Genomic DNA, 56,791 nt, shown 5'->3' on the forward strand with positions numbered 1-56,791 from the left:
GAGCTACCTGCTGCTCTACCCCGCGATATATGTTTGAAAATTGTTTTTCTCTGTATCAGACTGCAAATATAAAACAAATAATAAGTCCAACAATATAAAATGTGAAATATTATTGCTCTAAATCTTCCGCTCTAAATTCTTGAAGTTCTTCGTCTTCAAAACGAGGAGTAACTTCAATAGGATTACAACAGACTTCACAATCTTCTACGTAGGTTTGTTGACGTATAGACGGGTCTAAAAGCATGCTTATGTCTTCCCAGCAATAAGGGCATTGAAAGTGATGTTCGAACATTAAAATTCTATATTTAAAAGTTGACCTGTAAGTTGTAAAAGCTCAAGCTCGGCTAATTTTGCATCATACTTATCCAGATTTTTACTGGTCTGGGCATTAAGCAAGTTCGCCTGAGCCTGTCGTAACTCTACAGAGGTAATCTGCCCTAGTTTATACTGTTCACTTGAGCGCTCAAAATTATTCTTGGCTGTTGATATATTTTTTGTTTGCAAATCTAAAACTTCAAGTCGGTTTTGGTAATTTCCTCTGGCATTAAAAATATCTCGGGTCACCTCTTTCTTAATCTGCTCCTTAGCAAGTTGCTGATTGTCGTATTGTATTTTGGCGTTTTTCGTAGTGGTAATCCCACGGCCTCCGTCAAAAAGATCCCATCTAAGACTTACTCCTCCAAAAACACCAGTCGTGGTAATTGATGTGGCAAAACTCGTCACTGGAAAGTTACCTTCATTCCAACCATATGAGCCTGTCAACCCGATAGAAAGCAAAAATACAACTTTACTAGCTTTATAGTGGTAATCACTAATAATTATATTCTTTTCTGCCTGAAGTAGGCTAACGTTATTGGCATCTGCACTATTGACATATTTCTCCAATTGAATTTGACTGGTAAAATCGACTAGGGCATCCACTTCAAAATTTCGATCCAAATCGGTACGCTGACTTAAGGTAATGCTTCTGTCGTGTTCCACGATAATTTCAATAGTATCGTTTTTCTCATTAAACTCCTTGACGTATTGCCTCACTTTTTCTGCAGCAGCCATCAGATCCTCATTGTTCGTCGTAGAAATATTGACACTTACCGCTACTCTCCCGTTGATATAGGATGCATTGGGAGTTTCCGAAAATCGATCGCGGATAGTCGCCACATCTCTTAGGGTTACTAGCGTTCCATCCGGTTGAAATTTCACCACCAAATTATTTAATTCCTTACCATAATACGACCGATTATCAGCCCGAATAAGAAAGTCCTCTGCTTCTGTTTTTATACTTCCGCCTGTGGTTAAAATATTAGCTCTAGATACGGCTTCAGCAACTTCAGCGAAGGTGAGGTTGTAGGCCAATAAATTATTTTCACCTACAGCGATTTCTATTTCTTCTTCAGGACACCCTTCGATTTCAATTTGCGAGAGTCGATCCATGGCTCGTAGATCGTATTCCATCTGCCTCGCAATCTGCTTCAGAGTGGCAAGATCTACATTTTCACCACTTACAAAATAATCGAAGGTTTCACGAATGTTTTCTTGTTTCGCGACCACTAAAAGCTCCATACCCGTGGGGAAATTGGGCACACGATCTACTGCATTTATAACTTCAGTCAACATGACATCAATATCCTCATCGGTTTCGATTTCAACTGTTATGCTTCCTCCGTTTTCACGAGAAGTTGAAGTCACTCGTCCTACACCGACCAATCCTTTTAAATTGTCCTCAATCTTTAGAACAATACCCTCCTCGATCTCTTCAGGAGCAGCCCCGGATAGGTCACGTTTATAGTGATGATTTCCGACTCAATCAAAGGAAAGTAGGACGACTGCAAGCTAAACATCCCGACAACACCGAAAATCACGAAAGCTAAGATCATGACATTCACAGCCACATGATACTTTATAAAATAAGAGATTATTTTTCTCATTGGTTAACCGCTTCTAGGCTTGTATTAGATTCGCTTTTGCTTAGACTATCGCCAACAACTTTAACCAGCATGCCTTTATAAGCCCCTGAAATTTGCTTCGCTAAAATAACTTCACCGTCAGGAACTCCTTTCACCACGACCTGTTTGTCTGAAAAGTAGATGGGTTGCACCTTAATAGTGCTTAAAATAGTATCCTTTACTACAAACATCTCATCGCTATCGTTCACTAAGCTGCGATCTAAAGCCATAGCGTTCCCTACTTTTTTCGCTTCAATATCAGCCTTTAAATACATGCCTTCTTTTAAAGAAGAGCCTCTAACTTCGATAAACACGCTTACAGTTTATGTCGCCTGTTCTATACTAACATTAATTCGACTCACTGTACCGGTATAGCTTTGTGTTTTCTTGTTGTTGCTTAATGAGACTGATTCCCCTTCCTGTAGGAGGTCGGCATACTCTTTAGCAATGGCTACTTTGAGCTCGTAGACTTCAGGATCGATATATTCACCAAACTTTTGCCCACTTCGTATAAGAGTACCCTCAGTCACAAGAGCCTCGATCAATACCCCATCAAAAGGCGCCGTGATTTTGTATTTCACCAAGCGTTCTTTTAGATTTTTAACATTATAACAGGCGGTATTAATACCTCTACTATAGATGAAGAACTGCTCTTTATCCGTTTTAGACTCAGGAAGTGGCAGAGCCGCTTTATCAATGTTAAAGCTATTGAGATAGTTAAGCCACTTTGGATGAACCTCAGGGAAGTCCAATCTCAAATCGGGCATGATGGCTGCGATTTGATTATACAAATCGCTCTTGGCAGTTTGTACCGAAGCTCGGTATTCTAAGGCATCCATTTTGGTCAAAACTTGACCTTTTTTATACCCCTGTCCAGCTCTAAAGGGCTTTGCACTAGATTTAAAAACTCCTTGTACCTCAACATAAAGCTCTACCCTGTGTTTAGCTATACGATTCCCGTTGGCGGGAATAAGGATTGAAACCGTAGAATTTTGAACGGTCTCTACATATACAGCTTTGACAGTTTTTTGGATTTTTGTTTCTGGAGGTTCTTTGCTATCGATGATAAACTTGGCTCCAAAAATAGCTCCAACCAATAAAACAACCCCAAAGACGATCAATATAATATTTTTAGAACGATACAAAAGGATAAAGGTTACACCTTACTTTAAAATTTTACGAAAACTTAAAGACTTTCAATTTTAACCTGAAGGTCCTCCCAAGATTTCATCAGAGTTTCCAACTGGCTTTTTTTGGCATTATAAGTGTCAAAATAGTGAGGTTGTTTTATGGTCTCTTCATATTTTAAGACAAGATCTTGATCACTTTTCTTGATTTCTTTTTCCAGCTTGGAGATTTTAGACTCTACTCCGCTTAGTTTATTCTGAAGGGATTTTTGCTTCTTCTGAAATTCGTAGTCGTTTTTGTTTGAATTCGCTGTTTTCTCTTGCTTTTTTTGTTTGTCCTTTTTTTCAACTTCACGCATGGACTCTAGCTCACGATATTTCAAATAATCGTTGATATCCCCTAGAAATTCTTTGACTTGGTGATTTCTGAATTCGTAGATAGAATCTGCTAAACCTTGAAGAAAGTCCCTATCGTGCGATACTAAAATCAGGGTGCCTTCAAAATTATTAAGCGCTGCCTTCAAAACATTTTTAGATTGAATATCTAAATGGTTAGTAGGCTCATCCATAATCAAAACATTGAAGGGAGTTAAAGACATTTTGGCCAAAGCCAGACGGTTTCTCTCTCCTCCAGAGAGGACTTTAACGTATTTCTCTACATCATCTCCTCTAAATAAGAAAGACCCTAAAATATCTCTTACACGGCTTCTATTGCTTTCGTTGGCAGCATCAAGCATCGTATCTAAAACGGTTTTATTGCCGTCTAGATATTCTGCTTGGTTTTGGGCAAAGTATCCAATCTGGACATTATGGCCTAGCTTTATGTGTCCTCCATGTTCAAGTTCCCCTACAATAATTTTAGCCAAAGTAGATTTCCCTTGGCCGTTCTGCCCTACAAAAGCTATTTTGGAATTCCGCTCTATAAGAAAGTCTACATCTTTAAACACCGTATCTTCTCCAAAAGCTTTAGAAAGATTTTCTGCTTCAATCACAACTTTTCCAGGGTTTTTAGAAGTGCTAAATTTGACATTCATAACTTTATTGTCCTCTTCATCCACTTCGATGACTTCAGTTTTTTCAAGTTTTTTAATGAGGGATTGAGCCATAGACGCTTTATTGGCTTTGGCTCTAAACTTACTAATCAGTTTTTCAGTTTGTTCAATTTCCTTTTGCTGATTCTTTTGAGAAGCCAATTGTTGCTCTCTCAATTCTTCTCTTAAAACTTTAAACTTGGAATAAGGTTTATTATAATCGTAAATTTGACCTAAAGACAACTCGATCGTTCTATTGGTTACGTTATCCAAAAACATCTTATCGTGAGACACGATAACAACACAACCAGCAAAATTTTGTAAAAAACCTTCCAACCATAGAATACTCTCTATATCTAGGTGGTTGGTGGGCTCATCCAGCAGTAGAATATCATTGGTCTGTAAAAGCAGTTTAGCAAGCTCTATACGCATTCTCCAGCCTCCAGAGAAGGTATCCGTTTGCTTTTCAAATCCTTCCGTTGTAAAGCCAAGACCCTTTAGAACTTTTTCTGTATCCCCTTGGTAATTATAACCTCCCAAAATCTCATACTGATGCTGATAATCATTAAGATCAATCATCAACTGATTATAAGATTCGCTTTCATAATCTGTTCTTTCTACCAATTGATGATTGATATGGTCTAATTTGGATTCTATCGTTTTTATAGCTTCAAAAGCCTGATAAGTTTCCTCCAGAACGGTTCTTCCTTGCTGAAAATCTATATCTTGCTTTAAAAAACCGATGCTTATCTCTTTATCTTTTGCAATTTGACCTGTATCTAAGGTCATTTCGCCAGAGATAATTTTAAGCATTGTTGATTTTCCAGCTCCGTTTTTACCTATGAGACCTAGCCTGTTTCCTGAGCTTAGCTTGAAACTGATCTCCTTAAAAAGATACTCTCCACCAAATGAAATGGAAAGATTATGAATATGTAGCATATGTTACTTAAAATTTCTGCAAATATTGTTATATTTACTCAACAAAGCTAAATTTTATTAAAAATGCTTAAAGGCTCAAAATTATACAGCGTATTTACTGGAAAATGTCCTGTATGCCATGAGGATAAAATGTATAAAGAATCCAATCCTTTCAAACTGAATAAAATTTACGACATGCATAATAGATGCTCTGTTTGTGATACTAAATACAAAATAGAACCTTCCTTTTTTTATGGAGCTATGTATGTTAGTTATGGCCTGGGAGTTGCATTTTCAGTCGCGGCTTTTATTACCTCCTACTTTATTATAGGTTTAGGAGTTATACCCTCTTTCATCTCAATTATTGTAGTCTTAGTCCTTATGATGCCGATTAACATGAGACTAGCTAGAAACATATGGATTAATTTATTCTTATCTTACAATAAAGATGCTAAGAATAAAATTTAAGAAACCGATTAATGTCAGTTTCCTTATCAATAGGTTTTCCTTCGAACATATGTTCCACTAATTCACGTGATAAAGTTGGTGCACACATCACTCCTCTACTTCCAAATCCATTAAGGATATAGAGATGTTGGTGCTCTGGATGCTTGCCCAAGACAGGTATTCGGTCTCTTACAGTTGGGCGAACTCCCGCAATCTGATCGATAATTTTAAAATCACACTGAATAAGCTCTGATAGTTTTTCCACAAGATCTTTTCTACCCTCTGAGGTTGGTAAGTCATTAAGCTCATCTCTAGAATAAGTTGCTCCATATTTGTAAATATCATTTCCAAGGGGAATGATAAAATAACGCGATTTCAAGATACTTGAATTGGCCTTTAGGTCTTTGGACTCAAATATCAAATACTCCCCTTTGTTCCCATACAGGGGAAGCCAATTAAAGAAGGGATTGAAATGCACTCCATAGCCTTCACAAAAGATAACCTTGCGGTATGTGTTCTCATGGTAGCTCACATGATCCTCGCAGACCTTCAGATCGGCATATGAAAAGGATTCATTTTTAAATTGATGAAGTGAATTAAATTTATTTTTTTGAATAGCTAACAATCTTTTTAAATGAAGGAGATGAGATTGAAGGACTTGCCCGCGTTTGAAAGAAGACGATACTGAAGCGGACACCTTTTGGATAACAGGATCTATAAATGGCTCAAGAGCAAGCTGGTCTGAAGCTACTGTCCAATTGTTTTGATCTTCAATAGAAGAAAATAATTTATAAACAGGGATGGCTTCAAAAAATAATTCAAGATAATCAGTATTGAATTGAGTATAGAAATCAATTGCTTCGGGCATAAATTTAGCCGCATTCCAGGCTAAATTATAACGTTTTAGAGCTACAGGATTAAGAACTCCCCCAGCAACTTTTGAGGACTGCTGACTTTCATCTGATATAATGTCAAAGGTTTTAGAAGATTCCTCTAACCTTCTGGCTACAGATAGACCAGAAATACCAAACCCGACAATCAAAACATCTTTCATAAAAAAGCCCTTACAATTATAAGGGCTAATTTAAAGGTTTTAAAAAGAATAAGGTTTAGTAATTCCACATATCCAATTCAAAGTTTCTAATTCCTTCTTTTATTCTATTGGACTCCAAAAGTTGCAGTAAGGCATTATCTTGAATATAATCTGAAATTTCTCTATCTTCATAAACATTTTGAGTTTTGTAAATAAATGCATCGAAACGTCTAGAGTTAAGAAGATGATCAAAACTAAAAGGCATTGAACTATTATTATTATTTATGACTTTTGCGCTGTGCAGTACTTGTCTAGCATCAGAAAACCAAACCCAAAAATAAGGGACAATTTGTGGATTACCGGAGAAGCTTTGATTTTGGCTCTGAATATCGAAACCTGCTGGAGCTATGCCAAGCAAACGGTATTTCATTTCACCTTGAAGCTTATCAAAATACCACATCCCTTTAATATGATATTCAAGGATATCCCTACTTGTAATTGCAGTAGGAATCAAAAAAGGCTCCATCTTTGTCACTAGCTCTTGAGAGTAAAGTTCTGGAAACTCAGAAAGTTTACCTATTAAAGATCTATTGATAAATGTTTGAACATTTTCTGTCCCTGTAACACCATATTGGCCTAAAACATCTAGAGCTACATCGGGGAGAAAAAGCGACTTCGTTGAGCTTAGGATATCTGCGTAAGTTTTTCTCTTATTAAAATAACTTGTCGCATACACTTCTGTAATTGCAGAAGTAGAAGTAGAATCCAAAGAACCTTCTTCAATAGCATCTAAGAGAACTTTGTACAAAGAGCGTCTTCCTCTTGGAAAAGCACCATCTTGTGTAGGATAGAGCAAAGGGAAATTAATTCTTTGCTTTAAATCTATCTTTTCCCAAACGATCTTAGACCATAAAATATCTCTATCACCAATATATCCGTATTCAAGTGGCTTATCATCATCAGAAATCTTTTGACTTTCTGTGAGTACACCAACCTGAGAAGGTTCGGAAGCGTTCAGAATGTTAGACGATTGCGCTAAAGCTGAACTTGTGCTTAAAGCTATCGCGGAATATAAAAAGAATTTAAGATTTGAATAACTCATCATCATCATTTTAGTTTGTTAATTGGACTAATATTGCCGGCATATTTTTAACGTTCACGCCAGGAACATCAGCTTTAATGTCGAATATTTGAATAATATCTCCTGCTCTAGCTAAATCTAAAAGGCCTTGTGCCTTTGAATCCATTCTGCTGCCATTTACAACGACTGAGGGCTGTCCTGGAATACTTAGCGTGAATTGCTTAACAACTGGAGTAATATCAAAATCGAAATTTTCAAATGTAGCGCCGATTGGGGAAATCTTTAGAGCATTCTTAGGCATCTGTATAGCAGCACCCTCTTGTATCTGTCCTCTTACTGTAGGGGTTGGTCTTGGTAAACTTTTAATTCTGAAAATCGCTGAAGAGGGAATTATTTCGCCTTCAATTTCACCAGTTACATTAATTTTTAATTCAGTTCCAGTTGTAGGTTTTACCATATATTGAGAACCCTTTATGCGTCTCAAACCATCAGCAGAGGCATTGACTTTATTCTCTGGGACTCCAGGCATAGAAACAGTAATTGGATTTTCAATACCACGATACACTACATTCATTTTATCAGCTGAGACAATTGCTTGATTAGGCTTAGGAATTACTGAAAATGATTTATCAACTGGCACTTCGATGTCCTTACCATTTTGCTTAAAGATCAGTAAACCTTCAATTTTATGATCACCAGCACTTCCTGCGTTTACATTGAGCTTAACCTGGCCCCCTTCGAGTGTGAAATCTTTGCCCTTAACCAGAGGTCTTCCATCTAAAGTCAATTTAACTTCGTTTGGAACAGTTGTATTATCAGTACGACCTAAGACAATAGATCCATCAAATACATTACCCTGGTAATAAGCGCTTCTACTTTGTTCTAATAAGGTTGAATAATTATCCATGGATGCGATCTGTGTTAATTGACCAGAAAGCATAGAAGATAAAATTTCATTTTCAACAACCTTTAAGTCATTTTGCAGAGCGGTGATTTTAGTTATAGATGAAATTAATGGATATCCAACAAAATGATGTCTAACGTAATTAACTTTCGCACCCTTAACACCAGCATCAGGAGAGACTGGATCTCCGCTAAATTTATCATTAATAGTGGATAAAAAAACGTCGTACTTGACGTTACCCACTAAAGCTTGATTCATCTTATCTTTATAAGCTATCATATTAGCTAAGAACTCTTTACCAGCGGATGTTAGTTTTTCACCACTTACGAATAATTCATCTGTATAGGCTGTTTTATCCATAGTTTCGTAGTCTTTTGGATCTTCGACAGACTTATACATCCCTTCTTTAACTCCTGCAAAATAAATATATAATTCTGAGGTTGCTGCAGAGACAATTTGTGCACTATTAAAAACTTCTTTAAATTGCTCTTCAGATTCATCAGCTTTCCTAGCTAGACCCTCTAATGCATCTTCATTTTTTTCTTCGAAATTAGTATTGGTATCTTCTAAAGACTCATTGATTGTTCCAAATGCAGATAATACTTCTTTAGACATATTCAAAGCCAACATTGCGATGAAAACTAAATACATCATGTTAATCATCTTCTGTCTTGGGGTTTCCTTTCCTCCAGCCATAGTGGTAAATTTATATAATTATAATTAAGCTTTTGGTCTCATAGCAGTTAACATTCCGCCGTAAACACCATTAAGAGAATTTAAATTAGCGGTTAAGGATTCCATTTGATCTTTAAGCTTTCCTGCATTGTTTGTTACCGCTTCGTTAACTTCAGCTTGACGCATAGCTGAATCCACTTGCACTTTGTATAAGTTATTTAATGACTCCATTTGTTGAGCAGCCATTGAAATTTGATCACCATATTTCTTTTGTGAGTTCATCGAATCTGTTGTTGGAGCAATGTTTTTCGCAGCACCCTCAAAGTTTTTAATACTTTCTCCAAGGCTCTCCATGAGTTTAGAATCTATCTTTGCTTCCTTGAGCATATCATCTAATTTTTGTGATAAAAGGCCACTTTCCTCTTTCAAGTCTTGCTTTAGATTTTTAGATAAAGGGTTATTTCCAGTTAATTCTGGATAAACTTTTTCCCAATCTAGTTCTTTATCTACTGGCTCAAATGCCGATATTGTAAATATTACAGCCTCAGTAATAAGACCAATAGTCAACATTAAACCACCTGTTATAGGTCCAATAGAAATATGCTGAATTTTAAATAGTGCCCCGATAATTACAATAGCCGCTCCAAGGCCATACACCATACTCATTACTTTCTTTCTTTTGTTTGAGTTTGCCATGATAAAATATTTGATTGTTTAGTTTTCTTTTTTTTAATTTAAATAAAGTGAATTCCCTAAGAAATCTTGTACAGTTCTAAAACCAATATAACTTCTTGCCGAATCTGAATATTCATAATCTCTTGTACTGACTTGCAGATAATAGCTTACATCTTTCCAAGACCCTCCACGAACAACTTTACGCTTATTCTCAGAATTGTTTACATTAGGATTCATAGATGACATGTATTCATAAGAAGCTGGATCGTAGGACGTATTAACCCACTCCGCGACATTTCCAGACATATTATATAAACCGTAGTCATTGGGTTGGTAAGCATCAGATTCTACTGTATATAAAGCCTCATCAGCCGCATAATCACCTCTATAAGGCTTGAAGTTAGCCAAAAAACAAGCTCTATCGTCTTTAGCATAAGGCCCACCCCAAGGAAAAGTCCCACCTTCTATACCACCTCTGGCAGCGTATTCCCATTCTGCCTCTGAAGGCAATCTAAAAAAATTAACGTTTGCTTCTTTTTTTTGTTTTCTAAAATCATTCAGATATTTGGTTCTCCAATTCGCAAAAGCCTTTGCTTGACCCCAAGTCACCCCAACAACTGGATAATTATCGTATGCTGTATGAGAAAAATAATCATTGTGCATAGGCTCGTTGTAGGAGTAATTAAAATCTTTAATCCAAACTGTTGTATCTGGATAAACCATCACTTCTTCTTCTGTAATAAAGTTGGTTCGCACCCCTTTAGCTCTTGCAGCGGCATCGAGATCTATAGTTTTATAACTATACTTAAATTTAGTAACATCAAGCATTCTTCGTCCATTATAAGACTGGTCGTTAGAGAGATAGAACTCATCCATGACATAAACATAGTCTTCATCTGGATATTGGGCTGGATCCCAAATAATTTTTGTATTCCAATTCAAAGCTTGATCTAATGGATCATAATATCTAGAAAATTCCTGAAATGGACTTAAATCATCATCTGAATTCGTGTTCTTAAAAGCGAAATTTTGGACAGAACGGTTATTATTTCCATCTCCATCTCCTGCCAATTCTGCTGCTTCAGCCAATTTCTGTCTAATTACAGAATCTCTGACATGAGAAACAAATTGCCTATACTCAGAATTTGTGATTTCAGTTTCATCCATATAAAAAGAAGGAACTGTAACCGTTTTAGGTGGAGCATTTTGGACACTAGCCAAGTCATCGTCAGACTTACCCATAATAAAGGAACCTCCCTCGACTAATACCATCCCAAAGGGCTTTTCTGGGTACCATCTCTTTCCTTCCACTCCTACAAGCTGACCTTTGTCGCTTTTTCCACAACTCAAGACCAATAGAGCTATAAATGTAAAGCAAAAGCCTTTAAAAAATGTATAATATAATTTCATAACAAATGATTAAATTGAAGTCTGAGTACAAATAAACAATTTTTTCTTAACAACAATTAAAATAAATTCAAACTAAATTGTGTTTTTATATTTCGCTTTGAGCCATCTATCTGGAATCACAGATCCTGTCGCATCAATATAATCTTGTTTATCACAAGCTAATAACGAAGGTTTATACACATTATTATTATTTTCATTTTGTATTTTAATCCACCAACGGTTTGAAATCTCACTCTTAAAAAAAACTAAAATTTCATCTTCGATCGGAACACTATATTTTGTAAAATTCGGGCTCTTTTCAGTAATATGCTCATTTAACCTCAAACTAAAACCTTCTACAAAATACCATAATATCTGAGCTATTAAACTGATAAGTCCTTCAGATTTCTGCATCGACTGCAATTCATAAACACCAAAAGAACTCAATTTATCACTCATACCTGCATATCTAGACAGCTTACATAAATCAAATGTGCTGAATCCGTTAATATTTTTGTGATTCGGATCAGCAATTTCTGAAGACTTAACGCAATGCATGTCAATACTAAACAAGTCAGTGTCTCTTAAGATAGGCTCAGCCTTAGTGAAATCTGACTTCAGAGTTCCTAACCTTAGTGCATCAAAAAAAAGTTTTTCCATTAAATCAATCTCTTCTTGAGGAGATAAATACGTCTGATACCCAAGATTAGCAAAATTAAACAAGTTATAAGGCTCATCAATAATCATTTTACCCACATAAGATTGACCATCCATTGGTAACTCTGAATTACCAATATCAAACTTATGATCTGCTATTGCTAAATTGATCATATATTTAATTCCATCATAGGCTCTATATTGCGAAAACGTGAGGTCTTGACTCCCTCCTAAAATAATAGGCAAAATAGATTTCCTATAAAGACTAGACAGTATATTTTTAACTACATAAGCGGTGTCGGAAACCTCATCCCCCCTGTTGATATCTCCTAAATCAATAATATTCACTTGCCAATTACCTACATACATCGCATATAAGCTCGACCGTATTTCATCATAAAAAAAATCTGATTTTCTTGGATAGACACTATTTCTTTCCTCTTTAATACACACTATAGCTAACTGAAATTTATTGAGCTGAATGTCCTCATCCACATCAAAAAAACTGACGTAATTTGATAAGGTTTGGTTTGAAAAATTTTTAATTTTAGTTTGAAGCTCAGGATGAACAGGTTCTAAAAATTCAAATGCCATTGACTTGGGTTAAGATTTAGTTGTCTTTTTTGTACTTGTTTTCTTTTTGGCAGTCGTTTTTTTAGCTGGCTTTTTCTTCACAGCAGTTTTCTCAGTTGTTTTCTTCGCAGTTGTTTTCTTCGCAGCTGTCTTTTTTACAGCAGTTTTCTTAGACGTTTTTTTCTTAGTCTTTGTGTTTTTAGCCAAGATAGCTTCTGCCTCATCCAACGCCATTCCTTCTGCTTCCGTAGTTTTAGGCAATTCTACTTTTGTATTTCCTTTAGAAAGTTTAAAACGTCCCCACCTTGCCTTTTCCAGTTTTATACCTTGTTCTTCCCAATGATGGATTAATTTATCTTTTTCTTTCTGAATTTTATCTTCGATCAATTCAACGATATCCTCTTCAGAAAGATTATCAAAATCATATTTTTTATTCACATTGATGAACATGCCGTCCCATTTCAAGTATGGACCAAAACGACCTACTCCTTTCTGGACTCCTTTTTCATTATGATAACATATGGGTTCTTCTGCTTTTTCTTTTGCCTTTATAAGCTCAATAGCGCGATCGTAAGTGACGTCCAAAGGATCATCATCTTTTTCTAAAGAGACAAATTTTTTGCCAAACCGAACGTAAGGACCAAAACGGCCAATATTGGTCTCCACCTCTTCTTCCTTGTATTCTCCCAGTTGTTTAGGAAGTTTAAATAAGTCCATGGCTTCTTCATAAGTCACAGAAGATAAGGTTTGACTAGGTTTTAGGCTTGCAAACCTAGGCTTTTCATCGTCTTCCACAGAACCAATTTGAACCATAGGACCAAATTTTCCCAGACGTGCACTCACAGGTTTGCCTGATACAGGGTCTTCTCCTAAGACTCGCTCGCCTACTTCTCGTTCTGCGTTGGCAGCAACGTCTATGACCTTAGGATGGAAATGTACATAAAAGTCACTCATCACTCTGGTCCACTTGGCGTTACCCTCAGCAACCTCGTCGAAGTCTTGTTCGAGTTTAGCCGTAAAATTATAATCTAAAATAGCTTCAAAATGTTTCACCAGAAAGTCATTAACCACCATACCAACATCTGTTGGCACAAGTTTGCCTTTATCGCTTCCTACTTTTTCAGATAATGTTTTACTTTTTATAGCGGTATCTTTTAAAGTATATTGAACATACTCTCTATCGCTACCGTCAATACTTCCTTTTTCGACATATTTCCTGTTTTGAATTGTCGAAATCGTGGGAGCATAAGTCGATGGGCGCCCAATCCCTAATTCTTCTAATTTTTTCACTAGAGACGCTTCTGTATATCTAGACGGCGACCTTGTATAGCGCTCTGTCGCTTGAATATAAGAATTCTGTAATTTCTCTCCTACAGACATGGCTGGAAGCAATCCACTTTGCTCTTCGTCTTCTTCATCCTGACCTTCTAGATAAACTTTTAAAAATCCATCAAACTTAATAACTTCACCATTCGCTGTAAAGTGACGATCGTCTTTATCTGATGATATCTTCACGTTGGTTCTTTCAAGTTCAGCATCGCTCATCTGCGAAGCAATACCTCGTTTCCAAATCAGCTCATATAAACGCTGTTGGTCCCGTTCTGCATCGATTTGATGTTCAGCAAAGTTTGTTGGTCTTATAGCTTCATGGGCTTCTTGTGCTCCTTTAGACTTTCCTTTATAATTTCTAGCTTTGTGGTATTTATCACCATAAGCACTTTTAATCTCATCTTCAGCACCTTCTTTAGCTTGAGAAGATAAGTTTACACTATCGGTTCTCATGTAGGTGATATGTCCAGCTTCATACAGTCGCTGAGCCATATTCATGGTTTTACTAACAGAAAAATATAGCTTCCGAGCAGCTTCTTGTTGTAATGTAGAGGTCGTAAATGGTGGTGCTGGAGACTTTTTTGCAGGTTTTTTGGTTAAATCATCTACATTGAAATTGGCCTGTTTCTGGATTTCTAAAAAATCTTCTACTTCTATTTGAGACTCAAGGTTCTTAGGTAGTTTTGCTTTAAAGCTTGCGCCATTTGTAGTTTGGAATTGAGCATCAACTCTATAAAATACGGTAGGATCGAAGTTTAATACCTCTCTTTCTCGCTCTACTATTAATCTAACGGATACCGATTGAACTCTACCGGCAGAGAGGCCCCCTTTCACTTTTCTCCATAAGATTGGAGATAATTCGTACCCTACTAGACGATCTAAAATTCGTCTCGCTTTTTGAGCATTAACTAAATTATAATTAATTTCTCTCGGATTCTTTATCGCCTTCTGTATAGCTGATTTGGTAATTTCAGAAAAAACAATTCGCTTGGTTTTTTTTTCTTCTAGCTTCAGTTCATCCGCTAGATGCCAAGCTATGGCCTCTCCTTCTCTATCTTCATCACTCGCCAACCAAACAATTTCGGATTCTTTTGCTAGTTTGGCGAGCTTTCTAACAACATCTTTCTTATCAGCGTTAACTATATATGTAGGCTTGAAGTCGTTGTCTACATCCACCCCCAGTTCTTTAGACGGTAAATCCGCAATATGACCAAAGCTTGAGGCCACTTTATAATCTTTACCTAAAAATTTTTCTATTGTCTTAGCTTTGGCAGGAGACTCAACTATTACTAGATTTTTTGCCATTGTTGATTTATTTATGATACAAAAGTATACGAATTTTTGGATTTTAATTTTAGAAAACGCTATAAAGTAACTTTTCAAATCGATTTCAACCTCCTATACTAAAGCAAATTTTGCTTAAGGAACTAGATTTATAACTCATAAAATTGATAAAATGACAGTTTGTCAGTAATTTCATAACTTGTATCTTTGCTTAAAATATTACAACATCATATGGAGAAGATTATTGATGAGACTCTACAGGGGCAAACCTTAGTTAAAGAAAAGAAGGAAAATAACACTAAGAAACTTTACATTGAAAGTTACGGCTGCGCTATGAATTTTAGCGATAGTGAAATCGTAGCATCTATATTGAATAAAGAAGGATACAATACTACCAACGAACTTTCTGAAGCTGACCTTGTTTTGGTTAACACCTGTTCTATACGAGATAAAGCAGAGCAAACGGTAAGAAAACGTTTAGAAAAATATAACGCGGTCAAGAAAATCAATCCTTCTATGAAGGTAGGCGTTTTGGGCTGTATGGCAGAACGCTTAAAAAGTAAATTTCTTGAAGAAGAGAAAATTGTAGACCTGGTTGTAGGACCAGATGCCTACAAGGATTTACCAAACTTACTGGAGGAGGTTGAAAGTGGTAGAGATGCCATAAACGTGATTTTATCCAAAGAAGAAACTTATGGTGATATTTCACCGGTACGTTTGCAAAGCAATGGCGTGTCCGCTTTTGTGTCGATTACAAGAGGCTGTGATAATATGTGTACTTTTTGCATAGTACCATTTACTCGCGGGAGAGAACGAAGCCGTGATCCTTTAAGCATTGTTGATGAAGTAAATGATTTGTGGAGCAAAGGCTTTAAGGAAATCACTTTACTAGGCCAGAATGTAGATAGCTATTTATGGTATGGTGGCGGTTTGAAAAAAGATTTCAAAAGCGCAACGGAAATGCAAAAAGCTACAGCAATCGGGTTTTCATACTTACTTGACATTGTAGCAAAAGCTCAGCCAGGAATGCGCATTCGCTTTTCTACTTCAAATCCACAGGATATGACGATAGATGTGATTGAAGTCATGGCAAAACACAACAATATTTGCGATTATATACATCTTCCCGTACAAAGTGGTAGCGATAGGATTTTAAAGAAAATGAATAGGCTACACACCCGCGAAGAGTACTTTAGGTTGATAGATAATATTAGAAAAATCATACCTGGCTGCGGTATATCTCAAGATATGATCATTGGATTCCCTTCGGAAACAGAAGAAGATCACCAAGACACCCTATCCTTAATGGAAAATGTAAAATATAATTTTGGGTATATGTTTGCTTACTCTGAACGTCCAGGAACTCTTGGCGCCAAGAAATTTGAAGATGATATTCCAGAGGCTACCAAGAAAAAAAGGCTTCAGGAAATCATAGACGTTCAGCAAAAACATTCGCGTTTTAGAACGGAACAGCATCTCGGCAAAATTGAAGAGGTCTTAGTTGAAAAAGAATCTAAAAAATCCGACTCACAATGGAGCGGACGAAACACTCAAAACACAACCGTCGTCTTTCCTAAAAAAGACTACAAATTAGGAGATTATGTTTTAGTAAAAATGAAAAAGTGCACAAGTGCCACTTTAATTGGCGAACCTGTTGGTTATGGTCCTATGCAAGCTCTTTCATCTTAAAATAAATTTAAAATATGGAATCTCCACAAGCTGTAAAGCAGCGATTTGAAATTATAGGGAACGATCCCAACCTCAATAGAGCTATAGAAAAATCTATACGCGTGGCACCTACAGATATTTCTGTATTGGTCACAGGAGAAAGCGGAGTTGGTAAAGAAAGTCTACCCAAAATTATACATTCCCTTTCTCACAGAAAACACGCTAAATATATCGCTGTAAACTGCGGTGCTATCCCAGAAGGCACTATTGATAGTGAATTATTTGGACATGAAAAGGGTGCTTTTACTGGAGCGACTCAATCCAGAGATGGCTATTTTAAGGAAGCCGACGGAGGAACTATTTTTCTAGATGAAGTAGGAGAATTACCCCTCACCACTCAGGTAAGGCTGTTGAGAGTTCTAGAGACTGGAGAATTTATAAAGGTAGGATCCTCTAAAGTTCAAAAATCTGATATTAGAATCGTTGCGGCAACCAACGTTAATATGATTGAAGCCATAAAGGAAAATAAGTTTAGAGAAGATTTATACTACAGACTTAATACTGTTGAAATTCAACTTTCCCCCTTAAGAAAACGCCGATCGGATATTCACTTATTATTTAGAAAGTTCGCTTCAGATTTTGCGATTAAATATAAAATGCCAACGATACGTTTAACAGACCAAGCAATTAAAGCTCTAGAAAACTGCAGCTGGCCAGGTAATATCAGACAGCTCAAAAATGTTGCTGAACAAATATCAGTATTAGAGACTAGTCGAGAAGTAGATGAAGCCATACTAACGCATTATTTACCAAGTAACAGTTCCAATCTACCCTCTGTAATTTCAGAATCAAAAAGCAACAAAAGCGATTTTAGCAACGAAAGAGAAATTCTTTACAAGGTTCTTTTTGATATGAAAAACGACCTTCATGATCTTAAGAAATTGACTCTAGAGTTCATGGAAAAAGAAAATGATGAAGCCTTTAAAGAAGAAAACAGAAGCTTAATCAGGAAAGTATACGGCGACTCCGACACAAAAGAATTCTCTGAAGAATCTCATCAAGAGCAGCTAGAAATTTTGCAAATCCCTGAAAAAAAGAAAACAAAGCCGATTGAGCAACACATAGAAAATCCTTACGATTATGCTGAGGATATCGAAGAAGAGGAGACCTTGTCGCTTCAAGATAAAGAAGTGGAACTCATTAAAAAATCTTTGAATAGACACCAAGGAAAACGAAAGCCTGCAGCAGATGAATTGGGAATTAGCGAAAGAACACTATATAGAAAAATAAAGCAATACGATTTATAATGAAAATGAAAATAATTGGAATTTTAGTGCTGATTTTGAGTCTACAGTCGTGTGGTTATTATTCTTTTACTGGAGCCGACACAGGAAATGCAGAAACCTTCCAAGTAAATTTCTTCCAAAATAATGCCCAACTCATTGAACCAGGTATTGATAGAGATTTTACGTTGCAACTTCAAGATTTAATACAAAACCAAACCAAATTAAGCCTTACAAACTCCAACGCAGATCTTGTTTATGAGGGAGAAATCACTCGGTACTACGTGGCGCCAATGACTGCCACAGCCGATAGCCAAGCGGCTCAGAATCGACTAACGATAGCTATAAATGTTCGATTTTATAACGCTTTAGATCCAGAAAAAGATTTTGAAGAAACTTTTTCGTTTTATTTTGATTTTCCGGCAAATGAACAATTGAGTGGCGCTACAAAAGATGTAGCTATTGGAGAAGTGTACCTAAGGATTACTCAAGATGTATTTAATGCCTCCTTAACAAATTGGTAATGGACAAAGAAGCGGTTTTAAATCTTGTTAAATCACCAAAGGAATTTGAGGTGAACAGCTTAGCAGCTATTACTGAGATGATCCACAAGTATCCCTATTTCCAACCTTTGTATGCTATAAAACTAAAATTACAGAACTACTATGGAAGTTTTCAATACAATACCTTTTTGAAAACTACGGCGGCTTATACTCAAGACCGATCGGTTTTATTTGATTTTATTACGTCTGAAAAATTTCATCAACTGGACGTTGCCAATAAAATTGATTTGCTCATTGAGCGAAATAGAGAACATTCAAATGAAGAGTTTGAAATTAATAAACAGATGGCTGACCAAATTAACGATCCTGGCCTTTTTGTAGAGAAAGAAGATTCAGAATCTAGCAAACAGGGACAGCCTTTGGATATTAGTTCTTCTGATGCTCATTCTTTTCAAGAGTGGCTGAAGTTAACTCAGTTACAACCCATAGATAAAAAAGAAAAGGAGTTAACGATCAATCCTCAGTTTAGAGTCATAGACGAATTCATAAGGAATAACCCTAAAATTGTTCCTACGAAATCTTATGAATCTGCAGAAAAAATAAAAGCCAAGTATGAGCCGTCAACTCACCTTATGACTGAGACTTTGGCTAGAGTTTACACTGAACAAAAGCGATATAATAAAGCGATCCAAGCATTTAAGATATTAATTTTGAATAATCCCAAAAAAAGTTCTTTCTTTGCAGACCAAATTCAAGAAATAGAAAGACTTAAAGAAAATAAATTATAATGAGTACATTTTCCATATTTTTAGTTTTAATTTTAATAGTAGCATTCCTACTTATCGTTGTTATCATGGTACAAAATCCTAAAGGTGGAGGTCTTTCCTCTTCTTTTGGAGGAGGAGGATCTCAACAAATTGGAGGCGTCAAGCAAACCTCAGACTTTCTTGATAAAAGCACCTGGGCTTTAGCCACCTTATTACTGATTTTAATCTTATTATCAAACGTTACTATTATAAACAATAGAGCTGTGCAAGATTCCAAATTATTGGACGGTATTCAAGCTCCCATTGAAAATACACAATCTAACGATTTACCCCCTGTGGAGTAATTGCAAATAGGGATTCTAAATTATTAAAAAAATGCCAGCTTATGACAAGCTGGCATTTTTTGTTGGTAACTGACAGCCCTTATTTATTGGCACACTTTTAGACTATTATTTTCAAAATTAAACCAAAAAAATATTTATAATGGCATTAAACATTAAACCCTTGGCAGACCGAGTGCTTATAGAGCCTCAAGCCGCAGAAACCAAAACAGCATCTGGAATTATTATTCCAGAAACCGCAAAGGAAAAACCACAACGCGGTAAAGTGGTTGCCGTTGGGAATGGTAAAAAGAAGCATACGATGACAGTGAAAGTTGGAGACATAGTTCTTTATGGAAAGTTTTCAGGGACAGAGTTAAAGTATGAAGAAAATGATTATCTCATCATGAGAGAAGACGACATTTTAGCTATAGTATAATTCACAAATAAACAAAACCACAATATAATGGCAAAGAATATAATTTTTGATATAGAAGCAAGAAATGGTGTTAAGCGAGGTGTAGATGCTTTAGCAAATGCCGTAAAAGTGACTTTAGGGCCTAAAGGTCGTAACGTGATTATAGGTAAATCATTTGGTGCACCAATGGTTACAAAAGATGGGGTTAGCGTTGCTAAAGAAATAGAGCTTGCAGATCCTTTAGAAAATATGGGAGCACAAATGGTTAAAGAAGTGGCTTCTAAAACCAATGATTTAGCTGGTGACGGTACCACTACAGCAACTGTTTTAGCTCAGGCTATCGTTCATGAAGGACTTAAAAACGTAGCTTCAGGCGCTAACCCACTTGGACTTAAAAGAGGAATAGACAAGGCTGTAGAAGCTGTTGTTGCAGAATTAACGAAACAAGCAAAATCTGTTGGAGATACATCAGAAGAAATTAAGCAAGTTGCTTCCATTTCAGCAAATAACGATGAAAAAATCGGTGAATTAATTGCAGAAGCTTTCGGTAAAGTAGGCAAAGAAGGGGTTATCACTGTTGAAGAAGCTAAAGGGACTGAAACTTACATGGAAGTTGTAGAAGGTATGCAGTTTGATAGAGGTTATCTTTCTCCATATTTCGTCACAGATAGTGAAAAAATGACTGTTGATCTTGAAAATCCATACATTTTGATCGTGGATAAGAAGATCAACTCTATGAAGGATTTATTACCTGTATTGGAGCCAGCTGCTCAAAGTGGTAAACCACTATTGATTATTGCAGAAGATATAGAAGGTGAGGCTTTAGCTACACTTGTTGTAAATAAATTGAGAGGGTCTTTAAAAATAGCTGCTGTAAAAGCACCAGGATTTGGTGATCGTAGAAAAGCTATGCTAGAAGATATCGCTATTTTAACTGGAGGTACTGTTATTTCTGAAGAGCGTGGATTTACATTAGAAAACGCTACTCTAGATATGTTGGGTACTGCAGAAAATGTCACTTTAGATAAAGACAACACAACTATAGTAAACGGAGGTGGTGAAAAAGAAAACATCACTAACCGTGTGAATCAAATTAAAGCTCAAGTAGAATCTACAACTAGCGATTACGATAAAGAGAAATTACAAGAACGTCTAGCTAAATTATCTGGCGGAATTGGCGTTTTATATGTAGGAGCAGCGTCTGAAGTAGAAATGAAAGAGAAGAAAGACCGTGTAGACGATGCCTTACATGCTACTCGCGCAGCAGTAGAAGAAGGTATAGTTGCTGGTGGTGGTGTTGCCTTCATCAGGACGCTTATGGCACTCTCTAAGCTTAAAGGTGATGATGCCGATGAGCAAACAGGAATCAACATCATTGCAAAAGCGATTGAATCTCCAATGAGAACTATCGTAGAAAATGCAGGTGGTGAAGGCTCTGTAGTTATCAATAAAGTCTTAGAAGGTGACCTAGGCTACGATGCTAAGACCAACACTTATGTGGATATGATAAAAGCAGGTATCATAGATCCTAAGAAAGTGACGAGAATTGCATTGGAAAATGCAGCTTCGGTTGCAGGAATGATTCTAACTACTGAATGCGCTCTTGTAGACATAAAGGAAGACGATAATGGTGGCGGCGGGATGCCACCAATGGGAGGCGGAATGCCAGGAATGATGTAAACATCAGCCCAAATATGATAAGATTGAAGCCGTTTCTTTTTAGAAGCGGCTTTTTTCATTTTTAAATTTTAAGGGTGGGTTATCATCAGTACATCAAATGTATCTTATAAGAGAATTAGAAGTGGAAAAACAAAAAATGAAAAGGATAAGTATCAAGAATTTGAAAAGCTTAATTATATTAGGGCTAAAATAAATACTCATGAAATATTTTTTAACATTACTTACTATTCTTGGGACTTCTGTAATCTATTCTCAGTCTGTTGAATTTAACTTAGACGAAACTGTCGTTACCAACCATCAAGTAACTATAAATAATCAACAAATTAATTACACTGCAGAAACAGGGATGCAGCCCGTTTGGAACCAACAAGGAAAACCTATTGCAGGACTTCAATACACGTATTATAAAGTTTCCAATCAAAAAAAAAATGAGACGTCTAAAGAAAGACCTCTTGTTATTTCATTTAACGGTGGCCCAGGCTCAGCTTCTGTCTGGATGCATCTTGCGTATACAGGTCCACGGGTTCTGAACATAAGTGATGAAGGCTTTCCTGTTCAACCTTATGGGTATAAGGAAAACCCTTACAGTATTTTGGATGTTGCAGACATAGTATACGTCAACCCAGTAAATACAGGATATTCAAGACCTGTACTAGACGAGAAAGGTAATTTCGATAAGTCAAAATTCTTCGGAGTTAATGCCGATGTGGAGTATTTGGCAGAATGGATCAACACATTTGTAAGTCGAAAAGACAAATGGCTTGCTCCAAAATATTTAATCGGTGAAAGTTATGGTACAACAAGGGTAGCTGGATTGGCCAATAAGCTTCAAAATTCACATTGGATGTATATCAACGGAGTCATTTTGGTCTCTCCTACAGAATTGGGGATAGAAAGAGAAGGCCCTATTGAAGTCGCCAATAGGTTGCCTTATTTTACTGCTGCAGCTTGGTTCCACGATAAGCTGAATCCTGAATTACAAAATAAACCTATTTTGGATGCACTTGATGAAGTAGAGAGGTTCACTATTCAAGAACTTATACCGGCCCTTACAATGGGCGGGTTCTTAGACTCTGAAAAAAAGAAAACTATAGTAGAAAAAATGTCCTATTATTCAAGCATAGATGAAAAAGTCTTTCTTCAAAACAATTTAGAATTACCCTTTAATACGTTTTGGAAAACTTTGAAAATTGACGACGGCTATACGGTTGGACGTTTAGATTCAAGATATTTGGGTCTCGACGGCAAAGAAGCGGGAACTCGACCAGATTACAACGCTGAATTAACGGCATGGTTACAGTCATTTACCCCTGCGATAAATGAATACCTTAAAAATGAACTTAACTATAAAACCGATTTAAAATACAATATGTTTGGCAATGTGTCTCCTTGGGACAGAACTCAGAACAATAATACAGGTAAAGAATTAAGACAAGCTATGGCTCAAAACCCTAGTATGGAAGTCATGATTCAATCTGGCTTGTTCGATGGGGCTACTACTTATTTTAATGCAAAGTATACCATGTGGCATATTGATGCAAGTGGAAAAATGAAAGACAGGTTACATTTCAAAACCTATGAGAGTGGACATATGATGTACCTTAGAAAAGAAGATTTAGAAACGGCTAACAATGACATTAGAGAATTCATAAAAACCAGTTTACCAAAAGCTAATTCTCCAATTAAGTATTAGATGTGGTTAAGACATAAAAAAGCCTGTTTGTAATTACAAACAGGCTTTTTTAGTTAAACTAAGTTCTTATACCAATTTAAAATGTTGCAATAAATCGCTTTTTTTTTATCTGCTTTTTATCAAAAATAATTGCCGTAGCTAAGGCTGTGCTCATTATTTTTTAATTCAATCAACCAAAAAACCTCTGCTGAACTACGTCGTAGTATAATTAGATTTATTTATACAACATTATAAATTTAATTTGGTATTACTTACTCTACAGTAAATATACCATTCATCAAAGCAACATGACCGGGGAAACTACATATAAAATCGTAATCTCCTTTTTCAGGCGCTTGGAATGTAATTGTAGTCTTTTGACCACCACCTAACATTTCAGTATAAACAATAATAACATCACTGTCTTCAGGTATGTAATCATTATCCTTATATTCTAAAGCTTCTTGTCCAAACTCTTGAACGTTTGTTCCTTTTTTCAACAAAACAAAATTGTGTCCCATAACTTCTTTTGGGAGTTTCCCTGCATGTTCGAACGTTAACACAACTTCATCACCAGCTGTAACCGTAATTTGGCTTTTATTATATTTCATTTGATCACTACCAGATAGATAAACTTCAGAAATCCCTTCCTCTTTTACCTTTTCATTAGAACTGGAGTTGATCTTGATACTTTGTTTTTCCTCTGATTTTTTACTTTCCCCTCCACATCCAATTAAAAGGCTAGTAGATAAAAAAAGTAAAGCAAGTGTTTTTTTCATTTGATTTATTTTATCCTATTAATTATTTTAATTTGACTTATCTTTCTTCTATTGTTTTAAACTCACGCTTAACCTCACCTGTATAAACTTGTCTTGGTCTTCCGATAGGCTCATTTTGTAGGCGCATTTCTTTCCATTGTGCAATCCATCCTGGAAGTCTTCCTAGTGCAAACATCACGGTAAACATAGAAGTTGGAATTCCAATCGCTCTGTAGATGATTCCTGAATAAAAATCAACATTAGGGTAAAGTTTTCTTTCTATAAAATATTCATCATTTAGAGCTACTTCCTCTAAGCCTTTAGCTATTTCCAAAATGGGATCATCAATACCTAATTTTGCTAAAACTTCATCAGCAGCTTTCTTGATAATTTTAGCTCTTGGATCGAAATTTTTGTAAACTCTATGTCCAAATCCCATTAGTCGAAATGGATCATCTTTATCTTTAGCTTTTGCCATGTACTTTTGTACATCACCACCATCTGCTTGAATGGCTTCCAGCATTTCTATAACAGCTTGGTTGGCTCCTCCATGGAGTGGCCCCCAAAGTGCACTTATACCAGCTGAAATTGAAGCATATAAACTTGCATGTGATGATCCAACAACTCTTACCGTGGCAGTTGAGCAATTTTGCTCATGGTCTGCGTGAAGTATTAGTAATTTATCAAGCGCATTAGCTATAACAGGATCTACCTCATATTCTTCTGAAGGAACTGCGAACATCATTTTTAAGAAATTCGAACAATAATCTAAACTATTGTCAGGATAATTTGCTCTATGACCTACCTTATTTTTATATGCCCAAGCAGCCATAGTAGGCATCTTAGCTATAAGCCTTTTGACAGTTTGGTCTACTTCATTAGCAGATCTGTTTGGATCTAAAGATTCAGGATAAAATGCCGTTAATGAAGATACCAGAGAACATAATACACCCATTGGATGAGAGTTGGATGGAAAACCATCAATTATGTTTTTAATATCCTCGTGAATTAAGGTATGGTATGTAATCTCTTTTTTATAAGCTTCCAGTGCAGTTTTGTCTGGTAATTCACCATAAATTAATAGGTAAGAAACTTCTAAAAAACTTGCGTTCTCTGCTAAATCTTCAATGGAGTAACCTCTGTATCTTAATATCCCTTTTTCACCATCTAAAAAAGTAATACTGCTAGATGTTGACCCCGTATTCTTAAAACCACGATCTAGTGTAATGTAACCTGTAGAGGCTCTTAAAGAGCTTATATCTATGGCCTTTTCATTTTCACTACCCGTAACTATTGGAAGCTCAATTTTTTTTCCATCTAAAATTAATTCCGCTTTATCTGACATTTTTTAATTGTTTAATTCAATATGCAAATTAAGCTATAATGATGCGATTACAAAATTTGGTTTACTAAATATATGTGAAGCTATTGAAGATAATAGTAGCCTATTCGATTTTGATTCCTGAAAGTGTAAAACTGTATTACTTTATTTTAAAATTGATAAAATAGCGATGGGTGTAGAAAGGCTAATTTGGTTTTTACAATCTAAAGAACCAGTTTGTCCTAAAAAAAAATAACCAAACCCTTTTTAGTAGGTTTGGTTATTTTAGAAAAAAATTGAAATGGGATAATTTAGACTTGTAATTATATTTGAATCTTGAACGCATTGAGTTGTGGGAAATAAGCATTATCCCCTAACTCCTCTTCTATTCTAATAAGTTGATTATATTTTGCCATCCTATCACTTCTAGACGCAGATCCTGTTTTGATTTGCCCTGTGGACAAGGCTACAGCTAAATCTGCTATGGTATTGTCTTCTGTTTCACCCGATCTGTGAGACATAACCGATGTATAACCAGCATTATGAGCCATATTTACTGCGGCAATAGTCTCTGTTAAGGTTCCTATTTGATTTACTTTGATAAGAATTGAATTTGCTATGTTGTTTTCAATACCTTTTTTTAAACGTTGAACGTTTGTTACAAATAAATCATCGCCAACCAGTTGTACTTTTTTACCAATCTTTTCGGTTAAAATTTTCCAACCTTCCCAATCGTCCTCATCCATTCCATCTTCTATAGAAATAATAGGATAATTTTCTGATAGTTCTGTTAAGTAACTAGCCTGCTCTTCGGAAGTCATTACTTTAGCGGAGTCTCCTTCAAACTTCTTATAGTTATATTTTCCGTCTTCATAAAATTCAGCTGCCGCACAATCTAAAGCAATCATGACTTCATCTCCAAATTTGTAGCCTGCATTTTCTACAGCTAGTTTAATAGAGTCAAGAGCATCCTCTGTTCCTTCTAATTTTGGAGCAAAACCACCTTCATCACCAACAGCTGTACTTAAGTTTCTGTCTTTTAAAACTTTTTTGAGGTGATGAAATATTTCAGTCCCCATCTTTAGGGCATGAGAGAAACTCTCTGCCTTTACGGGCATGACCATAAATTCTTGAAAAGCAATAGGAGCATCACTATGCGAACCCCCATTAATAATATTCATCATTGGAACAGGGAGAGTATTTGTGGAAACACCTCCTATATATCTATAAAGAGGCAAATTCAATTCATTTGCAGCAGCCTTAGCAGCAGCAAGAGATACTCCTAAAATTGCATTAGCTCCAAGTTTTGATTTATTATCTGTACCATCTAAATCAATCATAATTTGATCAATTTCAGATTGTTCAAATACTGAAATCCCTAATAATCGATCTGCGATTGTTGTATTTACATTCTCTATGGCTTTCGACACCCCTTTACCCATGTAATCTTTACCCCCGTCTCTTAACTCCACGGCTTCATGAACTCCAGTTGATGCTCCAGATGGAACGGCAAACCTCCCCAAGGTGCCAGTTTCAGTGATTACATCTACCTCTAAAGCTGGATTCCCTCTAGAATCGAATATTTGCCTTGCATGTATGTCTAAAATAGCGCTCATAATTTATTTATTTGTTTTTCGCAATTTAAGAAATAATCACTAAATTATTTGAAAAGTTGATTCTTATTTGAATGATAGCCAGCTACAAAGTTAGAGTTAATTATAATTTAAGAAACATATTAAAATCAATCTTACTAAAGATCACGTTAAAGTTATTACTATTTAAAACTGCAGGAGGCGAGCCTCTGTATATTTAAAAAATAATAAATTAGAAAACTATGAAAAATTTGAAAATTCAATTGGTACTGGTAATGAGTGTTATTATGACAACACTGAGTTACGGTCAAACTAAAATGGAAGTTAGTACAGAAATGTCTCCTTCTAAAAACATTGTAGAGACTGCCGTAAATTCTGAAGTTCATACTACTTTAGTTGCTGCTATTAAAGCTGCGGATCTTGTTGAAACTCTGTCAAGTGATGGGCCTTTTACTGTATTTGCACCTACTAATTCCGCTTTTGGAAATTTACCTGAAGGAACGGTAGAAACTTTACTAAAGCCAGAAAATATAAAACAATTACAAGCTGTTTTGACCTATCACGTTATCGCTGGCAAATTTAGCGCAAGCGATGTTGTTGCTGCAATTAAAAAAGGCGACGGGAAAGTGGAGCTTAAAACTGTAAATGGCGGTATGATTACTGCGATGCTTGACGGTAAAAGCGTAAAAATTAAAGATTCTAAAGGAAACGTCGCTACGGTTACAATTGCGGATTTAGACCAAACTAACGGTGTTATTCACGTTATAGACACAGTACTTTTACCATAATTAATTCATTACCTTTAAGATAAAAGTGGGCCAGATGGCCCACTTTTTTTATACTGAAACCTGTTCAGAAGACATCATTACAAAAAATTCGTCAAATAAATAGGTAGCATCATTAGGACCTGGACCAGCTTCTGGGTGATACTGAACAGAAAAACAAGGCTTACCCTTTACTTTGATACCGGCTATGGAATGATCGTTTAAATGCATATGTGAAATTTCAACTTTGTCATTAGATTCTGTAGACTTCTTGTCTATCGTAAATCCATGATTTTGAGAAGTAACCTCACTTTTACCGGAAACTAGGTTGAGAACGGGATGGTTTATACCTCTATGGCCATTATGCATTTTAAGAGTTGGTATTCCAACAGACAGCGCAATAACTTGGTGTCCAAGACAAATACCAAAGGTAGGAATGGCATTACTGATGCATTTCTTAGCTAAGTTGATAGCAGAAATTAAAGGTTCTGGATCACCAGGGCCGTTAGAAAGTACTATACCTTTAGGACTCCATTCGATCAACTCCTCATAAGTGGAGTTGTAAGGAAAAACCTTTATGTATACCCCTCTAGCTTCAAGACGTCTTAAAATATTTTTCTTCACCCCTAAATCTAAGACAGCGACTCTAAAGTCAGATAATTTATCACCTAGTGTATATGCTGTTTTTGTAGATACCGAAGAAGCAAGTTCTAAGCCTTTCATAGAAGGATGGTTAGCTAATTCGGCTTTAAGAACCTCTAAGTTTTCGACATCGGAAGAAATGATAGCGTTCATTGCACCATGCGTTCTGATGTGTGAGACCAATGCTCTTGTATCTACATCGAAAACAACTGGGAGATCTGCTTCACCTAGAAATTCTTCTAAACTAGAGTCAGAGTTAACTCGGGAAGGCGCGAATGAAAAATTCTTACAAACCAAACCAGAAATCTTGACACCATCAGATTCACTTTCGTCGGCGTTTACCCCATAATTACCAATATGGGCATTTGTAGTCACCATGATTTGACCAAAATAAGAAGGATCTGTAAATATTTCTTGATAGCCTGTCATTCCAGTATTAAAACAGATCTCACCCGATCTATTGGAATCAAACTTAACTGAAGATTGACCTTTAAATACTGTTCCATCAGCTAGTAAAATAACTGCAGGAGTTTTTAAGTTGTATTTCATAAATATAGATTTAAAAAAAAGGGATAAACTAATGAAAGTTTATCCCTTTGATTTTACAAAAAATGCTGAAGTTATTAAGCCTCATCTGTTTTAGAATCTGAATTATCAGTAGTTTCTACTTGATTCTCTTCTTTTGCTTTTTTACCAGAACGTCTAGTAGATTTCTTCTTAGCTTGTTTCTTACCAGGTGTATATACCTCGTTGAAGTCTACAAGCTCAATCATTGCCATTTCTGCAGCATCACCAAGTCTGTTACCAAGTTTGATGATACGAGTATAACCTCCAGGTCTTTCTCCAACCTTGGGCGCTACTTCTCTAAAAAGTTCTGCTACCATGTATTTATCCTTCAATTTAGAAAAAACCAAACGACGGTTATGGGTAGTATCAGATTTAGATTTTGTAACTAATGGTTCTACATATTGCCTTAAAGCTTTAGCTTTAGCAACAGTAGTGTTTATTCTTTTATGCTCAATTAGGGAACAGGCCATGTTCGAAAGCATAGCTTTCCTATGTGAGGATGTTCTCCCTAAGTGATTTAATTTCTTTCTATGTCTCATGATTAATGTATTTTGTACTTAACAAGTTTAGTCTTTGTCAAGTTTATATTTAGAAAGGTCCATACCGAAGTCAAGTCCTTTATTTTCTACAAGTTCTTCTAGCTCAGTAAGTGATTTTTTACCGAAGTTTCTAAACTTCATCAAGTCACTTTTGTTATGAGAAACCAAATCACCCAAAGTCTCAACTTCTGCGGCTTTTAAACAATTCAAAGCACGAACAGATAAATCAAGATCTACAAGTTTAGTTTTGAGTAATTGTCTCATGTGAAGAGATTCTTCATCATAAGTCTCAGCTTGTGACATTTCTTCTGTTTCAAGTGTAATACGCTCATCAGAGAAAAGCATGAAGTGATGAATCAAAGTTTTCGCAGCTTCTGTTAGAGCATCTTTTGGATGGATAGAACCATCACTGATAATTTCAAAAATTAATTTCTCATAATCAGTTTTTTGTTCAACCCTAAAGTTTTCAATGCTATATTTTACATTTTTAATAGGCGTAAAAACAGAATCTGTAAAAATAGTTCCAATAGGAGCTTTTGAAGTTTTGTTCTCTTCAGCAGGAACATATCCTCTGCCTTTTTGAACTGTAAGCTCAAGGTTTAGAGAAACTTTTTTGTCCATAGTACAAATTTCAAGATCTGGGTTTAAGATATCAAAACCTGTAAGGTACTTCTGAAAGTCACCTGCAGTCATTTTATCATTACCGGAAAAAGAGATAGAAACCGTTTCGTTGTCTACATCTTCAGCTCTTTTCTTAAATCTGATTTGTTTAAGATTCAATATCATTTCGGTAACGTCTTCGACGACACCTTCTATTGTTGAAAACTCGTGATCAACACCTTCAATTCGTACTGAAGTGATAGCGAATCCTTCAAGGGATGATAACAAAACTCTACGAAGAGCGTTACCGACAGTTAGACCATAACCTGGTTCTAAGGGTCTAAACTCGAAAGTTCCCTCAAAATCAGTCGAATCTATCATGATAACTTTATCGGGCTTCTGGAAATTAAATAATGCCATAAATTTGAGTGTTGTCAGTTATTATTTAGAGTATAATTCGACGATGAATTGCTCATTAATTTTTTCTGGAATCTGTGATCTTTCTGGCACTTTTACAAAAGTCCCTTGCATTTTCTCACTATTCCAAGTCATCCATTCGTTATCAGATTTATTGTTTGATAAAGATTCTTGAACCACATTGAGTGATTTTGATTTTTCTCTAATACCAACAACATCATTCGGTTTAATTTGGTAGGAAGGAATGTTTACTAACTGACCATTTACAGTAATATGTTTGTGGGAAACTAGTTGTCTTGCACCACTTCTTGTAGGTGCAATACCTAGTCTGTAGGTAACATTATCGAGTCTAGATTCACATAACTGCAATAATATCTCACCTGTAATACCAGTGGATCTATTAGCTTTACTAAACATATTACGGAATTGCTTTTCTAAAATACCATAGGTATACTTAGCCTTTTGCTTTTCCATGAGTTGCACTGCATACTCAGATTTTTTACCTCTTCTCCTGTTGTTACCATGTTGGCCAGGAGGATAATTTCTTTTTTCGAAAGATTTGTCGTCACCAAAAATGGATTCGCCAAATTTTCTAGCTATTTTAGTTTTGGGACCGGTATATCTTGCCATTGTCGTGTATTTAATTTACTCTATTATGAATTAAGGTCTTATCCTTCGATAATAGTGTCAATTGATTTATATAATTAGACTCTTCTTCGTTTTGGTGGTCTACAACCATTATGTGGTATTGGAGTGACATCGATAATCTCAGTAACTTCTATACCTGAGTTATGTAAAGATCTAATAGCGGATTCTCTTCCGTTACCAGGCCCTTTTACATAAACTTTTACTTTACGTAAACCAGCTTCGTGAGCAACTTTACTCGCATCTTCAGCTGATAATTGTGCTGCATAAGGAGTATTCTTTTTACTTCCTCTAAAGCCCATCTTACCAGAAGATGACCATGAAATAACATCGCCTTTTTTGTTGGTTAACGAAACGATAATATTATTGAAGGAGGCAGAAATATGGGCTTCGCCATATGCATCTACAATTACTTTACGCTTTTTGGTTGATGATTTTGCCATTGTTAATTATTATTTAGTTACTTTTTTCTTATTAGCAACTGTTTTTCTTCGTCCTTTTCTTGTACGAGAGTTGTTTTTGGTTCTTTGACCTCTTAATGGTAAACCAGATCTATGTCTAATACCTCTATAACATCCAATATCCATCAATCTTTTGATGTGAATTTGAACCTGAGATCTCAATTCTCCTTCGATAGTATTTTTACCGACTTCGTCTCTAATCTTACCGATTTGATCATCATTCCAATCTGAAACTTTGATACTTTCGTCTACACCGGCATCCTTAAGAACTTTCTTAGCTCTACTGTTACCGATTCCGAAGATATAGGTTAAAGCTATAACTCCTCTTTTTTGTTTTGGTATATCTACACCTGCAATTCTAGCCATAATTAACCTTGTCTTTGTTTGAATTTAGGATTTTTCTTATTGATGACATAAAGACGTCCTTTTCTACGAACTATCTTACAATCAGAACTTCTTTTCTTTATTGATGCTCTAACTTTCATAATATTTAGTATCTGTAAGTTATTCGAGCCTTAGTTAAATCGTAAGGACTCATTTCTAATTTTACTTTATCGCCAGGTAATAATTTTATGTAATGCATTCTCATTTTACCAGATATATGAGCAGTAACAATATGCTCATTTTCAAGTTCCACACGAAACATCGCATTAGACAGTGCTTCTATAATTGTACCGTCTTGTTCTATTGAGGGTTGTTTTGCCATATTATGCGACTGCTTTTCTATTTTTACCAGATTTCATTAATCCATCGTAATGTCTATTTAAAAGGTATGAGTTTACTTGTTGTATAGTATCGATTGCAACTCCTACCATAATCAATAATGACGTTCCACCAAAGAATAAACCCCATCCTTGTTGTACATTAAGCAATGAAACAATTACTGCAGGAAAAACTGCAATAAGAGCTAAAAATATAGATCCGGGTAATGTAATTTGGGACATTACTCTATCTAAATATTCAGACGTTTCTGACCCAGGACGAATGCCTGGAATAAAACCACCACTGCGCTTAAGATCATCAGCCATTTTATTGGTAGGAACCGTTATTGCGGTATAGAAATAAGTAAACACAATAATTAAGATTCCAAACACTAAACTATACCAGAATCCAAACATATTTTGGAATGCTGCTGTAATACCTTGAGCCATTTCAGAATCGGAAAGACCTGCAACAGCTGCTGGAATAAACATAATAGCCTGAGCAAAAATGATAGGCATTACTCCTGAAGCATTAAGCCTAAGTGGTATAAACTGCCTAGCACCTCCAACTGAAGCCTTTTCAAATTTACCTGAAGCGTTCTTCCTTGCATATTGAACAGGAATTTGTCTTACCGCTCTTACTAACATCACTGCTGCTAAGATGATAACGAACCAAATAACCAATTCAATTAGTATTAAGATTAAACCACCATTAGATTCAGTAACTCTAGATATAAATTCTTGAATAAAAGCTTGAGGTAAGGTTGCAATAATACCAACCATAATCAAAAGTGAAATTCCGTTACCAATACCTTTATCTGTAATTTTCTCACCTAACCACATTGCAAAAATACAACCTGTAGTAAGAATTATGACAGAGGATACCACGAAGGTGAAAGTACTATCCATTAAGAAGGCGGAAGAAGGGAGTATATTATATAAATTAATAATATATCCAGGCCCTTGCACCAATGTGATAGCGATTGTTAACCAACGTGTGATCTGAGTAATTTTCTTTCTACCACTATCGCCTTCCTTCTGTAATTTTTGAAGATACGGAATAGCAATAGTCATCAACTGTACTACAATAGAGGCAGAGATATATGGCATAATTCCTAAAGCAAAAACTGAAGCGTTAGAAAAAGCACCACCAGTAAAAGCATTTAATAAACCTAAAATACCACCATCTGTCTGGTTGGAAAGACTAGCTAGCTGAGCTGCATCGATCCCAGGCAAAACAATTTGTGCACCAAATCTATAAACCAATAACAAACCTAGAGTAAGAAGAATTCTATTCTTCAGCTCCTCAATTTTCCAGATATTCTTTAATGTTTCAAAAAACTTCATATGGTGGTTAGTTATGTAGTGATAGCTTCTCCTCCAGCTGCTTCAATTGCTGATTTTGCTGAAGCGGAAAATTTGTGAGCAGAAACTTTCAATTTAGCTTTCAATTCACCTCTACCTAAAACTTTTAGGGGAAGGTTTTTATTGACTTGATCCATGCTGTGTAAAATATCAAAATCAATAGAATCTGTAATCAATTTATGATCCACAAGTTCTTGAAGACGATCCAAATTAATGGTTTGATATTCTACTCTATTAGGATTTGTAAATCCGAATTTAGGGACTCGTCTTTGAAGAGGCATTTGACCACCTTCAAATCCAATTTTTCTCGAGTAACCTGAACGGGATTTAGCACCTTTATGTCCTCTACCAGCGGTACCACCGTTTCCAGTCGCCTGACCTCTACCAAGTCGTTTGGTAGTGGTTTTAACGGAACCTTTGGCAGGTTTTAAATTATGTAATTCCATAGTTTTAGTTTATTTCTTGTACAGAAACTAAATGTTTAACTTTATTAACCATTCCCATTAAAGAACTTGATACCTCAAATTCGTTAGAGTGGCCAATTTTTCTTAAACCCATAGCCTCTAATGTAAGCTTTTGGTTTTTTGGACGCTTAATAGCGCTCTTGGTTTTAGTAACTTTAATTCTAGCCATAATAATGTATCTTAACCATTAAATAATTTCTCGAGGGTAATTCCTCTTTGTTTAGCTATTTGATCTGCACCTCTTAATTTAAGTAAGGCATCAAAAGTAGCCTTAACCATATTGTGAGGATTAGAAGATCCTTGGTTTTTAGATAGTACATCGTGAACACCAACAGCCTCTAAAACCATACGTGTAGGTCCACCAGCTATAACACCGGTACCTGCAGAGGCTGGTAATAAAAACACTCTGGCACCACCATACTTACCTAACTGCTCGTGCGGTAAAGTAGATTTGTGCAAAGGAATTCTAACTAAGTTTTTCTTAGCATCTTCTACACCTTTAGAAATAGCGTCGGCAACTTCCTTGGATTTACCCAATCCGTGACCAACTACTCCATTTTCATCACCTACTACAACAATAGCAGAGAATCCAAAAGCTCTACCACCTTTAGTGACTTTAGTAACTCGTTGGACTCCTACTAGACGATCTTTAAGATCTAATCCACCAGGTTTTACAGTTTCAACGTTTTTATAATCTTGATACATATTTTTAGAATTTTAAGCCTCCCTTACGAGCACCTTCGGCTAATGATTTAACTCTACCGTGGTATAAATAACCACTCCTATCGAAAGAAATTGAATCAATCTTCTTATCCAAAGCCTTTTTGGCTATGGCCTCACCAACAATAACAGAAGCTTCGCTTTTTGTTTTGTTAGCAACGTCAATTCCTTTATCTCTTGATGATGCAGATGCAAGTGTTATTGCATTTACATCGTCAATCAATTGCGCATAGATCTCGTTATTACTTCTGAATACGGAAAGTCTTGGTTTTACTGGAGTACCAGTAATAGTCTTTCTTATACGCTTGCGTATCTTGTGTCTTCTTTTTTCTTTAGAAAATCCCATAATTAAGCTGATTTACCTGCTTTTCTTCTTATATATTCACCAACATATTTAATACCTTTTCCTTTGTAAGGTTCAGGTCTTCTAAATGAACGAATTTTAGCAGCGACTTGTGAAACAAGTTGTTTGTCAAATGACGTTAATTTTATAATTGGATTCTTACCTTTTTCTGAAATAGTTTCGAGTTTTACTTCAGAGGCTAAATTTAAAACAATGTTATGAGAAAAACCAACGGCGATATCTAATTTTTGACCTTGATTGGTAGCTCTATAACCAACTCCAACAAGTTCTAATTCCTTAGTAAAACCTTTAGTAACTCCTTCTATCATATTAAACACTAGAGATCTATAAAGACCATGCTTAGCTTTGTGTGTTTTTTTATCAGAAGGTCTTTCAAAAAATATTTCATTATCCTCTATCTTGACCGTAATCTCCTGGAAAGTTTGTTTCAACTCACCAAGCTTACCCTTTACTGTTATAGTATCGACTGTTAAGTCGACTGTAACACCATCTGGAATACTAATTGGACTGTAACCTATTCTTGACATAATTTTTGTCTTTTTAAATTAGTATACGTAACAAAGAATTTCACCTCCAACATGTTCTCTCTGAGCTTGTCTTCCTGTCATAACTCCCTTGGAAGTCGATACGATTGAAATTCCTAAACCATTTAAGACTCTAGGGATTTCTTCGGAACCGGAATACTTTCTCAAACCAGGTCTACTCACTCTCTGTAATTTTTTGATTACCGGATCGTTTGTAAACTTATCATATTTTAAAGCTATCTTGATAACACCTTGATTATCGGCATCAATAAACTTATAACTTAAAATATATCCCTGATCGAACAAAATTTTTGTGATCTCCTTTTTTAGGTTAGAAGCCGGTATTTCAACAACTCTGTGAGTGGCCAAAACTGCGTTTCTAACTCTAGTTAAATAATCTGCAACTGGATCAATATTCATTTTATTGCACTTTTTAAATTAATTACCAACTTGCTTTTTTAACCCCTGGAATAAGACCTTGGTTAGCCATTTCTCTAAAAGTAACTCGAGAAAGACCAAATTGTCTCATATATCCCTTAGGTCTACCTGTAAGCTTACATCGGTTATGCATTCTCACTGGAGAAGCATTCTTAGGTAGTTTTTGTAAACCTTCAAAATCTCCAGCTTCTTTCAAAGCTTTTCTTTTTTCGGCGTATTTTTCAACCGTTTTCTGGCGTTTCACCTCACGGGCTTTCATTGATTCTTTTGCCATAATTATTTCTTTTTAAATGGTAATCCCAATTCAGTCAATAATGATTTTGCCTCTTGATCAGTATCTGCTGATGTGACAAAACTTATATCCATCCCTTGAATTCTATTCACTCTATCAATGTTTATTTCCGGAAAGATTATTTGTTCAATAATACCTAAGTTATAATTTCCTCGTCCATCAAATCCATCTGATTTGATACCGCTGAAATCTCTTACTCGTGGTAAAGCCGAAGTGATTAATCTATCCAAAAATTCATACATTCTATATCCACGTAAAGTTACTTTAACACCTATAGGCATTCCCTTTCTTAATTTGAAAGAGGCAACATCCTTTTTTGATATAGTCTGAACAGCTTTCTGACCTGTAATTGTTGAAAATTCTTCGATAGAATGATCTATCAATTTTTTATCAGCAATTGCAGCACCTACACCCCTACTTAAAACTATTTTTTTAAGTCTTGGCACCTCCATAGGATTGGAATAACTAAACTCTTCACGAAGAGCAGGAAGTATTTTGCTGTTGTATTCTTCTTTTAATCTTGGTACGTAACTCATAATTAAATAGCTTCATTGGTTTTCTTAGCAACTCTAATCCTTTTGCCATCTTCAACTTTAGTACCTAATCTTGTACTCTTACCTTCTTTGGTGATAAGAGATAAATTAGACATATGGATTGGGGCTTCTTTCTTAGTAATTCCACCTTGTGGATTAGTTGCAGAGGGCTTTTGATGTTTAGAAATCATATTGATTGCTTCAACAATAGCCTTTTCTTTTTTAACAAGTATATCAAGTATCTTACCTTCTTGTCCTTTATGATCACCAGCAATTACTCTTACTTGATCACCTTTTTTTATTCTACTTCTTTTCATAATGATAGATTAAAGCACCTCTGGTGCAAGTGAAACAATTTTCATAAACTGATTCTCACGAAGTTCTTTGGCAACTGGACCAAATACACGTGTTCCTCTCATCTCTCCTGTAGGGTTTAATAAAACGCAGGCATTGTCGTCGAAGCGAATGTAAGATCCATCTGGACGTCTTACCTCCTTACTTGTTCTAACAACCACGGCTGTAGAAACAGCACCTTTTTTAATATTACCATTTGGAGTTGCTTCTTTAACGCTGACTACAACTTTATCGCCAACCGAAGCATATCGCCTATTCGTGCCACCAAGGACACGAATAACTAAAACTTGCTTAGCACCAGTGTTATCTGCTACTCTTAATCTTGATTCTTGTTGTACCATAGTTATTTAGCTCTTTCAATTATATCAACCAATCTCCAACGTTTTGTTTTGCTGAGAGGTCTGGTTTCCATAATTCTTACGGTATCACCGTCGTTACAGTCATTCTTTTCATCATGCACAACATACTTTTTCGTTTTCAAAACGAACTTACCATACATTGGATGCTTTATTTTCTTGACTTCAGAAACGACAATGGACTTATCCATTTTGTTGCTTGTCACAACACCGATACGTTCTTTTCTTAAATTTCTTTTTTCCATTGTAAGTAGAATTAATCTAATTCTCTTTTTGTGATTTCGGTAGCGATTCTCGCAATTGATCTTCTAACTTTTTTAATTTCAGAAGGGTTTTCTAAAGGAGAAAGCACGTGAGTCATTTTCAAATCGGACAACTTTGTCTTATTATTTGTTAATTCTTCATATAATTCTTCTACCGAAAGTTCTTTTACTTCAGATTGTCTCATCTTTATTTATTCTTGATAATCTCTAGCGACTATAAATTTTGTTTTAACAGGTAACTTCTGAGCTGCTAATCTTAGTGCTTCTTTTGCAACACTATGAGGAACACCACCGATTTCAAATAAAATACGACCAGGCTGAACAACAGCTGCCCAATATTCTACAGAACCTTTTCCTTTACCCATACGGACTTCAAGAGGCTTTTTAGTGATAGGTTTGTCTGGAAATATCTTGATCCAGATAGAACCTTCTCTTTTCATGTAGCGAGTTGCTGCGATACGTGAAGCCTCAATTTGTCTTGCAGTAACAAAAGAAGAATCTAAAGATTTAATTCCAAAAGTTCCGTTTGAAAGTCTATGACCTCTTTGTGAGACCCCTTTCATACTTCCCTTTTGCTGCTTACGAAATTTTGTTCTTTTAGGCTGTAACATCTCTTATATTAATCTTTAATGATTATTTTCTACGACGAGCTTTAGGTCGTCTCGCTTTTCCTTTGGTGTCACTGTTAGCAAGGCCAACTAATGGAGATAACTCACGTTTTCCATATACTTCACCCTTCATGATCCATACTTTGATACCCAATCTACCATAGGTAGTGTGAGATTCAACCAATGCATAGTCAATGTCTGCTCTAAACGTGGACAAAGGAATACGTCCTTCTTTATAAGTTTCAACTCGAGCCATTTCTGCTCCGTTTAAACGTCCAGATACTTGAATTTTAATACCCTCAGCATTCATTCTTATAGCTGCTGCAATTGCCATTTTTGTAGCTCTTCTGTAAGAAATTCTGTTCTCAACTTGTCGTGCCACACTGGTAGCAACAAGAAAGGCATCTAATTCAGGTCTCTTGATCTCAAAGATGTTGACCTGGACTTCCTTATCCGTAATGTTTTTGAGTTCTTCTTTTAACTTGTCTACTTCCTGACCACCTTTCCCAATAATAATACCGGGTCTTGCAGTAGTAATAGTAACGGTTACAAGTTTAAGCGTACGCTCAATAATTACGCGCGAAACACTAGCTTTAGTTAAACGAGCATGGATATACTTTCTAATCTTGTGATCTTCTGCAAGATTATCACCGTAATCGTTACCTCCGTACCAGTTGGACTCCCATCCTTTAATGATACCAAGTCTATTGCCGATTGGATTTGTTTTTTGTCCCATAGTCTATCTAGCTTTCAGTGTTAATTTTTTCTCCTAGTATAAGAGTGACATGATTTGAACGTTTACGTATTCTATGTGCACGGCCTTGTGGGGCTGGGCGAAGACGTTTTAACATACTGCCACTATCTACTTTAATTTCCTTTATAAAAACTCTGGCTTGCTCTAAATCTGCATCCTCATTTTTGGCTTGCCAGTTGGCAATGGCAGAAAGAACTAACTTCTCTAATCTACCTGATGCGATTTTAGTACTAAACTTTAGTATTTGCAAAGCATGAGCAACATCTTTACCTCTAACCAAATCGGCTACTAACCTCATTTTACGGGGTGAGGTTGGACAATTATTCAATTTTGCAATAGCAAGTTGACTTTTTTCCTCTTTAAGCATCTCTGCTTTATTTCTTTTTCTTACTCCCATTGTTCAATTATTTTTTTCCTTTATTCTTTGAACCCTGATGACCACGAAAAGTACGAGTTGGAGAAAATTCTCCAAGCTTGTGACCTACCATGTTTTCTGTAATAAAAACAGGTACAAATTGTCTACCGTTGTGGACACCAAAAGTCTGACCAACGAAATCAGGAGTAATGGTGGATGCTCTAGACCATGTTTTGATCACAGACTTTTTACCTGAGTCTAGGTTCTGAGCAACTTTCTTATCTAATTTATAATGGACAAAAGGTCCTTTCTTTAATGAACGTGCCATATCTTATTTCTTTTTACGTTCTATGATGTGCTTATTACTAGGCTTAGTCTTAGAACGTGTTTTAAATCCTTTAGCTGGAATACCATTTCTTGATCTTGGATGACCACCTGAAGACTTACCTTCACCTCCACCCATTGGGTGATCGACTGGGTTCATCACTACAGGTCTTGTTCTCGGTCTTCTACCCAACCATCTACTTCTACCAGCTTTACCAGATATAGTTAACTGGTGATCACTGTTCGATACAGCACCTACAGTGGCTATACATGCAGACAATATCATTCTAGTCTCGCCAGAAGGAAGCTTAATCGTTACGTACTTGCCATCTTTGGCCATCAATTGTGCAAAAGTACCTGCACTACGAGCCATTACAGCTCCTTGTTCAGGTCTTAATTCTACACAAGAAATTATAGTTCCAAAAGGGATTTGAGATAATGGCATTGCATTCCCTATTTCAGTAGGAACATTAGAAAGACCAGAAACAATTTTCTGACCCACTTTTATTCCACTAGGAGCAACGATATATCTTTTCTCTCCATCCTCATAATTCAATAAGGCGATGAAAGCTGTTCTATTAGGATCGTATTCCACAGTCATGACTTCAGCTTGGATATCTTTCTTATCTCTTTTGAAGTCGATAATTCTGTAACGTTTTTTATGACCACCACCAATATAGCGCATAGTCATTTTCCCTTGATTATTTCTACCACCGGAACGTTTACGAGAGGCAAGCAAAGATTTCTCAGGCTTGCTAGCAGTAATGGCATCAAAGCCATTAGCGACCTTAAATCTCTGTCCTGGTGTATTTGGTTTTATTTTTTTAACCGACATGTTTTAAGCTTATAGATTACTATACAAATCAATTGTTTCTCCTTCAGCTACTTTAATAATAGCCTTTTTGTATGCAGATGTTTTTCCAGTCACCATTCCAGTCTTAGTGTAACGGGATTTGATTTTTGGAATAACATTCAACGTACGCACTCCTTCGACCGTAACGCCATAAGCGGACTCAACAGCCTCCTTTATTTGGATTTTGTTAGCATTACGATTTACAGCAAAAGTAAAAGCATTTCTTAATTCGCTTTCATTTGTTGCTTTCTCTGTAATAATTGGTTTTACCAAGATGTCCATAGCTGTTATTTGTTGAGATTAGTTTGTAATTCATCTAATCTGCTTTCGGAAATTAATAAAACATTGCTGTTCATGATATTGTAAGTGTTTAATTCTGAAACATTTACAACTTTAGCAGTTTTCAAATTACGGGACGATAAATATACATTTTTATTCGACTCATCCAAGACTATCAAAGACTTTTTGTCTCTAATGTTCAGGTTATCAAGAAGGTTTAAAAACTCTTTTGTCTTCGGAGCTTCAAATCCAAAATCTTCAACAATCATCAACTGGTTGTTTTTAAGTTTTTGGGAGAGAACAGTCTTTCTCGCAAGACGCTTCAGCTTCTTGTTTAATTTGAAATGATAATCTCTAGGTCTAGGACCAAATACGCGACCACCACCTCTAAAAATAGGAGATTTAATGCTACCTGCACGAGCTGTACCCGTTCCTTTTTGCTTCTTGATCTTTCTTGTACTACCAACAATCTCTGCTCTCTCTTTTGCTTTATGCGTTCCTTGGCGTTTATTAGCCAAGTGCTGCTTTACATCAAGATAAACAACGTGATCATTAGGTTCCAATCCAAAAACAGATTCGGAGAGTTCGACCTCTCTACCTGTTTCTTTTCCTTTTATATCTAATACTGATACTTTCATTACTTCTGAATAGTTACATAAGTGTTGTTATGTCCAGGAACACAGCCCTTGATCACAATCAAGTTCTTTTCTGGAACCACTTTCAACACTCTTAGATTTTGAACTTTTACTTTTTGACTTCCCATTTGTCCACCCATTTTCATTCCTTTGAAAATACGAGCCGGATATGAGGCAGCACCTACAGAACCTGGAGCTCTCAACATACTTTGTTGGCCGTGAGTTCGTTGTGAACCTGCAAAGCCATGACGTTTTACAACTCCTTGGAATCCTTTACCTTTAGATGTAGCACTTACGTCTACAAATTCATTTTCTTTAAATAAGTCTACTGTGATGTGATCACCTAACTTATACTCTTCTTTGAATCCTTGGAATTCAATGACTTTTCTTTTGACAGAACTACCAGCTTTCTTAAAGTGACCTAAGTCTGCTTTGGTGGCATTTTTGTCTGATTTGTCATCGAAACCAAGTTGAAGCGCTTCATACCCGTCAACCTCGTTGGTTCTGACTTGGGTAACTACACATGGTCCAGCTTCTATAACGGTACATGGAATATTCTTTCCATTCTCATCGAAGATGCTAGTCATGCCGATTTTTTTTCCTATTAACCCAGACATAATTGATTTTTGATTATTACTATTTATTTAAAAAAAATTCAGGCCCGAAAAAAACGTTCGACCTGAATGCATTTTTCCTCCGTTTTTCCCTCGTCAAATGCTCGGGACATGTTACCCTAAACCTAGTTTAGGATTTGTTATTGGAAAGTTACAATAAGTATCTTTCCAATATTTAGATTAAACCTTGATCTCTACTTCTACACCACTTGGTAACTCGAGCTTCATCAAAGCATCGATAGTTTTTGATGAGGAGCTATAAATATCTAATAATCGCTTAAAAGAATCTAATTGGAATTGCTCTCTCGCTTTCTTGTTAACGTGTGGAGATCTTAATACAGTGAAGATTTTACGTTGCGTAGGCAATGGAATTGGTCCAGTAACCACAGCACCAGTCGTCTTAACTGTCTTGACAATTTTCTCAGCGGACTTATCCACTAAGTTATAGTCATATGATTTTAGTTTAATTCTTATTTTTTGACTCATAATAAGTTCTAATTAGTCGTTTAAACCTTTAGCATTTTTGATTACTTTCTCAGAAATACTAGAAGGTGTTTCTTCAAATTTTAAAAATTCCATTGTGGATGTTGCACGACCCGATGATAAAGTTCTCAAAGTAGTCACATAACCAAACATTTCTGAAAGCGGAACGTCAGCTTTTATGATTTTAGCACCAGATCTATCCGACATGTCATTAACTTGACCTCTTCTTCGATTCAAATCCCCAACAATATCTCCCATGTTCAATTCTGGAGTCACGACTTCTACTTTCATGATAGGCTCTAAAACAATAGCTCCCGAAGCTTTTGCGGCTGACTTATAACCAAGCTTTGCAGCAAGTTCGAAAGAAAGTTGATCAGAATCTACAGGGTGAAAAGATCCGTCCAGAAGAGTCACTTTTAATGTATCCATTCTAAATCCAGCAAGAGGACCATTCTTCATGGCTTCCGTGAATCCTTTTTCTACAGCAGGAACGAATTCTTTAGGAATTCTACCTCCTTTAATTTTATCGATAAATTGTAAACCAGCGCCTTCGAAATCTTCATCAACAGGTCCCATTTCAAATAGTATATCAGCAAACTTACCACGACCACCAGATTGCTTTTTGTAAACTTCTCTATGGTTTGCAGTTTTAGTTACAGCTTCTTTATATTCAACTTGAGGCTCACCTTCGTTAACTTCAACATTAAATTCACGTTTTAAACGATCTACTAAAATTTCAATGTGAAGCTCACCCATACCAGATATAATTGTTTGGCCCGAAACTTCATCAGTCTTAACCTTAAAAGTAGGATCTTCTTCAGCAAGTTTACCCAAAGCAATATTGAGTTTTTCAACATCAGCTTTAGTTTTAGGCTCAACAGCTATACCAATAACTGGCTCTGGAAACGACATAGATTCCAGAACAAGTGGATTTTTGAGATTTGTAAGTGTATCACCAGTCTTGATGTCCTTAAAACCTACCGCAGCACCAATATCTCCAGCTTCAATATAGTCAATTGGCTCTTGTTTATTGGAGTGCATTTGATACATTCTTGATATGCGCTCTTTTTTACCAGAACGGTTATTCAATACATATGAACCTGCCTCTAGTCTACCGGAATAAGCTCTAAAAAAGGCCAAACGACCTACGAAAGGATCAGTAGCAATTTTAAAAGCTAAAGCTGAAAAAGGAGAATCTACATGAGGTCTTCTAGTTTCAACTTCACCTGTATCAGGATTGTGTCCTTCAATAGCTTCAACATCTACTGGAGATGGAAGGTATCTCATTACGGCATCAAGCATAGCCTGAACACCTTTATTTTTAAAAGCGGAACCGCACATCATGGGTATAATAGACATATCGATAGTTGCAGCTCTTAAAGCAGCAATAATCTCATCTTCGCTAATTGAACTTTCATCTTCAAAAAACTTCTCCATTAACTGATCGTCATACTCAGCAACAGCTTCAACAAGTTCAGTTCTATATTTTGTTACTTCGGCTTCTAACTCAGCAGGAATATCAATTTCTTGATAAGTCATACCGAAGTCATCTTCATTCCAAATAATTGCTTTCTTAGAAATTAAGTCAACAACTCCTTTAAAATCAATTTCGTCACCAATTGGAACTTGTAAGGGAACAGGATTACCTCCTAACATCTCTTTAACTTGCTTACACACATTAAAGAAATTCGCCCCTTGTCTATCCATTTTATTAACGAAACCAAGACGTGGTACCTTATATTTATCAGCCTGTCTCCAAACAGTTTCAGATTGTGGTTCAACACCATCTACTGCACTGAACAAAGCAACAACACCATCCAAAACTCTCAAAGAACGCTCTACTTCAACTGTGAAGTCAACGTGACCTGGAGTATCGATGATATTAACCATATAATCTTGTTCCCTATATAACCATGTACAATGTGTAGCTGCAGAAGTAATCGTAATTCCTCTTTCTTGCTCCTGCTCCATCCAGTCCATAGTAGCTGCGCCATCATGAACCTCACCTATCTTATGACTTATACCCGTATAATATAGAATCCGCTCAGTAGTCGTTGTTTTACCAGCGTCAATGTGAGCAGCAATCCCTATATTTCTAGTAAATTTTAAATCTCTTTGTGCCATTATTTAAAATCTAAAATGTGAGAATGCTTTATTGGCTTCAGCCATTTTATGGGTATCTAAGCGTTTTTTAACCGCTGCACCTTCTTCTTTCGCAGCTGCCATAGACTCACCAGCTAATTTAGCTGCCATAGTTTTTTCATTTCGCTTTCTAGAATAACCTATCAGCCATTTCATAGCAATAGATATTTTTCTATCTGGTCTTATTTGAGAAGGTATCTGAAAAGTAGCACCTCCAACACGTCTACTTCTTACTTCAACGTGGGGCATTACATTAGATAATCCTTCTTTCCAAATTTCTAAAGCGGATTTTTCATCATCTTGCTTTTTCTCTTCAATGATATCCATTGCATCATAAAAGATTTTAAAAGCAATTGATTTTTTTCCGTCCCACATCATCATATTCACAAATCGGGTTACCAATTGATCGTGAAATTTTGGATCTGGAAGTATAGGACGTTTCTTGGCCTGTCTTTTTCTCATTTCTTTACTTTAACTCTGATTATTTTTTAGGTCTCTTAGCACCATACTTTGATCTGCGCTGCAGACGACCTTCTACTCCTGCTGTATCTAAAGCACCACGAACAATATGATACCTTACACCAGGTAAATCTTTAACTCTCCCGCCTCTAACTAATACTATCGAATGCTCCTGTAGATTATGTCCTTCACCTGGAATGTATGCGTTTACTTCCTTACCATTTGTTAATCTAACACGAGCAACTTTACGCATTGCTGAATTAGGTTTTTTTGGTGTAGTTGTGTAAACTCGCGTACAAACTCCACGTCTTTGAGGACAAGAATCTAAAGCCGCCGATTTGCTCTTCTTAGTCATCTTGCGTCTTCCTTTTCTTACTAACTGTGAAATTGTTGGCATAGTTTTACTTGAATTGTTTAAAAAAACTCTTATTTTTAAGGTTTGCAAATGTAGATATATAATTTTAAATAACAAATTATAATTGATTAATTTTCAGCAATTAAGACATTTCAGATTTCTTAGGCTCCTCATTATTAAACAATCCAATTCAACATTATGAAATCAAACATACACTTCGCCTATAAAAATCGTTTATATACCTATGCGATTACAAAAATAACTTAGACCTCTGAAGCAAAATGCTCAAACTACTATTTACTTTTTTATGCGTTGTGGGTCTTACTTTTTATTCACATAGCCAAACAATACACTTACAAGTGAATACAATGAAGGATTCTTTGCTGAGCTCAAAGCAGTTTACGCTTAACTCCTTCAATGCTGCTGAAGCTGAATTAAAACTAAAAATTGATAGTTTAAAGAGAATTGGGTATCCTTTCTTAGAATTGGACCAAAAGATTACCGATAAAAAACTTCTAGCTACTATCCGTTTAAATCAAAAAATAGACTCCTTATATATAGGGATAAACGAAAAAGACTTAATTTATATTCCTAAGACGATTAAAATCGATGGACAAAAAATTGGCCTAGCCTACCAGAACATTGAACTCTTTCAAAAAACTATTATTGAGGAATTGAAGGCTCAAGGCTTATCTTTTGGTAAGTCATTTTTAACAGATCTGGAGTTTAAAAAAGGTCATGCTCTAAATGCGAATCTTGTTATAGAGAGCGGCCTGAAAAGAAGAATAGATAAAATAAATATAAAAGGATACGAATCGCTACCAAAAAACTATATATCCTATTTTACTGGTCTTAAAATCGGGTCTGAATTCATAGAGTCACGACTACAACAAAAAACAGAAAAACTCGATAACATCCCTTTCATCTCTGTTAAAAAACCTACTGAAGTATTATTTAAAAAAGACTCTACAGAACTCTTCCTTTATTTAGAAAAATTCAATTCCAACACCTTCGATGGTTTTCTAGGTTTCGGAAGTAATGAAAACAGCGACTTCGAATTGAATGGCTATCTAAACATGGTGCTTTTAAATAATCTGAATTTTGGAGAACGCCTTGGGATAATTTATAAAAACGATGGTAGTGGACAACAAACTTTTGAAGGGAATATCGAATTACCATTTGTATTTAGCTCTCCTGTAAGCCTTGGAGCCGACTTAAGAATCTTCAGAAGAGACTCCGCATTTTCCAATAGCTCACAAACTGTTGAACTAAAGTATTATCTCAATGAAAAGCTCAACCTAAAAGGGACCGCAGAATTCACAAACTCGACAAGTCTAGAATCGGAAAACCTTGATTCAGTATCAGACATAGAAAATTACAAGTCCTCGTTTTATGGAATTGGTGCAGAATTTCTAAAATTCGGCCCTAGACAACTTTTTGGGGTGAATACTTTTGTGAGATTAAATCTTTCCCTAGGAAACAGGAAAACAAAAAATAACACGGACCAGTACAAGTTAACTATAAACGGCCAACACCAAATTAAGATCAATTATCGCAACAAGCTTTACCTGAATCTCAATAGCCAAATCCTAATTTCTAATAACTTGCTTAACAATGAGTTATTTCGCTTTGGAGGTGTCAACTCTATACGTGGATTTGGCGAAAACAGCCTTTTAGCCTCTAGGTTTGCAGTCCTACAAACTGAATATAGATACATTTTAGATACAAATTTGTATGCAAATACTGTGATTGATGTAGGAAATTATGAAAATAAACTCAATAATATTAACGAAAACATACTAGGATACGGCGTGGGTATTGGCCTAAAGTCGAAAGCAGGGGTTTTTAATCTCATCATAGCAAATTCGGTATCTAACGTGCAAGAATCAAACTTTTCTAACACAAGAATACATATCAATTTCACCTCTTTTTTCTAATAAAGGTTATGTTCATATTAAGTTTTAACATGATCATTATTAAAATAATACTAATATAAGTTGTAGGATTAACTTTATTTTTTGATTTTTGGCGTAGGCTAATTCAAATAAACAAAAAAATGAGAACAAAGTTAAATGGAATTTTAACACTAATTTTAGTGTTATTCGTGCAGATAACCTTTGCACAGACGAATACTGTTACTGGAACGGTAACAGATCCTGACGGTCTCCCGCTACCAGGTGTAAACATTTTAATAAAGGGAGAAAATACTGGAACACAGACAGATTTTGATGGAAATTATTCTATTCAGGCAAGTCCGGATCAAACCTTAATCTTCAGGTATGTTGGTTTTACTACTAAAAATGTAAAAATTGGTAATAAACTACAAATAGATGTGAATATGTCTATAGATTCTGCTACATTGGATGAGGTCATCGTTACAGGATATTCTAACAGAAACCAAACAGTAGCAACATCTGCTACAGTAACCATTTCAGCTGCCGAGATAAATGAACTTGCCCCTACAACTACAATTGATAATTTGCTACAAGGTAAGGCAGCAGGGGTACAAGTAACCGCTGCAAATGGTAAGCCAGGGCAAGGTGCATTCGTAAGAATACGTGGTACAGGTTCTTTAACTGCTGGAGCTTCTTCACCTCTTTACTTAGTTGATGGGGCACCTATCGATGAGGATGTTTTAGCTGCTATCCCTAACTCTGATATTGCAGAAATTAAAATTTTAAAAGATGCTTCAACTACAGCAAGATATGGATCTAGGGGAGCAAACGGAGTTGTTATTATTACCACTAAAAGCGGTAACCGTAACAAAGATGCAAAAATAACTTTAAATTCTAGATTTGGACAAACCGAACGAATAGAACCAAATTTTAAAATGATGAATGCTCAGCAAAAGTTCCAATATGAAGCTGAGATGTTTGCCTTAGGCATCTCAGGTGCTTCTGGTTTACCTGGTGTTACAACTGAACCTGGGTCTCCTGAACGTCAATTTCTTTTGGATAACCAAACAGATTGGGAAGACCTTATTCTTAGAAAAGGTATTTTGCAAAGTAACAATGTTTCTATTTCTGGAGGTTCAGAAAAACTAGATTATTACTTCTCTACAGGTCACGATAGAAACACGGGTATTATAGATCAAATAGGAGGTTTTGAAAGAATAAATACTCGTCTTAATGTCAATTTTGATGCTAAAGAGTGGTTGAAAATTGGTGTAAATGTTGGCTATTCAAGATCTACTAGTGACGAGCCTAGAGATAGAAACAATGTACAAAACGCATTTAGAGCAATGTTGGACTATAATCCTTACGAAACAGAATTTGTTTTGGATGATGTAGGAAATCCAGTTCTAGATGCATCTGGAAATCCAGTGTATTCTCCAACTTCAACAAGTTTTAATCTTAGAGGCGCATTGATATCAGAACCATCAAAAAATATCGATAATCTTTTATCTTCAAGCTTTACAGCTGATATAAAACTATCAGACAATTTTTCATATAATTTTAGAGCATCTATCAATAGTTTAAACGAAAGATCGGATAGAGCATCCAAGCCAGGTGGTATTCTTCAAGAATTAATTGGAAGTGCTGAATTCCCAGGAACTAAAACAGATAATGGTTCTTATAGTTTTGACCTAACCGTAACCAATTCGCTAAACTATAATCTAAAAAAGGGTAAAAATACTTTAAACTTACTTGGATTATATGAATACAACATGAACGAATTTAATAGCTACAATGTAAGCAGTAGAGGTTTTTCTTCTCCATTACTAACTACCCAAGCTAGTGCAGCTGAAGTAACTTTCGGTTCTTCAGGAAGATCCAGATTGGCATTGGTATCTTATGGTCTTTTTGCAGATTATGACTTTGACCAAAAATATTTATTCACAGCTTCTGGACGTTTTGATGGCTCCTCAAACTTTGGTTCTGGAGAACAATATGGTTTCTTTTTTAGTGTTAGTGGAGGTTACGACATCTCTAGAGAAAACTTTTTTGATGTAGAGCCTATAGATGAATTGATATTTAGAGGTTCTTATGGTACAACTGGAAACAGATCAGGACTTGGTAGGTATTCTCAGCTAGGAACTGTTGGTTTCAACTCATATCCAGGAGGAAGTTCTACTATCCCTTCAAATATTGAAAATTCAGCTTTGAAATGGGAAACTTCTTATAATACAAATATTGGTGTTCAACTTAGCATGTTCAACGGTCGTTTAACCGCTGTAAGTGACTATTTTATAAGAGATACAGAAGATCTATTATTTGAAATACCCAAAGCAGATGAATCAGGAATAGAAAGTGTTAATGGTAACTTAGGAGAAATTCAAAACACAGGTTTCGAAATCTCTTTACGAGGTGATGTTATAAGAAACGAAGATGTATCTTGGACACTTGGAGGAAATGTACTTTTTTTAGATACGGAAATTGTTTCCTTACCTGACGGTGAAGATGTATTCCCTAACACATTTAATATCTTATATAGAGAAGGCGCTAAGATTAACGAACATAACTTGGTAAGATGGGCAGGTGTAGATCCAGCAACAGGACGTTCTCAGTATCTAGATGCAAATAACAATGTTGTATTTGCAGATGCTTTAACAGAAGAGGATGCAGAAGATGCTCGTGTACTCCAAGGCAAATCTACTATAGCAGATATAGAAGGGGGTTTCTATAGTAATTTTAGATATAAAAATATAAGCTTAAGAACAGATTTTGTTTTTAAAAGTGGGAACTGGATTAATAACGTTGTAAGGCAACAAAGAAACGCTGATGGTGATCAGGTAGACAGTAACCAAGCAACTTCTGCCTTTAATTACTGGAAACAACCAGGAGATACCAATGTTCAACCTAGTCCACTTTACAGACAAGATGATATTAATGTAAATTCTGATAGATTTCTTGAGAAGGGGGATTATATAAGATTAAGAAATGTCACTTTAGCCTATAACTTTTCGAAGGAGGTATTAGAGAAAACTCCATTTAGTTCTCTAAGATTTTACGTACAGGGTCAAAACTTACTGACCTTTACCGATTTTTACGGAGATCCTGAAGTAGGTATATCCTCTGGTGAATCTATTTCTTTTGGTAATACGGTCGCACCAGGTGAAATTACACTATATAGCTACCCAAATTTAAAATCATTCCAAATTGGACTTGATGTAAGCTTCTAAACAAAAAAACAAAAAAAATGAAAAATATATTTAAAAAAGGTTTAATTTTTGTTTTCACTATTGGAATTTTAACCTCTTGTGAAAGTAATCTAGATCAGATTCCATTCGATGATTTTGGAACACAAAATGCCTTTGTTTCAGCCTCAGATTTTGAAAATGGAATAAGGGGTGTTTACTCCACACTATTAACGGGTGGACTATACGGACCTTCTGGTAATGGATCCGTCTTGTCTGCGGCAGATGTCCTTGCAGACAATGCTACATTAGCGACTGTTGGAAGACTAACCAAAAGATATTTACATGAATATACGTATTCTGTAAATTCAAGTATGACAGATATGTATACCAATGCCTATGCTCTTATCTATAGATCTAACCAAGTCTTGCAATTTGTTGAGGCTTTTGAAGGAGAAAGTAAAGGCAATATTATAGCTGAAGCGAAAGCCTTAAGAGCACTTGCTCATTTTCATTTAGTATCATATTGGGGAAAAATACCAACACAATCCGCAGATGCAAATTCCAGTTTGGGAGTTGCGTATGTAACTGTCGCAGATGTAAATATAGAACCAGCGAGAAACACTGTTGGAGAAGTTTATAGCTTTATAGTTGACGATCTTAAAGATGCAGCTAGGGATATAAACGATACCAATCCTGATGGACGTATGGGTAAAGAATCTGTAAATCTTTTGTTATCTCGCGTTTATTTGTACATGGGACAATGGCAAAATTCGATTGATGCTGCAAACCAAGTTTCAACTCCAGTTGCTGATAGAGATGGTTTTGTAGGAATTTGGGATGATAGTACAGTTTCGGATAATGGTTTATTATTCTCAATTGAAAACGAAAACCCTATCTTAAATAACCAAATAGGAGTAGCTTGGAATCAAGGTATACAGTCATCTTTAATTGCTGAATATGTAGTTTCGAAAGAGTTAGTTGATTTATATGCTGACGACGACATTCGCAAAGAAGCTTATATATTGGATGCTGCTAACGGTGGCAAGGATCTAAATGGTATAAGGAAACTTTTCGGAAGAGAAGGACAGAATGATGGTGTTGTAGATTATAAAATATTAAGAGCAGGCGAAGCTTCGTTGAATAGAGCTGAAGCTCATTTTAGATTAAATCAATCTGCACAAGCATTGGCAGCTCTAAACGAGATAAGAACAAAACGTTACTTAACTCCACCAAATGGTGAATCTGGAAATGCCTTATTAGCTGCTATTAAGTTAGAAAGAAGACTTGAATTTGCTTTTGAATATCAAAGATTTTTAGATATAAAAAGATATGGTGAAAGTGTACAAAGAGAACCTTTTGGCGAATATGCAGATGGTTCAGGAACTCCGCCAGTAGTTCAAAATCTTCCAGCTGGAGATATTAAATTCCAAATGCCTTTTGAGCAGACTACTCTAGATACAAATCCAAACATAGTACAAAACCCAGGATATTAAAAAATAAAATTATGAAACATATTTTAAGATTAGTTTTCCTTTTATTGTTAACGTCTCCCTTCATTTCTTGTGATGATTATGAAGATTTTGAAGAAGACAGAGATACAGTTGTGGGATTTGTTGGAATTGGAGGAAGTAGTAATGTAAATTTGAATCCAGGAGATTCGAGAGATAAGACAGCTGAGGTTTTCGTTTCAGATGTATCAAATTCCGAAAGAAGTTTTGGAATAGAAATAGATACAGCAGAAAATGAAATTACAACAGATAATTTTACGTTCGATGCTCAAGTAGTAATTCCTGCAAATGAAAGAACTGCAGAAGTTACCATAACTGTTACAAACAATAGCTTACCTGAAGAGGCTCAACGAATTGTTCTAAAGGTCGTAGATTCTCCATCTTATGTGACGGGTGGACGAGCTACACTTAATTCAAAGTCGAGGTAATTACTAATTATTAAACCATAATAAAAGGGCTATGTTATAAACACTTAGCCCTTTTTTGTGTCTACATTATAAATTATTGTATTTTTAAAGAAAAAAAAATGAAAACAATTACAAAAATATTATCAATTCTTATAATCTTTATATCCTTTATTAGTTTTGGTCAGGATAATAAAGGAATTGAAGACGAAATCAAAAGCAATGAAGAAACAAGAAAAGAAAGAGTTAGAGTTTATTTGGAGAATCACCAGAATTATAAATCAGATCGGTTTAGTGTTTTAGTAGATGTCATTAATGGAAAACCCATTCATGTCGAAAATCACAATGAGGAAGCTGCAAGAGCTACCAGAACTAATTTTTTACAATTAGACGGAGATTTACAATTAGATTTAGAGGGTGATAGATTAGAAATTGGCATTTGGGAAGTCGGCGGTCACCCTTTACTTAACCACTTAGAATTCAGAGATGATAATGGAGACAGTAGAATAACTATCTCAGACGATGTTGATCAATCAAGTTTTCACGCCACTCACGTAGCTGGTACTCTAGCCGCTAAAGGTTTAAATTCAAATGCTACTGGTATGGCAACAAAAGCAAATTTAATAGCTTTCGATAATTTAAGTGATGTCACAGAAGCTTTGCTGCAGGCAAGAGATAACGACTTATTACTTTCTAATCATTCTTATGGTGTTCCAGTTGGAAGCTTAGATGATAATGAATGGTATATGGGAGCTTATAGTGGTCCTGCAAGATCGTGGGATGCTGTTATCAGATTAAACCCATATTATTTAATGGTAGTTTCTGCTGGAAATGATGGCAATGCAGTATATCAAGGTGGTTTAGGGTCAAGATTGGATAAATTGACAGGAAATAAGAATGCTAAAAATAATTTAGTTGTTGCCAATGCTTCAGATGTAGAATTAGATAATGATAGTAACATGGTTTCTGCAACAATTAATAGCAGCAGTTCACAAGGACCAACAGATGATGGAAGAATCAAGCCAGATATTACTGGATTAGGAACTCAACTTTTTTCCACAAGTAATACTAGCAACTCAGCTTATGCGAGAGCTACAGGAACTTCGATGTCTGCTCCAAATGTGACTGGCTCTGCAGCTCTCTTACAAGAACTATATAGCCGATTAAACAGCAAATACATGTTAGCTTCAACACTTAAGGCTTTAATATGTGTAACAGCTGATGATTTTGGTCCAGAAGGGCCAGATCCCATTGGAGGATGGGGTATCATGAACAGTAAAAAAGCGGCTGAAGCCATTATAAATGACGAAGATATAACTATGATCTTTGAGCATACACTTGTAAATAATTCAACCTATACATTTAATGTAACTAAAGATCAATTTGAAGAGTTGGAAGTTGGAGTAGTGTGGACGGATGTAAGAGGTGATGCCTTAGAAAACGATATTAATAACCCAAGACCCGCACTTGTTAATGATATTGATTTAAAAATTATCGGCTCTGATGGGACAGAATATTTTCCATGGAAATTAGACCTGGAGAACTTAACTTCGCCAGCAATCAAAGGAGATAATACTGTAGATACTGTTGAAATTATCAACATAGACAATAGTTCTAATGATACCTATACAGTTGAAGTTTCACACAAAGGGACTCTTGATGATGAAACTCAGGTTGTAAGTATAATAGTGACAGGAATAACATCAAGCACGCTAAGCTCTGAAAACTTCACTACAGAATCTACAAGTTTTTGGCCAAATCCGGTTAAAGATAACCTGAATATTTCATCTAAAGATTTTGGATTTAGTAATGAAGTAAGCGTATCAATTTATGACATAATGGGTAGAGAAATCTTAAGTGTAAGTGATTTCAACAATCCCAATGCTTTGAGTGTAGATCTAAGCTCCTTATCAAATGGTGTATATATTGCAAACTTGATTGATGGTCAACACTCTATCCAGAGTAGAATCATTAAAGAATAAGTTAGTATTTTATAGGTTTACTAAAGGGATTGACATAATTTTGTCAATCCCTTTTAAATTTAGAATTATGGAAGAATCCCACATCATTTTTGGAATACATAGTATTGTTGAAGCCTTAAGGCAAAACAAAGACATCGAAAAAATTATCTTACTACGGGATTCTGACAATCCTAAACTTAAGGAAATTGAAGGTCTGGCAGAGCAGAACACAATAAAGGTATCATACGTCCCCATCCAAAAGTTTAAAAAATACGAACAGTTTAACCACCAAGGAGCTATTGCTCATGCTTCAAAAATAAGTTACAGTGATTTTGAAACAACTATTGAAAAGGTTTTAGAAAGCAAGGAAAAACCTTTGTTCATGCTTTTAGATGGTATTACCGATGTAAGAAACTTGGGAGCTATTCTAAGGACGGCAGAATGTACTGGTGTAGATGCAGTCATTTTACCTAAGAGCGGAAGTGCTCAAGTGAACAACGAAACTATAAAAACCTCTGCCGGAGCAGCTTTCAATATTTCTATATGTAAAGTAGATCATCTTAAAGATGCTTTATTCTATTTAAAATCGTCTGGTGTAGAAATTGTTGCGGTTACAGAAAAAACAAATACCTCCATTTATGAGTTGGAACTCAATAAACCACTAGCTCTACTAATGGGTGGTGAAGGAGAGGGGATCCAACCAAGCATATTGAAAATGGTGGATGAAAAGGGAAAACTTCCTATGCTTGGCAGTATTGAATCTTTAAATGTTTCTGTGGCCTGTGGGGTAGTCTTATATGAATGCCTAAGGCAACAAAGCACCACTGCTGCGAAGTAAGTCAATCTTTATCCTCAACATTATATTTAATTTCAACTTGATCTGCTGTTGTAGATTGTGAAAAGTTAGGTTCTTTGTAGTCAGGATCTAAAGGTCTAAAATCACCGTTTTCATCAAATTGTTTCATAAATTCATCTTCTGAATTCGTCTTCTTTTTTGGCTTATTTAAAGGGGGTAAATTCTGAAAATGAGTCGATTTAAGAAAAAAGCTCAAAAAGAATCCAGAAATAAATCCAGACAAATGCCCTTCCCATGAAATTCCAGGTTCTCCGGGCATAGTCCCCCAAACTAAACTACCGTATAAAAAGACCACGATAAGGGCTAAGGCGACTAGCCTGTAATTTCTGGAACGTATGCCTTTAAAAAACAAAAAAGAAGCTAAGAAATAAACTATACCACTAGCTCCTATATGAAATGAAGGCCTAGCAATAATCCAGGTTAACAACCCTGAGGTTAGCCATCCAAAGAACAAAGCCTTCCATGCAATGTCTTTGTAGAAATAAAATAAACTGGCTAATAAAACTAAAAGCGGAATTGAATTTTTATAGATGTGATCTATCCCACCATGAATGAATGGCGAAGCAAAAATACCGAATAATCCTTTCACCTCTCTGGGGTAAACCCCAAAGGATGTGAAGTTAAATCTAAACCTAATTTCGATCCAATAGACTATCCATAGTGAGAATAAAATTAAAAGCGGCCATAGAATAGCCGGAGCTAAGGAGGATTTATGATGTTGGTCTATGGGATTTAAAGTCTTCATAGTTCAAAAGTATTAAAAGTGACTATTAAATAGAGGTCTGTTAAGAAATCATTTAAATAAAACAGGATGAAAAGAAATTCTTAATTTTGAATTATGAAAGCACCTTTAGCCGAAAGATTAAGACCAAAACAACTCTCCGATTACCTAAGCCAAACTCACCTAATTGGCGAAAAAGGGACCATTTCTCAAATGATTAAACGAGATTTAATACCGTCAATAATTCTTTGGGGACCCCCAGGCATTGGTAAAACCACCTTAGCAAACTTGATTTCTAAAGAAACCAAGAGAAGCTTTTTTACTTTATCTGCTATAAGCAGTG

General features: G+C 35.8%; 64 protein-coding genes and 1 pseudogene (1 of these 65 cut by a window edge). 17 read left to right on the forward strand and 48 right to left on the reverse strand.

Annotated features, from left to right (window positions below; all coding sequences use genetic code 11):
- Window positions 1–109: 109 nt before the first annotated feature.
- The 4 genes and pseudogenes from CXF67_RS11350 to CXF67_RS11365 all read right to left on the reverse strand — a co-directional run bounded on the left by CXF67_RS11350 (window position 110) and on the right by CXF67_RS11365 (window position 5,040).
- A complete protein-coding gene (locus CXF67_RS11350; protein WP_102088860.1) occupies window positions 110–292 on the reverse strand; it encodes a CPXCG motif-containing cysteine-rich protein in 183 nt (60 codons plus the stop codon).
- Complete coding sequence (locus CXF67_RS19330) at window positions 292–1,749, reverse strand: TolC family protein (RefSeq protein ID WP_441344395.1); 1,458 nt, start codon at window positions 1,747–1,749, stop codon at window positions 292–294. The genes CXF67_RS11350 and CXF67_RS19330 overlap by 1 nt, the downstream gene beginning before the upstream one ends.
- Window positions 1,750–1,921: 172 nt before the next feature.
- Window positions 1,922–3,088: pseudogene (locus tag CXF67_RS11360) on the reverse strand (efflux RND transporter periplasmic adaptor subunit).
- A gap of 41 nt (window positions 3,089–3,129) precedes the next feature.
- Entirely contained in the window at window positions 3,130–5,040 is a 1,911-nt protein-coding gene (locus CXF67_RS11365; protein WP_102088861.1) for an ABC-F family ATP-binding cassette domain-containing protein, read from the reverse strand.
- Between the two features lie 63 nt (window positions 5,041–5,103).
- Here CXF67_RS11365 and CXF67_RS11370 point away from each other — a divergent pair, with 63 nt between their 5' ends.
- On the forward strand, window positions 5,104–5,487 hold the full coding sequence (locus CXF67_RS11370; RefSeq protein ID WP_102088862.1) for a DUF983 domain-containing protein: 384 nt from the start codon (window positions 5,104–5,106) through the stop codon (window positions 5,485–5,487).
- Here CXF67_RS11370 and CXF67_RS11375 read toward each other — a convergent pair.
- From CXF67_RS11375 to topA, 7 genes are all read right to left on the reverse strand, one after another.
- On the reverse strand, window positions 5,471–6,520 hold the full coding sequence (locus CXF67_RS11375) for an NAD(P)/FAD-dependent oxidoreductase (RefSeq protein ID WP_102088863.1): 1,050 nt from the start codon (window positions 6,518–6,520) through the stop codon (window positions 5,471–5,473). The two genes, CXF67_RS11370 and CXF67_RS11375, sit on opposite strands and share 17 nt — an antisense overlap.
- Window positions 6,521–6,575: 55 nt before the next feature.
- Window positions 6,576–7,604, reverse strand: coding sequence for a type IX secretion system ring subunit PorN/GldN (gene gldN, locus CXF67_RS11380; RefSeq protein ID WP_102088912.1), 1,029 nt, complete (start codon window positions 7,602–7,604; stop codon window positions 6,576–6,578).
- A gap of 7 nt (window positions 7,605–7,611) precedes the next feature.
- Window positions 7,612–9,180 (reverse strand): type IX secretion system motor protein PorM/GldM, encoded by a 1,569-nt coding sequence (gene gldM, locus CXF67_RS11385; protein ID WP_102088864.1) that lies wholly within the window; start codon window positions 9,178–9,180, stop codon window positions 7,612–7,614.
- A gap of 24 nt (window positions 9,181–9,204) precedes the next feature.
- The gene (gene gldL, locus CXF67_RS11390; RefSeq protein WP_102088865.1) at window positions 9,205–9,855 is read right to left on the reverse strand and encodes a type IX secretion system motor protein PorL/GldL; all 651 of its coding nucleotides are present in this window, start codon (window positions 9,853–9,855) and stop codon (window positions 9,205–9,207) included.
- Window positions 9,856–9,888: 33 nt separating this feature from the next.
- Window positions 9,889–11,244, reverse strand: a complete 1,356-nt coding sequence (gldK, locus tag CXF67_RS11395; protein WP_102088866.1) for a T9SS ring complex lipoprotein PorK/GldK — start codon at window positions 11,242–11,244, stop codon at window positions 9,889–9,891.
- A gap of 72 nt (window positions 11,245–11,316) precedes the next feature.
- Window positions 11,317–12,474: a formimidoylglutamase gene (locus CXF67_RS11400; RefSeq protein ID WP_102088867.1), complete on the reverse strand. Its 1,158-nt coding sequence runs from the start codon at window positions 12,472–12,474 to the stop codon at window positions 11,317–11,319.
- A gap of 9 nt (window positions 12,475–12,483) precedes the next feature.
- Window positions 12,484–15,087: a type I DNA topoisomerase gene (gene topA / locus CXF67_RS11405; RefSeq protein WP_102088868.1), complete on the reverse strand. Its 2,604-nt coding sequence runs from the start codon at window positions 15,085–15,087 to the stop codon at window positions 12,484–12,486.
- Window positions 15,088–15,297: 210 nt separating this feature from the next.
- Here topA and miaB point away from each other — a divergent pair, with 210 nt between their 5' ends.
- The 8 genes from miaB to CXF67_RS11445 all read left to right on the forward strand — a co-directional run bounded on the left by miaB (window position 15,298) and on the right by CXF67_RS11445 (window position 23,398).
- Window positions 15,298–16,755 carry a tRNA (N6-isopentenyl adenosine(37)-C2)-methylthiotransferase MiaB gene (gene miaB / locus CXF67_RS11410; RefSeq protein WP_102088869.1) on the forward strand — a complete coding sequence of 486 codons (1,458 nt, stop codon included), beginning with the start codon at window positions 15,298–15,300 and terminating at the stop codon, window positions 16,753–16,755.
- A gap of 14 nt (window positions 16,756–16,769) precedes the next feature.
- Complete coding sequence (locus CXF67_RS11415) at window positions 16,770–18,041, forward strand: sigma 54-interacting transcriptional regulator (RefSeq protein WP_102088870.1); 1,272 nt, start codon at window positions 16,770–16,772, stop codon at window positions 18,039–18,041.
- The gene (locus CXF67_RS11420) at window positions 18,041–18,541 is read left to right on the forward strand and encodes an LptE family protein (protein WP_102088871.1); all 501 of its coding nucleotides are present in this window, start codon (window positions 18,041–18,043) and stop codon (window positions 18,539–18,541) included. The genes CXF67_RS11415 and CXF67_RS11420 overlap by 1 nt, the downstream gene beginning before the upstream one ends.
- Window positions 18,541–19,308 carry a hypothetical protein gene (locus CXF67_RS11425; RefSeq protein WP_102088872.1) on the forward strand — a complete coding sequence of 256 codons (768 nt, stop codon included), beginning with the start codon at window positions 18,541–18,543 and terminating at the stop codon, window positions 19,306–19,308. Before CXF67_RS11420 ends, CXF67_RS11425 begins: the two co-directional genes overlap by 1 nt.
- A complete protein-coding gene (gene secG / locus CXF67_RS11430) occupies window positions 19,308–19,631 on the forward strand; it encodes a preprotein translocase subunit SecG (RefSeq protein WP_015023565.1) in 324 nt (107 codons plus the stop codon). Before CXF67_RS11425 ends, secG begins: the two co-directional genes overlap by 1 nt.
- Before the next feature lie 139 nt (window positions 19,632–19,770).
- The gene (locus CXF67_RS11435) at window positions 19,771–20,046 is read left to right on the forward strand and encodes a co-chaperone GroES (protein WP_102088873.1); all 276 of its coding nucleotides are present in this window, start codon (window positions 19,771–19,773) and stop codon (window positions 20,044–20,046) included.
- 27 nt (window positions 20,047–20,073) lie between these two features.
- Window positions 20,074–21,705 carry a chaperonin GroEL gene (gene groL / locus CXF67_RS11440; RefSeq protein ID WP_102088874.1) on the forward strand — a complete coding sequence of 544 codons (1,632 nt, stop codon included), beginning with the start codon at window positions 20,074–20,076 and terminating at the stop codon, window positions 21,703–21,705.
- 199 nt (window positions 21,706–21,904) lie between these two features.
- Window positions 21,905–23,398 carry a S10 family peptidase gene (locus CXF67_RS11445; protein WP_102088875.1) on the forward strand — a complete coding sequence of 498 codons (1,494 nt, stop codon included), beginning with the start codon at window positions 21,905–21,907 and terminating at the stop codon, window positions 23,396–23,398.
- 251 nt (window positions 23,399–23,649) lie between these two features.
- Here CXF67_RS11445 and azu read toward each other — a convergent pair whose 3' ends face one another.
- The 3 genes from azu to eno all read right to left on the reverse strand — a co-directional run bounded on the left by azu (window position 23,650) and on the right by eno (window position 27,072).
- Entirely contained in the window at window positions 23,650–24,156 is a 507-nt protein-coding gene (azu, locus tag CXF67_RS11450; protein ID WP_102088876.1) for an azurin, read from the reverse strand.
- Between the two features lie 37 nt (window positions 24,157–24,193).
- On the reverse strand, window positions 24,194–25,480 hold the full coding sequence (locus CXF67_RS11455) for a citrate synthase (RefSeq protein ID WP_102088877.1): 1,287 nt from the start codon (window positions 25,478–25,480) through the stop codon (window positions 24,194–24,196).
- Between the two features lie 299 nt (window positions 25,481–25,779).
- Entirely contained in the window at window positions 25,780–27,072 is a 1,293-nt protein-coding gene (eno, locus tag CXF67_RS11460; protein WP_102088878.1) for a phosphopyruvate hydratase, read from the reverse strand.
- 218 nt (window positions 27,073–27,290) lie between these two features.
- Between eno and CXF67_RS11465 the strand changes: the two genes are divergently transcribed.
- On the forward strand, window positions 27,291–27,836 hold the full coding sequence (locus tag CXF67_RS11465) for a fasciclin domain-containing protein (RefSeq protein WP_102088879.1): 546 nt from the start codon (window positions 27,291–27,293) through the stop codon (window positions 27,834–27,836).
- 48 nt (window positions 27,837–27,884) lie between these two features.
- Here CXF67_RS11465 and carA read toward each other — a convergent pair whose 3' ends face one another.
- From carA to rpsL, 33 genes are all read right to left on the reverse strand, one after another.
- Window positions 27,885–29,003 carry a glutamine-hydrolyzing carbamoyl-phosphate synthase small subunit gene (gene carA, locus CXF67_RS11470; RefSeq protein WP_102088880.1) on the reverse strand — a complete coding sequence of 373 codons (1,119 nt, stop codon included), beginning with the start codon at window positions 29,001–29,003 and terminating at the stop codon, window positions 27,885–27,887.
- A 74-nt stretch (window positions 29,004–29,077) separates the two neighbouring features.
- On the reverse strand, window positions 29,078–29,560 hold the full coding sequence (gene rplQ, locus CXF67_RS11475; RefSeq protein WP_102088881.1) for a 50S ribosomal protein L17: 483 nt from the start codon (window positions 29,558–29,560) through the stop codon (window positions 29,078–29,080).
- A 27-nt stretch (window positions 29,561–29,587) separates the two neighbouring features.
- Entirely contained in the window at window positions 29,588–30,580 is a 993-nt protein-coding gene (locus CXF67_RS11480) for a DNA-directed RNA polymerase subunit alpha (RefSeq protein WP_015023575.1), read from the reverse strand.
- Window positions 30,581–30,601: 21 nt separating this feature from the next.
- Window positions 30,602–31,207: a 30S ribosomal protein S4 gene (gene rpsD / locus CXF67_RS11485; RefSeq protein ID WP_102088882.1), complete on the reverse strand. Its 606-nt coding sequence runs from the start codon at window positions 31,205–31,207 to the stop codon at window positions 30,602–30,604.
- Window positions 31,208–31,281: 74 nt separating this feature from the next.
- Window positions 31,282–31,665, reverse strand: coding sequence for a 30S ribosomal protein S11 (gene rpsK / locus CXF67_RS11490; RefSeq protein WP_015023577.1), 384 nt, complete (start codon window positions 31,663–31,665; stop codon window positions 31,282–31,284).
- 9 nt (window positions 31,666–31,674) lie between these two features.
- Window positions 31,675–32,049 (reverse strand): 30S ribosomal protein S13, encoded by a 375-nt coding sequence (rpsM, locus tag CXF67_RS11495; RefSeq protein WP_102088883.1) that lies wholly within the window; start codon window positions 32,047–32,049, stop codon window positions 31,675–31,677.
- 2 nt (window positions 32,050–32,051) lie between these two features.
- On the reverse strand, window positions 32,052–32,168 hold the full coding sequence (gene ykgO / locus CXF67_RS11500) for a type B 50S ribosomal protein L36 (protein ID WP_003442659.1): 117 nt from the start codon (window positions 32,166–32,168) through the stop codon (window positions 32,052–32,054).
- Between the two features lie 5 nt (window positions 32,169–32,173).
- Entirely contained in the window at window positions 32,174–32,389 is a 216-nt protein-coding gene (gene infA / locus CXF67_RS11505) for a translation initiation factor IF-1 (RefSeq protein ID WP_003442661.1), read from the reverse strand.
- A gap of 1 nt (window position 32,390) precedes the next feature.
- On the reverse strand, window positions 32,391–33,731 hold the full coding sequence (gene secY, locus CXF67_RS11510; protein ID WP_015023579.1) for a preprotein translocase subunit SecY: 1,341 nt from the start codon (window positions 33,729–33,731) through the stop codon (window positions 32,391–32,393).
- Window positions 33,732–33,742: 11 nt separating this feature from the next.
- Window positions 33,743–34,195: a 50S ribosomal protein L15 gene (rplO, locus tag CXF67_RS11515; RefSeq protein WP_102088884.1), complete on the reverse strand. Its 453-nt coding sequence runs from the start codon at window positions 34,193–34,195 to the stop codon at window positions 33,743–33,745.
- Between the two features lie 4 nt (window positions 34,196–34,199).
- Window positions 34,200–34,382, reverse strand: a complete 183-nt coding sequence (gene rpmD / locus CXF67_RS11520; RefSeq protein ID WP_102088885.1) for a 50S ribosomal protein L30 — start codon at window positions 34,380–34,382, stop codon at window positions 34,200–34,202.
- Between the two features lie 11 nt (window positions 34,383–34,393).
- A complete protein-coding gene (rpsE, locus tag CXF67_RS11525) occupies window positions 34,394–34,918 on the reverse strand; it encodes a 30S ribosomal protein S5 (protein WP_015023582.1) in 525 nt (174 codons plus the stop codon).
- Between the two features lie 4 nt (window positions 34,919–34,922).
- Window positions 34,923–35,279 (reverse strand): 50S ribosomal protein L18, encoded by a 357-nt coding sequence (gene rplR, locus CXF67_RS11530; RefSeq protein WP_102088886.1) that lies wholly within the window; start codon window positions 35,277–35,279, stop codon window positions 34,923–34,925.
- Window positions 35,280–35,281: 2 nt separating this feature from the next.
- The gene (gene rplF, locus CXF67_RS11535) at window positions 35,282–35,824 is read right to left on the reverse strand and encodes a 50S ribosomal protein L6 (protein ID WP_102088887.1); all 543 of its coding nucleotides are present in this window, start codon (window positions 35,822–35,824) and stop codon (window positions 35,282–35,284) included.
- A gap of 18 nt (window positions 35,825–35,842) precedes the next feature.
- The gene (rpsH, locus tag CXF67_RS11540; RefSeq protein WP_102088888.1) at window positions 35,843–36,241 is read right to left on the reverse strand and encodes a 30S ribosomal protein S8; all 399 of its coding nucleotides are present in this window, start codon (window positions 36,239–36,241) and stop codon (window positions 35,843–35,845) included.
- Between the two features lie 22 nt (window positions 36,242–36,263).
- The gene (rpsN, locus tag CXF67_RS11545; RefSeq protein WP_015023586.1) at window positions 36,264–36,533 is read right to left on the reverse strand and encodes a 30S ribosomal protein S14; all 270 of its coding nucleotides are present in this window, start codon (window positions 36,531–36,533) and stop codon (window positions 36,264–36,266) included.
- Between the two features lie 2 nt (window positions 36,534–36,535).
- On the reverse strand, window positions 36,536–37,087 hold the full coding sequence (gene rplE / locus CXF67_RS11550) for a 50S ribosomal protein L5 (RefSeq protein WP_015023587.1): 552 nt from the start codon (window positions 37,085–37,087) through the stop codon (window positions 36,536–36,538).
- Window positions 37,088–37,089: 2 nt separating this feature from the next.
- Window positions 37,090–37,401 (reverse strand): 50S ribosomal protein L24, encoded by a 312-nt coding sequence (rplX, locus tag CXF67_RS11555; protein WP_015023588.1) that lies wholly within the window; start codon window positions 37,399–37,401, stop codon window positions 37,090–37,092.
- Between the two features lie 9 nt (window positions 37,402–37,410).
- Entirely contained in the window at window positions 37,411–37,779 is a 369-nt protein-coding gene (gene rplN / locus CXF67_RS11560) for a 50S ribosomal protein L14 (protein ID WP_003442681.1), read from the reverse strand.
- A gap of 2 nt (window positions 37,780–37,781) precedes the next feature.
- Entirely contained in the window at window positions 37,782–38,039 is a 258-nt protein-coding gene (gene rpsQ / locus CXF67_RS11565) for a 30S ribosomal protein S17 (protein WP_003442683.1), read from the reverse strand.
- A gap of 11 nt (window positions 38,040–38,050) precedes the next feature.
- Entirely contained in the window at window positions 38,051–38,242 is a 192-nt protein-coding gene (gene rpmC / locus CXF67_RS11570) for a 50S ribosomal protein L29 (RefSeq protein ID WP_015023589.1), read from the reverse strand.
- Window positions 38,243–38,248: 6 nt separating this feature from the next.
- Window positions 38,249–38,668 (reverse strand): 50S ribosomal protein L16, encoded by a 420-nt coding sequence (gene rplP, locus CXF67_RS11575; RefSeq protein ID WP_015023590.1) that lies wholly within the window; start codon window positions 38,666–38,668, stop codon window positions 38,249–38,251.
- 22 nt (window positions 38,669–38,690) lie between these two features.
- Complete coding sequence (gene rpsC, locus CXF67_RS11580) at window positions 38,691–39,401, reverse strand: 30S ribosomal protein S3 (RefSeq protein WP_015023591.1); 711 nt, start codon at window positions 39,399–39,401, stop codon at window positions 38,691–38,693.
- Between the two features lie 7 nt (window positions 39,402–39,408).
- A complete protein-coding gene (gene rplV / locus CXF67_RS11585) occupies window positions 39,409–39,816 on the reverse strand; it encodes a 50S ribosomal protein L22 (protein WP_015023592.1) in 408 nt (135 codons plus the stop codon).
- A gap of 7 nt (window positions 39,817–39,823) precedes the next feature.
- On the reverse strand, window positions 39,824–40,102 hold the full coding sequence (gene rpsS / locus CXF67_RS11590) for a 30S ribosomal protein S19 (RefSeq protein ID WP_003442697.1): 279 nt from the start codon (window positions 40,100–40,102) through the stop codon (window positions 39,824–39,826).
- A 3-nt stretch (window positions 40,103–40,105) separates the two neighbouring features.
- On the reverse strand, window positions 40,106–40,933 hold the full coding sequence (gene rplB / locus CXF67_RS11595; RefSeq protein WP_015023593.1) for a 50S ribosomal protein L2: 828 nt from the start codon (window positions 40,931–40,933) through the stop codon (window positions 40,106–40,108).
- A 9-nt stretch (window positions 40,934–40,942) separates the two neighbouring features.
- A complete protein-coding gene (gene rplW, locus CXF67_RS11600) occupies window positions 40,943–41,233 on the reverse strand; it encodes a 50S ribosomal protein L23 (RefSeq protein ID WP_015023594.1) in 291 nt (96 codons plus the stop codon).
- A gap of 5 nt (window positions 41,234–41,238) precedes the next feature.
- A complete protein-coding gene (gene rplD, locus CXF67_RS11605; RefSeq protein WP_102088889.1) occupies window positions 41,239–41,868 on the reverse strand; it encodes a 50S ribosomal protein L4 in 630 nt (209 codons plus the stop codon).
- Entirely contained in the window at window positions 41,868–42,482 is a 615-nt protein-coding gene (gene rplC / locus CXF67_RS11610) for a 50S ribosomal protein L3 (RefSeq protein WP_015023596.1), read from the reverse strand. Before rplC ends, rplD begins: the two co-directional genes overlap by 1 nt.
- Before the next feature lie 177 nt (window positions 42,483–42,659).
- Complete coding sequence (gene rpsJ / locus CXF67_RS11615; protein WP_003442714.1) at window positions 42,660–42,965, reverse strand: 30S ribosomal protein S10; 306 nt, start codon at window positions 42,963–42,965, stop codon at window positions 42,660–42,662.
- A 12-nt stretch (window positions 42,966–42,977) separates the two neighbouring features.
- Window positions 42,978–45,086, reverse strand: coding sequence for an elongation factor G (gene fusA, locus CXF67_RS11620; protein ID WP_102088890.1), 2,109 nt, complete (start codon window positions 45,084–45,086; stop codon window positions 42,978–42,980).
- A gap of 3 nt (window positions 45,087–45,089) precedes the next feature.
- Window positions 45,090–45,566 carry a 30S ribosomal protein S7 gene (rpsG, locus tag CXF67_RS11625; RefSeq protein ID WP_003442717.1) on the reverse strand — a complete coding sequence of 159 codons (477 nt, stop codon included), beginning with the start codon at window positions 45,564–45,566 and terminating at the stop codon, window positions 45,090–45,092.
- Between the two features lie 19 nt (window positions 45,567–45,585).
- A complete protein-coding gene (gene rpsL, locus CXF67_RS11630) occupies window positions 45,586–45,960 on the reverse strand; it encodes a 30S ribosomal protein S12 (RefSeq protein WP_019039484.1) in 375 nt (124 codons plus the stop codon).
- A 326-nt stretch (window positions 45,961–46,286) separates the two neighbouring features.
- Between rpsL and CXF67_RS11635 the strand changes: the two genes are divergently transcribed.
- The 6 genes from CXF67_RS11635 to rlmB all read left to right on the forward strand — a co-directional run bounded on the left by CXF67_RS11635 (window position 46,287) and on the right by rlmB (window position 55,709).
- Window positions 46,287–47,855, forward strand: a complete 1,569-nt coding sequence (locus CXF67_RS11635; RefSeq protein ID WP_257984677.1) for a ShlB/FhaC/HecB family hemolysin secretion/activation protein — start codon at window positions 46,287–46,289, stop codon at window positions 47,853–47,855.
- A 119-nt stretch (window positions 47,856–47,974) separates the two neighbouring features.
- Window positions 47,975–51,040, forward strand: coding sequence for a SusC/RagA family TonB-linked outer membrane protein (locus CXF67_RS11640; RefSeq protein WP_102088892.1), 3,066 nt, complete (start codon window positions 47,975–47,977; stop codon window positions 51,038–51,040).
- Window positions 51,041–51,057: 17 nt separating this feature from the next.
- Window positions 51,058–52,491: a RagB/SusD family nutrient uptake outer membrane protein gene (locus CXF67_RS11645; protein WP_102088893.1), complete on the forward strand. Its 1,434-nt coding sequence runs from the start codon at window positions 51,058–51,060 to the stop codon at window positions 52,489–52,491.
- An 11-nt stretch (window positions 52,492–52,502) separates the two neighbouring features.
- A complete protein-coding gene (locus CXF67_RS11650) occupies window positions 52,503–52,934 on the forward strand; it encodes a hypothetical protein (protein ID WP_102088894.1) in 432 nt (143 codons plus the stop codon).
- 98 nt (window positions 52,935–53,032) lie between these two features.
- Window positions 53,033–54,892, forward strand: a complete 1,860-nt coding sequence (locus CXF67_RS11655) for a S8 family serine peptidase (protein ID WP_102088895.1) — start codon at window positions 53,033–53,035, stop codon at window positions 54,890–54,892.
- Between the two features lie 67 nt (window positions 54,893–54,959).
- Entirely contained in the window at window positions 54,960–55,709 is a 750-nt protein-coding gene (gene rlmB, locus CXF67_RS11660) for a 23S rRNA (guanosine(2251)-2'-O)-methyltransferase RlmB (protein WP_102088896.1), read from the forward strand.
- A gap of 1 nt (window position 55,710) precedes the next feature.
- On the opposite strand, the gene CXF67_RS11665 is transcribed toward rlmB, so the two are convergent.
- A complete protein-coding gene (locus CXF67_RS11665) occupies window positions 55,711–56,472 on the reverse strand; it encodes a rhomboid family intramembrane serine protease (protein ID WP_102088897.1) in 762 nt (253 codons plus the stop codon).
- A gap of 93 nt (window positions 56,473–56,565) precedes the next feature.
- Between CXF67_RS11665 and CXF67_RS11670 the strand changes: the two genes are divergently transcribed.
- Window positions 56,566–56,791: the 5' end (the start) of a replication-associated recombination protein A gene (locus tag CXF67_RS11670; RefSeq protein ID WP_102088898.1), read on the forward strand. Its footprint extends 1,052 nt past the window's final position; 226 of the gene's 1,278 nt are visible here — the first part of the coding sequence; it begins with the start codon at window positions 56,566–56,568; the stop codon falls past the right edge of the window.

The organism is Psychroflexus sp. MES1-P1E, assembly GCF_002836055.1.
GTDB lineage: Bacteria > Bacteroidota > Bacteroidia > Flavobacteriales > Flavobacteriaceae > Psychroflexus.

What these genes read in the sequence shown, in the direction of transcription:
- CXF67_RS11350 (WP_102088860.1), bottom strand. Translation starts at nt 292, where the DNA reads ATGTTCGAACATCACTTTCAATGCCCTTATTGCTGGGAAGACATAAGC.
- CXF67_RS11365 (WP_102088861.1), bottom strand. Translation starts at nt 5,040, where the DNA reads ATGCTACATATTCATAATCTTTCCATTTCATTTGGTGGAGAGTATCTT.
- CXF67_RS11370 (WP_102088862.1), top strand. Translation starts at nt 5,104, where the DNA reads ATGCTTAAAGGCTCAAAATTATACAGCGTATTTACTGGAAAATGTCCT.
- CXF67_RS11375 (WP_102088863.1), bottom strand. Translation starts at nt 6,520, where the DNA reads ATGAAAGATGTTTTGATTGTCGGGTTTGGTATTTCTGGTCTATCTGTA.
- gldN (WP_102088912.1), bottom strand. Translation starts at nt 7,604, where the DNA reads ATGATGAGTTATTCAAATCTTAAATTCTTTTTATATTCCGCGATAGCT.
- gldM (WP_102088864.1), bottom strand. Translation starts at nt 9,180, where the DNA reads ATGGCTGGAGGAAAGGAAACCCCAAGACAGAAGATGATTAACATGATG.
- gldL (WP_102088865.1), bottom strand. Translation starts at nt 9,855, where the DNA reads ATGGCAAACTCAAACAAAAGAAAGAAAGTAATGAGTATGGTGTATGGC.
- gldK (WP_102088866.1), bottom strand. Translation starts at nt 11,244, where the DNA reads ATGAAATTATATTATACATTTTTTAAAGGCTTTTGCTTTACATTTATA.
- CXF67_RS11400 (WP_102088867.1), bottom strand. Translation starts at nt 12,474, where the DNA reads ATGGCATTTGAATTTTTAGAACCTGTTCATCCTGAGCTTCAAACTAAA.
- topA (WP_102088868.1), bottom strand. Translation starts at nt 15,087, where the DNA reads ATGGCAAAAAATCTAGTAATAGTTGAGTCTCCTGCCAAAGCTAAGACA.
- miaB (WP_102088869.1), top strand. Translation starts at nt 15,298, where the DNA reads ATGGAGAAGATTATTGATGAGACTCTACAGGGGCAAACCTTAGTTAAA.
- CXF67_RS11415 (WP_102088870.1), top strand. Translation starts at nt 16,770, where the DNA reads ATGGAATCTCCACAAGCTGTAAAGCAGCGATTTGAAATTATAGGGAAC.
- CXF67_RS11420 (WP_102088871.1), top strand. Translation starts at nt 18,041, where the DNA reads ATGAAAATGAAAATAATTGGAATTTTAGTGCTGATTTTGAGTCTACAG.
- CXF67_RS11425 (WP_102088872.1), top strand. Translation starts at nt 18,541, where the DNA reads ATGGACAAAGAAGCGGTTTTAAATCTTGTTAAATCACCAAAGGAATTT.
- secG (WP_015023565.1), top strand. Translation starts at nt 19,308, where the DNA reads ATGAGTACATTTTCCATATTTTTAGTTTTAATTTTAATAGTAGCATTC.
- CXF67_RS11435 (WP_102088873.1), top strand. Translation starts at nt 19,771, where the DNA reads ATGGCATTAAACATTAAACCCTTGGCAGACCGAGTGCTTATAGAGCCT.
- groL (WP_102088874.1), top strand. Translation starts at nt 20,074, where the DNA reads ATGGCAAAGAATATAATTTTTGATATAGAAGCAAGAAATGGTGTTAAG.
- CXF67_RS11445 (WP_102088875.1), top strand. Translation starts at nt 21,905, where the DNA reads ATGAAATATTTTTTAACATTACTTACTATTCTTGGGACTTCTGTAATC.
- azu (WP_102088876.1), bottom strand. Translation starts at nt 24,156, where the DNA reads ATGAAAAAAACACTTGCTTTACTTTTTTTATCTACTAGCCTTTTAATT.
- CXF67_RS11455 (WP_102088877.1), bottom strand. Translation starts at nt 25,480, where the DNA reads ATGTCAGATAAAGCGGAATTAATTTTAGATGGAAAAAAAATTGAGCTT.
- eno (WP_102088878.1), bottom strand. Translation starts at nt 27,072, where the DNA reads ATGAGCGCTATTTTAGACATACATGCAAGGCAAATATTCGATTCTAGA.
- CXF67_RS11465 (WP_102088879.1), top strand. Translation starts at nt 27,291, where the DNA reads ATGAAAAATTTGAAAATTCAATTGGTACTGGTAATGAGTGTTATTATG.
- carA (WP_102088880.1), bottom strand. Translation starts at nt 29,003, where the DNA reads ATGAAATACAACTTAAAAACTCCTGCAGTTATTTTACTAGCTGATGGA.
- rplQ (WP_102088881.1), bottom strand. Translation starts at nt 29,560, where the DNA reads ATGAGACATAGAAAGAAATTAAATCACTTAGGGAGAACATCCTCACAT.
- CXF67_RS11480 (WP_015023575.1), bottom strand. Translation starts at nt 30,580, where the DNA reads ATGGCATTATTTAATTTCCAGAAGCCCGATAAAGTTATCATGATAGAT.
- rpsD (WP_102088882.1), bottom strand. Translation starts at nt 31,207, where the DNA reads ATGGCAAGATATACCGGTCCCAAAACTAAAATAGCTAGAAAATTTGGC.
- rpsK (WP_015023577.1), bottom strand. Translation starts at nt 31,665, where the DNA reads ATGGCAAAATCATCAACCAAAAAGCGTAAAGTAATTGTAGATGCATAT.
- rpsM (WP_102088883.1), bottom strand. Translation starts at nt 32,049, where the DNA reads ATGGCTAGAATTGCAGGTGTAGATATACCAAAACAAAAAAGAGGAGTT.
- ykgO (WP_003442659.1), bottom strand. Translation starts at nt 32,168, where the DNA reads ATGAAAGTTAGAGCATCAATAAAGAAAAGAAGTTCTGATTGTAAGATA.
- infA (WP_003442661.1), bottom strand. Translation starts at nt 32,389, where the DNA reads ATGGCAAAACAACCCTCAATAGAACAAGACGGTACAATTATAGAAGCA.
- secY (WP_015023579.1), bottom strand. Translation starts at nt 33,731, where the DNA reads ATGAAGTTTTTTGAAACATTAAAGAATATCTGGAAAATTGAGGAGCTG.
- rplO (WP_102088884.1), bottom strand. Translation starts at nt 34,195, where the DNA reads ATGGAATTACATAATTTAAAACCTGCCAAAGGTTCCGTTAAAACCACT.
- rpmD (WP_102088885.1), bottom strand. Translation starts at nt 34,382, where the DNA reads ATGGCTAGAATTAAAGTTACTAAAACCAAGAGCGCTATTAAGCGTCCA.
- rpsE (WP_015023582.1), bottom strand. Translation starts at nt 34,918, where the DNA reads ATGTATCAAGATTATAAAAACGTTGAAACTGTAAAACCTGGTGGATTA.
- rplR (WP_102088886.1), bottom strand. Translation starts at nt 35,279, where the DNA reads ATGGGATTTTCTAAAGAAAAAAGAAGACACAAGATACGCAAGCGTATA.
- rplF (WP_102088887.1), bottom strand. Translation starts at nt 35,824, where the DNA reads ATGTCAAGAATAGGTTACAGTCCAATTAGTATTCCAGATGGTGTTACA.
- rpsH (WP_102088888.1), bottom strand. Translation starts at nt 36,241, where the DNA reads ATGAATATTGATCCAGTTGCAGATTATTTAACTAGAGTTAGAAACGCA.
- rpsN (WP_015023586.1), bottom strand. Translation starts at nt 36,533, where the DNA reads ATGGCAAAAGAATCAATGAAAGCCCGTGAGGTGAAACGCCAGAAAACG.
- rplE (WP_015023587.1), bottom strand. Translation starts at nt 37,087, where the DNA reads ATGAGTTACGTACCAAGATTAAAAGAAGAATACAACAGCAAAATACTT.
- rplX (WP_015023588.1), bottom strand. Translation starts at nt 37,401, where the DNA reads ATGAAAAGAAGTAGAATAAAAAAAGGTGATCAAGTAAGAGTAATTGCT.
- rplN (WP_003442681.1), bottom strand. Translation starts at nt 37,779, where the DNA reads ATGGTACAACAAGAATCAAGATTAAGAGTAGCAGATAACACTGGTGCT.
- rpsQ (WP_003442683.1), bottom strand. Translation starts at nt 38,039, where the DNA reads ATGGAAAAAAGAAATTTAAGAAAAGAACGTATCGGTGTTGTGACAAGC.
- rpmC (WP_015023589.1), bottom strand. Translation starts at nt 38,242, where the DNA reads ATGAGACAATCTGAAGTAAAAGAACTTTCGGTAGAAGAATTATATGAA.
- rplP (WP_015023590.1), bottom strand. Translation starts at nt 38,668, where the DNA reads ATGTTACAGCCTAAAAGAACAAAATTTCGTAAGCAGCAAAAGGGAAGT.
- rpsC (WP_015023591.1), bottom strand. Translation starts at nt 39,401, where the DNA reads ATGGGACAAAAAACAAATCCAATCGGCAATAGACTTGGTATCATTAAA.
- rplV (WP_015023592.1), bottom strand. Translation starts at nt 39,816, where the DNA reads ATGGGAGTAAGAAAAAGAAATAAAGCAGAGATGCTTAAAGAGGAAAAA.
- rpsS (WP_003442697.1), bottom strand. Translation starts at nt 40,102, where the DNA reads ATGGCACGTTCATTAAAGAAAGGACCTTTTGTCCATTATAAATTAGAT.
- rplB (WP_015023593.1), bottom strand. Translation starts at nt 40,933, where the DNA reads ATGTCGGTTAAAAAAATAAAACCAAATACACCAGGACAGAGATTTAAG.
- rplW (WP_015023594.1), bottom strand. Translation starts at nt 41,233, where the DNA reads ATGGACATCTTGGTAAAACCAATTATTACAGAGAAAGCAACAAATGAA.
- rplD (WP_102088889.1), bottom strand. Translation starts at nt 41,868, where the DNA reads ATGAAAGTATCAGTATTAGATATAAAAGGAAAAGAAACAGGTAGAGAG.
- rplC (WP_015023596.1), bottom strand. Translation starts at nt 42,482, where the DNA reads ATGTCTGGGTTAATAGGAAAAAAAATCGGCATGACTAGCATCTTCGAT.
- rpsJ (WP_003442714.1), bottom strand. Translation starts at nt 42,965, where the DNA reads ATGAGTCAAAAAATAAGAATTAAACTAAAATCATATGACTATAACTTA.
- fusA (WP_102088890.1), bottom strand. Translation starts at nt 45,086, where the DNA reads ATGGCACAAAGAGATTTAAAATTTACTAGAAATATAGGGATTGCTGCT.
- rpsG (WP_003442717.1), bottom strand. Translation starts at nt 45,566, where the DNA reads ATGAGAAAAAGACAGGCCAAGAAACGTCCTATACTTCCAGATCCAAAA.
- rpsL (WP_019039484.1), bottom strand. Translation starts at nt 45,960, where the DNA reads ATGCCAACAATTTCACAGTTAGTAAGAAAAGGAAGACGCAAGATGACT.
- CXF67_RS11635 (WP_257984677.1), top strand. Translation starts at nt 46,287, where the DNA reads ATGAAGGATTCTTTGCTGAGCTCAAAGCAGTTTACGCTTAACTCCTTC.
- CXF67_RS11640 (WP_102088892.1), top strand. Translation starts at nt 47,975, where the DNA reads ATGAGAACAAAGTTAAATGGAATTTTAACACTAATTTTAGTGTTATTC.
- CXF67_RS11645 (WP_102088893.1), top strand. Translation starts at nt 51,058, where the DNA reads ATGAAAAATATATTTAAAAAAGGTTTAATTTTTGTTTTCACTATTGGA.
- CXF67_RS11650 (WP_102088894.1), top strand. Translation starts at nt 52,503, where the DNA reads ATGAAACATATTTTAAGATTAGTTTTCCTTTTATTGTTAACGTCTCCC.
- CXF67_RS11655 (WP_102088895.1), top strand. Translation starts at nt 53,033, where the DNA reads ATGAAAACAATTACAAAAATATTATCAATTCTTATAATCTTTATATCC.
- rlmB (WP_102088896.1), top strand. Translation starts at nt 54,960, where the DNA reads ATGGAAGAATCCCACATCATTTTTGGAATACATAGTATTGTTGAAGCC.
- CXF67_RS11665 (WP_102088897.1), bottom strand. Translation starts at nt 56,472, where the DNA reads ATGAAGACTTTAAATCCCATAGACCAACATCATAAATCCTCCTTAGCT.